Source organism: Citrobacter sp. RHBSTW-00599 (genome assembly GCF_013784065.1).
Lineage (GTDB): Bacteria > Pseudomonadota > Gammaproteobacteria > Enterobacterales > Enterobacteriaceae > Citrobacter > Citrobacter braakii.
In genome coordinates this window covers 4019542-4076617 of sequence record NZ_CP056717.1, presented here as the reverse complement: position 1 = coordinate 4076617, position 57076 = coordinate 4019542, and the positions used below count along the sequence as shown (strand labels likewise).

The following is a 57076-nucleotide window of genomic DNA, read 5'->3' as shown; positions in this document are numbered from 1 at the left end:
GGCGTCATCCCATTTCCCGGACTTGATGACGTCAATCAACGCGCCGTCTTTAACATCCTTCACCGATATCTGGCTAACGTTGGTTTCAAGCTGCTGGTGCAGTTTTTTAATCTGCGCAACCTGGTCAGTGCTCAGTTTAAGGTGCTGAACTACCGGGTCCTGAGCTGGTGCGGGTACATTGGATACGTTTGCTGCAAGCGTGCTAAAAGAAGCGCCAGCCACGGTTGCCGCCAGCAAAGTCATGCGTACGAAGTTCTTCATTTCGGGATCCTGATAAGGGAATTATTAACATTGTCTGTCACTCGCTGGAGACGAGTGATTATCCTTTGCAGAATACGATGCCCGAAACACGTCGCCACGCGAATTTGTTTTGCGGTTGGTTACGGAGTGAAACAATCCCGCCACAGAAAACGTTGTGCAGCGGGAAGAAGGCGATATCTACAGCGTGAACGGGTCAGCGTCCTGCCAGGCGGGGAACTTCTCGCGGTACTCGCGCAGCGCCGAGAGTGACAGTTCAGCGTCAATGCGCGTAGCCTGATGTGGCTCGGCGGTGGCAATAATCTCACCCTGTGGATTAATCACCCGGCTGTCACCGCGATAATGATGGCCGTTACCGTCAGTACCCACGCGGTTACATCCTGCTACATAAGCCTGGTTCTCAATTGCCCGCGCGGTGAGCAGAACCTGCCAGTGTAGCGAACGCGGCGCCGGCCAGTTGGCGACATACAATGCCAGGTCGTAATCGTTGCGGTTGCGCGACCATACCGGAAAACGCAGGTCATAACAGACCAACGGCAGAATGCGCCAGCCGCGCCATTCAAAAATAACCCGCGCGTCACCCGCCTGATAATGTTGATGTTCTTCCGCCATGCGGAATAGATGGCGCTTGTCATAGAAATGGACATTACCTTCGGGTTCGACCAGCAAAAAGCGGTTTACCGGGCCACGTTCAGACAAGAGAGCGGCGCTGCCTGCTATAAGGGCGTTCGTCTGTTGCGCCTTAGTGCGCATCCAACTGACAACCTCTTCCTGCGGCAGCGATTTGCTTGCCGCTTCCATGGCAAATCCGCTGGTAAACATTTCAGGTAACACAATGACATCACGTCCGGTGACGGTTTCCAGTTGGCGGTCGAAATGGCGCAGGTTAGCCGGGCCATCCATCCAGATCAGCGGTTGTTGCAGCAGAGTAATTTTCAAACCGGGCACGATCGAGGCTCCTCATTGAACAACATTTTGACACTGTAGCATGAGCTCTAACTGAAATGTGGCAATAAAAAGCCCCGCATTAAGCGGGGCTAAACGTTGTGCGTGTGTCGTTACGCGGCTTCGACTTTACGCACCTTCTCTGGCAGCTTTACCGGCTGAGTCGCCAGCGCCTCGGGTTCAAAGTCATCCACGTTGATGCTACGCAGACGACTCGCTTCGGCTTTCACCAGAATTGCGGCTTCGTCTTTATCAATCAGCCCTTTAGCCAGCGCATTGTGCGCCAGTTCATCCAGGCGGGTAAACGGCAGGTTTTTGCCCAGCTCTTTGCAGATCCGCTGGTGGATAGGGTCGGCTGCAATCACATCCAGCAAAGCCTCTTCCAGCAAACCTACCGGGTTATGCTCGCTCGGCGTCAGGTATTGACCGCGGCCAAGGCGAGAACGGGTGGCGCTCGGAACCTGCAGAATCTTCGCGACTTTATGATCCAGCTTGTCAGACGGTGCATGGTAGTGGCGACCGGTAGGGAAGATAACCACATTCAGCAGTCCCGCGACCAGTCGGTTCGGGAAGTTTTTCAGCAGGTCGTCCATCGCCTGTTCCGCTTTGTACAACGCATCCTGAACACCCCAGTGAACCAACGGCAGGTCTGCTTCATTACGGCCTTCATCGTCATAACGCTTCAGTACCGCAGAGGCCAGATACAGCTGACTTAACACATCGCCCAGACGCGCGGAGATACGTTCACGGCGCTTCAGGCTACCGCCCAGTACGGCCATGGAGACATCCGAAAGCAGTGCCAGGTTAGCGCTCAGACGGTTCAGATGCTGGTAGTAACGTTTGGTCGCATCGCCGGTTGGCGTGCTGCTGGTTAAGCCGCGCGTCAGGCCTAGCCAGAAGCTGCGCACTTTGTTACTGCCGACGTGGCCGATGTGTTTGAACAGCAGCTTGTCGAACGCATTCACATCGTTACTCTGTGCCGCGGCCATCTCTTCCAGAACGTACGGATGGCAGCGAATCGCCCCCTGACCGAAGATCATCATGCTCCGGGTCAGAATGTTGGCACCTTCAACGGTAATGGCGATAGGCGCGCCCTGATAAGCACGGGCGAGGAAGTTGCTTTCGCCAAGCATAATGCCTTTACCGCCAGTAATATCCATTGCATCGATGATTGACTGCTGTCCACGGTGGGTACAGTGATACTTCACGATGGCCGACAGCACCGCCGGTTTTTCACCCAGCATAATACCGTAGGTAATCAGCGACGCCGCTGCATCCATCACGTACGCGTTACCCGCAATACGTGCCAACGGCTCTTCAATACCTTCCATCTTACCGATAGAGATTTTGAACTGCCGACGAATGTGCGCATACGCGCCGGTTGCCATTGCGACCGATTTCACGCCGCCCGTCGAGTTAGACGGCAGGGTAATACCGCGTCCCACGGACAGACATTCCACCAGCATGCGCCAGCCCTGACCGGCCATTTTTGGGCCACCGATGATGTAATCAATCGGCACGAAGACATCTTTGCCCAGCGTCGGACCGTTCTGGAACGGCACGTTCAGCGGGAAGTGTCGACGCCCAATTTGTACGCCTGGCGTTGACGTTGGGATCAGCGCACAGGTAATGCCAAGATCTTCTTCACCACCCAGCAGTTTTTCCGGGTCGGAGAGTTTAAATGCCAGACCCAGTACGGTAGCGATAGGCGCCAGCGTGATATAACGCTTATTCCAGGTCAGGCGCATACCCAGCACCTGCTGGCCCTGCCAGTCGCCCATACAAACCACGCCGGTATCAGGGATCGCGCCTGCGTCGGAACCCGCTTCCGGGCTGGTCAGAGCAAAGCAGGGGATCTCCTGACCACGTGCCAGACGCGGCAGGTAATGATTCTTCTGCTCTTCGGTGCCGTAATGCTGCAGCAGTTCGCCAGGGCCTAGGGAGTTAGGTACGCCAACGGTGATCGCCAGGATCCCGGAAACGCCGGAGAGTTTCTGCAGAACGCGAGCCTGAGCATACGCGGAGAATTCCAGCCCGCCGTACTCTTTCTTAATGATCATCGCGAAGAAGCGGTGTTCTTTCAGATACGCCCACAGTTCCGGCGGCAGATCCGCGAGTTCATGGGTGATCTGGAAGTCGTTCGCCATGCGGCAGGCTTCTTCCACCGGGCCATCAATAAACGCTTGTTCTTCAGCTGTCAGATGCGGCTGAGGATAGTTATGCAGTTTTTTCCAGTCTGGCTTGCCCTGGAACAGGTCGCCTTCCCACCAGGTTGTACCGGCATCAATCGCCTCTTTCTCAGTGCGCGACATCGGCGGCATGACTTTACGGAAACCGCGGAACACTGGCGCAGAGATCATGGATTTGCGCATTGGCGTAAAGTTAAACGGTACGAGGAGAATGGCCAGAGGAACCAGCAGCCAGATTGACCACAGGCCAACCACGCCAAGCGCAGCTGTCCAGGCGAGCAAAATTAAGCTGCTGAGGAATAAGCTCACGCGGTGATAAAACAGAACGCTGAGCAGAACAACCGTAGCGATAATACTCAAAATCATCATAACGAAAAGCTCCCTTGCTTGTAGGAGGTCTGACCACTTGTGATGATATGGTTGTAGTGGATGTAAATTTTTTTAGCAATGTGTTTACAAAATAATTACAACAAAGCTCACATTGTTGCTGTTTTAACCGGCACAAAAAATCAAAAGCCGCAGCCATTCCTGTGGCTTGTACTTCTCGCTGGTAGCGCTATCCGGTACACTGCATCTTGTCATTTACATTCATGCTGAAGGATATCCTCATGTACCAGGATCTTATTCGTAACGAACTGAGCGAAGCGGCGGAAACGCTGGCTAATTTTCTTAAAGATGACGCCAATATTCACGCCATTCAGCGCGCGGCGGTCCTGTTGGCAGACAGCTTTAAAGCTGGCGGTAAGGTACTTTCTTGCGGTAACGGCGGTTCCCATTGCGACGCGATGCACTTCGCCGAAGAGCTGACCGGACGTTATCGCGAAAACCGCCCAGGCTACCCGGCGATCGCTATCTCTGATGTCAGCCATATCTCCTGCGTCAGCAACGATTTCGGTTACGATTATGTCTTCTCCCGCTACGTTGAAGCCGTGGGTCGCGAAGGCGATGTCCTGTTAGGCATCTCTACTTCGGGTAACTCCGGTAACGTGATTAAAGCGATTGCCGCAGCGCGTGAGAAAGGGATGAAAGTCATCACCCTGACGGGTAAAGATGGCGGCAAAATGGCGGGCAGTGCGGATATCGAAATTCGCGTACCACACTTTGGCTATGCTGACCGCATTCAGGAAATTCATATCAAAGTGATCCATATCCTGATCCAGTTGATCGAAAAAGAGATGGTGAAGTAAGAAGGCTATTTTATTTGCCATTTTGAATCCGGGCAGTGCCCGAAATCCTCACGTACTACGTGTACGCTCCGGTTTCTGCGCGCTGTCCGAATCTAAACTGGCTGCAACAATTACGCCTTCCCGCTTAAAGGCGTTTGTGGAGGTGATGTATGTGCGAACTGCTCGGGATGAGCGCCAATGTGCCAACCGATATCTGCTTTAGCTTCACCGGGCTGGTTCAGCGCGGCGGAGGTACCGGGCCGCACAAAGACGGCTGGGGTATTACGTTTTATGAAGGTAAGGGTTGCCGTACGTTTAAAGATCCGCAACCCAGCTTTAATTCGCCTATCGCCAAACTGGTACAAGACTATCCCATCAAATCCTGTTCCGTGATTGCCCATATTCGTCAGGCGAATCGTGGCGAAGTGGTATTGGAAAATACCCATCCATTTACGCGTGAACTGTGGGGACGTAACTGGACGTACGCTCATAACGGACAGCTCAGCGGCTATAAATCGCTGGAAACCGGTAATTTCCGCCCGGTTGGGGAAACCGACAGCGAAAAAGCTTTCTGCTGGCTGCTCCACAAGCTAACTGAACGGTATCCGCGTACGCCTGGCAATATGACGGCAGTGTTTAAATATATCGCGATGCTGGCAGGAGAATTGCGTGAGAAGGGCGTCTTCAACATGCTGTTGTCTGACGGGCGTTATGTGATGGCTTTCTGCTCGACCAACCTGTTTTGGATCACCCGTCGTGCGCCGTTTGGCGTGGCGACACTGCTGGATCAGGATGTGGAAATCGATTTTAGCTCAGAGACCACACCCAATGATGTGGTCACCGTGATTGCCACTCAGCCGCTAACCGGCAATGAAACCTGGCAAAAGATTATGCCAGGCGAGTGGGCGTTATTTTGTCTCGGGGAGCGTATAGTTTGATGCCAGTTGCGGCTGAACCACTTCGTGACTCAACGGCTTGCTGATAACGTAACGGCCATCGACGACGGAAACGGTCGGTGGCTTACGCGTTTGTTCAAAGTAATCGTAGCCAGGCTTTAGCTGCGCCCAGAATTCTTTGTAATACGAGAACTTATGGCGCTGCATGTTGGCATCGGTCATGCGGAATGGATAAATGCTAACCTGCACGCTGGACTGCCCAAATACCAGTGCGCCGGTGACAAACTGGAAAATCTCATCAATGCCGTTGTCGGTCATTGCGTAGCAGCCGACGGAAACGCAGGCGCCGTGGATCATCAGGTATTTACCTTCATAACCGTGTGCGCGGTCGTAGGCGTTAGGGAAACCAATGTTAATCGCTTTATAAAAGCGGCTATCCGGTTTCAGCTGTCCGCGCTGTACGCTGTAAAACCCTTCCGGGCTTTTGAAATCGCCCTGACGCTGTTTCGGACCTAAGCCGCCGGAATAATTGCAGATCTTATAGCTATCGAGCAATTGATACTGTTCGCCCATCTTGACGTACAGATCCAGCGTTCGCTCTTCTTTGAAGATCTGGATATAGACGGGGGAGCCCATTAATTGCTGCTTATATTCTTTGCTGACAGGCGTAGTCGGGCTGCTGCTGCTCAGCAAACCGGCAAATGAAACGCACGGCAATAAAAGCATCGCAAGAAAAAATGCGATTTTACGCATACTGCTTATTCCTTGATAAAACGATTACACACGCCAGGACGGCTAAAAGAGTTCCCAAATCGGATAAATCTGGATCTGGAGCGCTCACATTATCACCCAGAGAGTTTTTCGCAAGTCTCTCGTGCGGCGTTTACACTTTAGATTTTCTTTATACGGAAAATTGTGCTTAAAGGCAGTCAGACACTGACGTATTTTGCGGGTTAGCGCACGTCATTAAGTCTTCTGAGTGCAGAATTCCTAATATATTGAATTTAAAAAATTAATAATTTAATAATCGAATATTAAAATGGAATGCCCGGCAATAGCGGTAGACTGCGGCGAACGTGTTTGATTAGGTAGTGTTGTTTTCATGTCTTTTGTCTCTGCGCCCCGACGCTTTTTGCCGGGTCTGCTGTCTTTGTGTGTTGTGTTGTCCTCGCCGTCTGTCGCCAAAGTTCAGCCCCTCTTATCTGACGCCCATTTAAGCTATGCGGCGCAATTACGCATGCGTAACCGCGCCCGGCTGCTGAAGCAGTACCACGCGCAGGTAAAAAAGCAGGCAAGTTATGTGGTGGAAGGTAATGCGCAAAGTAAAAGCGCGCTGCGCCAGCAAAACAGGACGCTGATTAAACAGCACCCTGAGTGGTTCCCGGGGCCACTAAAAGCGAGCGATCAACGCTGGCAGGAGCTGGCTGAGAATGACCATTTTCTCAGTAGCGATCATCTGCACAACATAACCGAAGTGGCAATCCACCGTCTTGAGCTGCAGTTAGGTAAACCCTATTTGTGGGGCGGGACCAGCCCGGAACAAGGCTTTGACTGTAGCGGGCTGATCTTTTATGCCTACAACAAAATTCTGGCAGCAAAATTGCCACGTACGGCGAATGAAATGTATCACTATCGGCGGGCGACCATCGTCGCTAATCGCGACCTTCGTCGTGGTGATTTATTGTTCTTTCATATTCACAGTCGGGATATTGCCGATCATATGGGCGTCTATTTGGGGCAGGGACAATTTATTGAATCGCCGCGTACGGGAGAAACGATTCGGGTGAGCAATTTATCCGATGACTTCTGGCAGGATCATTATCTCGGCGCCCGTCGTATTCTGACGGAAAATACCATTCTGTAATCAAAAAGGCGGTGCGAATGGCACCGCCTCGTCAGGGGTTAACTCAACGCCCCCATGATCTTTAATTCCAGCTCATCCGGAACTTCGTTATATGACAACACCTGTAAGCCTGGTGCAAACAGGCGCGCATAGCGCGCAAGCAGAGGACGTAGCTGCGGTGCGACCAGCAGTACCGGCTCTTTACCCGCGGCTTTCATCTGTTCTTTAATCTGCGGCATATTGGTCTGGAACTGATTCAGCATATTAGGATCGACCGGTACGCTATCGAGCACCACTTTTCCACTTTGCTGAGCCTGATTCACTACATTAGCCAGCAGATTCTCCAGCTCATTATTCAGCGTGTAGACCGCCAGCTCATCTTTGCGCACAAACGGATGGGTAATGCTGCGACGGAGCGCCAGACGCACATCTGCCGTCAACAGAATATGATCTTTAGTGACGGCGCTACTGGCGACCAGTACGGTGGCAATGGTAACGATATCGCGCAGCGGTACGCCTTCGACCAGCAGCGCCCGATAAACCTTCAAGAGCTGGCTGTAATTCAGCGCCGCGCTCAGATCTTCCGCCAGACGGGGGGCCATCGAAGAGAGGCGGTTATGCAGTTGAGTAATATCATCGTAGTTAAACAGGTCGGGAATAAAGTTGCGAATGACCTTATTCACATGCGTCGCAATGACGCTGGCACTATCAATGACCTGATACCCCATATTTAGCGCTTTGGCTTTTTGCGCCGGGACAATCCACGTCACCGGCATACCATAGGCCGGATCGTGGCCTAAAACACCATCGATCTCGCCATACGTTTCACTGGAGGGCAGCGCCATCAGTTTATCTGAAGGAATATCGGCCTCATCAGCCTTGATCCCATTGATAAAAATGGCGTACTGGGTCGGTTTTAGACGGAAGTTTTCGCGGATGCGAATTTCCGGGAGCAGCACGCCGTTAGTGTCTGAGATAACCTGCCGTACACCGCGAATACGTTGAGTGAGCGGATTCCCTTTGGATTTGTCTACCAGCGATACCAGCTTGTACCCCAGGCTCAGGCTGATTGGCTCGATCAAAGGGATAGTTTCCCAACTGACCTGTTGCTCGGTGGTTTCAACGATGGTTTTGGTCAGCGTCTCAAGATTTTTCTCTTCAGTTTCAGCCACCTTCGGGCGCTTGCTCATACGCCAGGCGGTGAACCCCATCAGGGCGCTGAACACCAGGAACGGGAAGTGCGGCATTCCCGGTACCACCGCCAGTACAAACATAATGCTGGTGGCGGTATAGAGTACGGAGGGGCTGGCCAGCAACTGGCTACGCACGTCTGTGGCGATATCACCGCTGTCGCTCACGCGAGTAACGATAATCGCCGCCGCCGTCGACAGCAGCAGAGACGGGATCTGGGCGACCAGACCGTCGCCGATGGTCATCAGTACGTATTGCTGGAAGGCGGCTTCGGCGCTTAAATCGTATTTAAAAATACCGATACAGACGCCGCCTATCAGGTTGATGGCCAGGATCATCATCCCGGCGATGGCATCACCGCGCACGAACTTCGACGCACCGTCCATTGCGCCATAGAAATCCGCTTCGCCCGCCACATCTTTACGTCGTGCCTGCGCCTGGGCCTGATTAATCAGGCCTGCGTTCAGATCGGCGTCGATCGCCATCTGCTTCCCGGGCATGGCGTCCAGCGTAAAGCGGGCCGAAACCTCGGAGATACGCTCGGCACCCTTGGTAACCACGATAAAGTTGATGATCATCAGGATGATGAACACCACAAAACCGACGACAAAGTTACCGCCGATCACCACCTGACCAAAGGACTCAATCACCTTACCGGCAGCGCCCGCGCCCATATGGCCGTGCAGTAACACCACGCGCGTTGATGCTACGTTCAGCGTCAAGCGCATTAAGGTGGTGATCAGCAAAATGGTCGGGAACAGGCTGAATTCGAGCGGGCGTTTCGCGGAAACGGCCACCAACAGCACCATCACCGCCAGCACGATGTTAAAGGTGAACAGAATATCCAGCACGGCCGGTGGTAATGGCAAGATCACCATCGCCAGGATAGACAGTATGACCAGCGGAATGCCGATGTTACCGTTACGCAGCAGCGCGAGGAATTGTTTAGTTGTTTTCGGCATCCAGTTTAAGAACCTCTTTTGGAATGGAAATATGTCTGTTCAGCGAAGGGCGTGCTTGTGAACCGTCACGCCAGTGCTTCATTTGCAGTACATAGGTCAGGACGTGTGCTATCGCCCGATAAAGTTGAAATGGGATCTGTTGATTGACCTGGGTGGTGTAATAAACGGAGCGCGCCAGCTTAGGAAATTCAACAATCTCAATATTGCTCTCCGCCGCCACCTGACGGATATACAGCGCGATTTCATCGGTGCCTTTGGCGACAACGAAGGGTGCGGCGGCGCGCGACTGGTCATACTGTAGCGCCACGGCATAGTGGGTTGGGTTGGTGATCACCACATCGGCTTTTGGCACCACCTTGCGAATTTGCCCCATCGCCATTTGCCGTTGCAGGCGACGGATCCTGGCCCGTACTTCCGGCTTACCTTCCTGATTTTTATACTCTTCCTTCACTTCCTGTTTGGTCATCTTCAACCCTTTGGTGAACATTTTTTTCGCCAGAGGAACATCAATCAGAGCGAAAAAAATAAACAGAATGACAAAGTTGCGCATGATGCTGCTGTACAGCGCCAGGCCATCGCTGACGGCCTGCTTGAAATACAGCTCCTGCAGCCCCAGAAAGGCGGCAACGTTATTGCGTACGCTAATCCACAGCATCACCAGCAGTACCATCGCTTTGAGCGTCATCTTGCCGGTGTCCACCAGATGGTCGGTGGAAAACAGACGGCCAATCCCTTTGAGCGGGCTTAATTTGCTAAAGTCCGGCAAAATTTTCTTTGGCAGGAATAACCAGCCTCCGGGAATCAGCGAGGCAAACAACGCGGCGACCGGCATGGGTAACAGCGTCAGGATGAACTTGGCTAAAATCAGCAGATGGTGCTCGAGGAACTGGCCGATAATGTCCGGATCATTAATGTTCTGCGCATACTGATGCACACTGATAAAGCTTTCGCGGACAAAATCTTCATACCAGGGGAAGCTGCTGGAGATCACCATAAATGCGGCAAACATACTGGCGGCAAGCCCCATATCTTTTGAGCGCGGAATTTGCCCCTCTTGCCTGGCTTTGCGAAGTTTTTGCGCCGAGGGTTTTTCTGTTTTTTCTTCGCTGCTGCTATCCGCCATAGTGCCCCTTGAGCGCGTCAAGTTGCTGCAAGACGAAATTTGCCAGGTGCAAATAGTGGTCGGGCAGGTTGTAAAGCAGAGTCGCAAAGCAGACAAGACCCGCCAGCATGTTGATCGGAAAACCTAACGAGTACAGGTTGAGCGGAGGCGCAATGCGGTTCAACAGGCCAAAGCAGCCCTGGACAATCAACATGATAAAGGTTGTCGGTAGCGCCAGCAGGGTGGCCGCGGCAAACACCCAGCCCAGCCCCAGGGAAATGGTGCGCAAAGATTGTGGATGCAGCGCATTGCCAATCGGCCAGTAAGTAAAGCCTTTGAATAAAATGCTCACCAGCAGCAAATGCCCATCCATCGCAAAGAACAGGATCACCGCGTAGATGTTGATCATCTCCGCCAGTACCGTCGTTGATGCGCCGCTGCTGGGGTCGTTCATCACCGCCATGCTCATCCCCATATTGAAAGAGAGGATCTGGCCCGCCAGCTGCAGCGCTAAAAATAAAAACTGCAGCATCAGGCCGAAAAGCATGCCCCACAGAAACTGCTCTGCGGTCAAAATAATGCTGTTGATCGACAGCAGGCTGTCAGGAACCGGATGGGGAATAAGCGGCGTAATGATAAAGGCCAGCGCCAGGGACAAAATAATGCGTATTCGCACCGTGAGCGCCGCGTTATCCAGTACCGGCGCGTAGTGAATAAACGCCATAATGCGCACGAATGGAAACCACATGCCCAGTATCAGGTAACTTAACTGTGTAACGTCTGTTTCGCGCATGTCAGTGCACCAGAAAGGCGGCCTGAGTGAACAGATGCACGCAGAGATCGCTTAACTGGACGATCATCCATTTTCCGCTAATGCCCAAAACTGCGAGGGTGACGATAAGCCTGGGCAAAAAGCTGAGCGTTTGTTCGTTAATCTGCGTAACGGCCTGAAAAATGCTGACCAGCATCCCCACCAGCAGGCTGGGAACGACCAACACGCAGACTAAAATGATCACGACTTTTATGCCGCTGGCGACGATATCTGCGGCTACATCAATGGTTAACATATCCGATCTCCGTTAGCCCAGTCCCAGACCGCGAATACTGGAGGTCAGCGTACCGACGGTCAGCGCCCAACCGTCAATAAGCACAAACAGCATCAGCTTAAAGGGGAGGGAAACGATCAGCGGGGACAGCATCATCATCCCCATCGCCATCAGCACGCTGGCGACGATCAGGTCGATCACCAGGAACGGGATGTAAATCATGAAGCCTATCTGGAAGGCGGTTTTAAGTTCGCTCAGCACATACGCCGGGACGATAATGGAGAGATCCTGATCGGCTGCATTACCTTTCGCGTTGGCGATCGTCATGATCTGCGCAATCGCTTTTTTGTTGGTCTGCGCCAGCATAAAGCGCTTCAGGGGCGAGGCGGCAGTGCTCAGGGCGTCAGGGAGTGTGATTTGATCGTTTTCAAAAGGCACAACCGCGTGGTCGTAAATGTTGATCCAGACCGGACGCATCACCAGCATGGTTAACGACAGCGCAATGCCTATCAGTATGCGGTTGGGTGGCGTTTGCTGTAGCCCCAACGCCTGGCGCAGCAGGGAGAGAACAATAATAAAACGCGTAAAGCAGGTCATCATCAGCACCAGGGTTGGCAGAATGCCCACCAGGGTCATCAGGATCAGGACCTGGATTTTTACGCTGTATTCCTGGCTATTACCGTGTGAAATCACATTCAGCAACGGGATATCTCCCCCTTGCGCGCAGGCAAAGGGAGAAAGGATGAGTAATGAGATACCCAGTATGAGCGTGAGGGTTGGTGCGCGTTTCATGGTGCCAGGTCGTTGATTTCATGCGTGTTGAATTCAAGGACGCGCAGGCCATATTTTTCATTGACCACCACCACTTCAGCCTTGCCCAGCAGGATGTTATTAACCTTAATATCCAGCGGTTCACCGGCAAGCTTGTCCATCTCAATGACGGTGTCGTCATCAATGTTCAGCAGATCGGACAGCATCACTTCCACGGATGACACTTCCAGCGTTAGCGTGACCGGAATACGTTTGAGTAATGACATCGACTCGGAAAAGCGGTCTTCTAAACGCGCCACCAACGTTTCTGTTGCCGACGGTGCCGTTGGCGTGGTTGTTTCGGGCGCTAACTCGAAACCTTGCTCTAAAATATCTTCTGGCTTACTCATAGGATTTCTCCGTCTTGCTCGTTAATTCGGATAAAAACAGTTTGTCTTTGTCCTCTACGATCAGGGCATTAAATAATTCGGATTTCCCAATATAAACAGGGAAAGTTTCAGGCATTGCGATAGGTAAAATATCCCCGGGTTTAATTGTCGTCAGGTCGGCGACATTGAGGGGAATTTCTGCAATCTTGACGTTCATGGTCAGCGGCAGCGTATGAATGATTTCTTTAATCAGCGTTTTTTTACGCATCTCAACATTGGCTTTATCAACCTGCTTTTTCTTCTCGCCGTGCTCGCTACGGCGGATTAAATTCAGAATGTAATCGGTATGGGAATCGTCCAGTAAGATGCGGAAACTGCAATTCTCCTCATCACCTAAAACAAAAGTGAGCTGATAAGCCCAATGTGTTTGTACGGTACTGCTGTCAGGTTTAAGCGTCAGCGGAATGCCTGATATGTTTTTATTAAAGATGATATTGCTAATATCCAGCGCCAGCCTGCTTCTCAGCCGGGTTTCCGTCTTGGTTGGTAAATCATCTTCTGAATTTTCGTCTGCAAGCGATGAAGTCAGGCCATAAAAGTTACCTAATAACATTAACAATAACGCGCGATCGATATCAAAAGCCAAATGTCCAACCTGCGAGACTAATAACTCAGCGCTTTTATTGATAACGTCCATCTCACATTGTATTTTTCTGAGTGTTATATTTGTGCGATGTTTTTTCAGGAAATAGTTTCCGAGATGTGATTCAATTGTATCAAAATTACCCGTAAACATAGTCGGCAGACGATGATAAGGACGCCCAAGCCGGTTGCCTTCAAGTTTAAAGATTCCGGGCGTTTGACTATATTTCAGCATGGTACGCTTTCTCAGCTGTAATTTCTGGGGCGGATGAGTTGATATCAAATCCCGCGGTTATAAAAGAAAATACTACTCCATTTAATTTATGGTTCATCCTTGACGCTTTCTCATATTGTTGAAGTCCATTAGATATGAAATGCAGTACCTACTCTCGTCTCTGATGTAGGGCTGGACATTAGATATTTTACCTCTCTCCTCTGCAAGTTATTAATGGTGTCAGGTTATAATTAAAAAATAATTAATTACGTATACGTGATGCTCCCCGCTAATCCTCTTACCTTGGTAAGGCACGTCTTGTGTGCCTTGGTTTCATACCTCTAAATCCATAACTTGTTGTTTTTTATGGAATAATAATTTTATTATCTTTTAATTTAAGATTGTTAAAGGCACCGGTGTTACTATTTTTTTAGGAAAAACCCTATTTTGAAATAGTCTTCGATAGGGCTGCCCTTTGATGGGGCGGTAAAACATGAGCAAGGATGGGATTAAAACATGGCACGGGCGATATCTATTATTCGATGATTGTGCTTTGGAATGATTTGTATATTTCTCGTAACGGATGTTAACTTTACTTCTAAGTGTAAAATAATCATGTTTGAACTTATTGCCGAAGCAGCCTCCAGTATCAATGTTTTTTCAATGGCAAGGCGTATTGCTGCGTTTAATGTTCCAGTGCTTATCCATGGTGAAACCGGTACTGGTAAAGAATGTATCGCCAAATTTATCCATTCAATTACGTTTGCGCAGGAGCCACAGGCCCCCTATATCGGGGTGAACTGTGCCGCTATCCCTGAAAATATGCTCGAAGCCACGTTGTTTGGTTATGACAAAGGGGCATTCACCGGAGCAGTGGCGACCGTGCCGGGGAAAATGGAATTAGCCAATAACGGTACATTATTACTGGATGAGATTGGCGATATGCCTTTAGCGCTACAGGCTAAAATATTGCGTGTATTGCAGGAGCAACAGGTTGAGCGCTTAGGCAGTAACCGTTTAATCAAACTGAACTTCCGTTTAATTGCCTGTACCAATAAAAATCTTGAAGAAGAAGTGGCTGCAGGACGCTTCAGAGAAGATCTCTATTATCGGTTGTCAGTTATTCCGTTGACGATGCCGCCGCTGCGCGAGCGTATGGAAGACATTATTCCGCTGGCGGAGTCGTTTATCAAAAAATATTCCACGGTACTGGTTAAAAATATCAAGCTTTCTGAATCATCACGCCGGGCGTTACTCAGCTACGAATGGCCGGGGAACGTGCGTCAACTTGAGAACGCTATCCAACGGGGAATGATCCTGAATCGTGATGGTGTCATTTATCCCGATACCTTAGGTCTGCCATCCATTGAATCTGATTCCTGGAGCGAACCGCAATGGCAGCCAAAGCCCAGTATGCCAATAACGACCAGCGATAATCTGGGTCAGCATGGCCGTAGCGCGCAGTATCAATATATCGCTGACCTGATGCGTAAATATCAGGGTAATAAAACCAAAATTGCTGATTTATTAGGCATTACCCCACGCGCGCTTCGTTATCGTCTGGCGTCAATGCGAAAACAGGGAATAGAGATCTTTTCCTGAATCAGTCTGTGGTAGCGAGAACGCTTTTTTAATTTTAAGAGTAGGTCATGAGCATAAATACGATAGCCCCAGCCAGTACGATGCAGACGCAAATGATGCAGGACATGCAGCAGATGAAAGCGGTCGCTCAGGCACCTGTCCTTTCGCCAATGCAGATTAACGCCGTGGGCGCCCAGTCGGCATCATCTCCGGTCTCGTTCGACCACGTCATGCAAGGCGCGCTGAATCATGTTGATCAATTTCAGCAGGTCGCGGAGCAAAAACAAACGGCCATTGAGATGGGGAAAAGCGACGACCTGGCGGGGGCCATGATTGCCAGTCAGCAGGCATCGTTATCGTTTTCTGCTCTGGTTCAGGTCAGAAATAAAGTCGCTTCCGGATTCAATGACCTGATGAGCATGTCAGTCTAACGCTATGAATGAATTAATAAAAAAACTCACTCAGTTTTTACCCTCGTTCTCTTTTCGCCTGGATGGTAATAAACGTCTGGCGTTACTGGCGGCAGCGGCCATTGCGGCGACTGCCATTATTGTCAGCGTGCTGTGGAACAGCAATCACGGCTATGTTTCGCTGTACGGTAGTCAGGAACATCTCCCGGTTTCACAAATAGTCACCGTGCTGGATGGTGAAAAGCTGGAATATCGTATCGACCCGCAAAGCGGGCAAATTCTGGTTCCGGAAGAGGCGCTGTCGAAAACGCGGATGACGCTGGCGGCGAAAGGCGTGCAAGCCATGCTGCCCAGCGGCTACGAGCTGATGGATAAAGACGAAGTGCTGGGCGCCAGTCAGTTTGTGCAGAACGTCCGCTATAAGCGGAGCCTGGAAGGTGAACTGGCGCAGAGCATCATGACGCTGGACGCCGTTGAGAGCGCCCGCGTGCATCTGGCGCTGAATGAAGAGAGTTCATTTGTCGTCAGCGATGAGCCGCAAAACAGCGCTTCAGTAGTGGTGCGTCTGCATTATGGCAGCAAGCTGGACATGGACCAGGTAAATGCCATTGTGCATCTGGTGTCCGGCAGTGTGCCCAATTTGAATGCCTCGAAGGTTAGCGTTGTCGACCAGGCGGGGAATTTACTGTCCGACGGCATTGGCGCGGGAGAAGCCGTTTCTGCGGCGACGCGTAAGCGCGACCAGATCCTCAAAGATATTCAGGATAAGACCCGCGCCAGTCTCGCCAATGTCCTCGACTCGCTGGTCGGAACCGGCAATTACCGCGTGAGCGTGATGCCGGATCTCGATCTGAGCAATATCGATGAAACCCAGGAGCACTACGGTGACACGCCGAAGGTTAATCGTGAAGAAACGGTACTCGATAGTGATACCAACCAAATCGCCATGGGGATCCCCGGCTCGCTGAGCAATCGTCCACCGTTGGCGGCAAACCAGGCGGGAAATGGCGCCACAGGGACGACGCCTGAGGATTCTCGCCAGCCAGCCGCGCTGTCAAAACATAGCGAGAACAAACGCGACTACTCCTGGGACCGTAGCGTTGAACATATCCAGCACCCTGGATTCGACATCAAACGTTTAAATGTGGCCATAGTCCTCAACCAGAGCGCGCCGGCATTAAAGAACTGGAAACCGGAACAAACCACGCAGCTGACGACGCTGTTGAATAACGCTGCCGGGATTGATGCAAAGCGTGGCGACAATCTGTCCTTATCCCTGCTCAACTTTGTGCCGCAGTCGATCCCCGTCGAGCCGACGCTGCCTTTATGGAAGGATGACAGCATTCTGGCCTGGGTTCGCTTAATTGGCTGTGGCCTGCTGGCGTTACTGCTGCTGCTGTTTGTCGTGCGCCCGGTCATGAAACGTTTGACTGTCGAGCGCCGCCGGACCTCTGCGCCTGAACTGGCGCTGGACGCCGCACCGATCGCGATCCCTGCGGACAAGCCCCATTTTGCGGCTGCTGAAGATGAACGCAAAAATATTGAACTGCCTTCTTTCCCTGGTGACGACAGCTTGCCTTCGCAGAGTTCCGGTCTGGAAGTGAAGCTGGAGTTCCTGCAAAAACTGGCGATGAGCGACACCGATCGCGTAGCTGAAGTTCTCAGACAATGGATTACCAGCAATGAGCGAATTGACAATAAATAACGGCAGTAACAACAGCTACCTGGAACAGGCCGCAATTTTATTGCTGTGTCTGGGCGAGGAGGCGGCAGCCACGGTGATGCAAAAGCTCAGCCGTGAAGAGGTGATTCGTCTGAGTGAAAACATGGCGCGTCTGTCTGGCGTGAAAACCAGCATGGCGAAAAAAGTGATCAATAACTTTTTTGATGAGTTCCGCGAGCAGAGCGGCATCAACGGTGCCTCGCGTTCCATGCTGCAAGGGATCCTCAATAAAGCGCTGGGAACAGAAATCGCCAGCAGCGTGATCAACGGCATTTATGGTGATGAGATCCGCTCGCGGATGGCGCGTTTACAGTGGGTGGAACCGCGCCAGCTGGCGATACTGATCTCCGAAGAACATTTGCAATTGCAGGCCGTCTTCCTTGCCTTCCTGACGCCGGAGATCTCGGCCACGGTACTGTCTTACATGAATGAGTCGGTGCAAAACGAGATCCTCTATCGGGTTGCCAAGCTCAACGATGTGAATCGCGATGTTGTGGATGAGCTGGATCGGTTGATCGAACGTGGGCTGTCGGTGCTGTCCGAACATGGTTCGAAAGTGAAGGGGATCAAGCAGGCCGCGGATATCGTTAACCGCTTCCAGGGTAACCAACAGGTGATCCTCGATCAGCTGCGTGAACGCGATGAAGATGTTCTTGAGCAGTTGCAGGACGAAATGTACGACTTCTTTATCCTGAGCCGCCAAAGTGATGAGGTGCGCCGTCGTCTCCTTGATGAAGTGCCGATGGAAGACTGGGCTGTGGCGCTGAAAGGTACCGAAGCGCTGTTGCGCCGGTCGATTTATGCCGTGATGCCTAAGCGTCAGGTACAACAGCTGGAGGCGATAACGTCGCGCCTGGGTCCGGTTCCGGTGAGCCGTATTGAACAGATCCGCCGTGAAATCATGGGGATTGCCCGCGAGCTTGAGGAAGCGGGTGAAATTCAGCTACAGCTGTTTGCTGAACAGACGGCGGAGTAACACATGGCGATTGAAACCATTCGTGGTCGTTACCGACTGCACCGCTTTCCTCCTCGCCAGCGCCATTTGCAGGCTGAACAGCTCACGCCGGGGATCACGCCTGCGGATTATCAGCGCCAACTGATGGACGGCTTCCAGGAAGGCCTGCAAAAAGGCTTTGAACAGGGGATGACGGAAGGTCAGGAGCAGGGCTTTCAGGAAGGTCATCAGAAGGGGCACGATGAAGGCCGTCGTCAGGGATACACTGAAGGCAGCCTGGCCGGGCAGCAGGAAGGGCGTAAGCAGTTTGAGCAAGCAGCGCAACCGCTGGAAGCCATCACTGGCAAAGTGAACGACTACCTGGCGCACATTCAGCGTAAACAGCGGGAAGACCTGCTGCAACTGGTTGAAAAGGTCACTCGCCAGGTGATTCGTTGCGAGCTGGCGCTGCAACCGACGCAGTTACTGTCGCTGGTTGAAGAGGCGATTTCGGCCTTTCCTGCGATGCCTGAGTCGCTACAGGTCCTGCTAAGTCATGAAGAATTTAACCGTATCAAAGATGCTGCCCCGGAGAAGGTCACTGAATGGGGGCTGACCCCATCACCCGAACTGCAGGCGGGCGAGTGTCGGGTGATTACCGATAAATCCGAGCTGGATATTGGCTGCGAACATCGACTCGACCAGTGCATGTCGGCGCTCAAAGAGTCGCTGCTGCCGGAGCCGACGGGTGAGTGACCTGTCCAGCGTTGACAACGCGCTGCGTTCCATTGAGTCGATCCCTTTAGCCCGGGTTGCCGGGCGACTGGTGCGCGTAAACGGCATTTTGCTGGAGAGCGTGGGCTGTCCGCTGGCGACTGGACAGCTGTGCCGCGTCGAAAGCGCCGACCATACGTTGATCGACGCGCAGGCGGTGGGGTTTAACCGCGATATCACCTACCTGATGCCCTTCAAGCATCCCGTCGGACTGATGGCGGGGGCGCGCGTTTTCCCCGAAGAAAAAACCCAGGAGATCCTGATCAGCGAAAGCTGGCTGGGGCGGGTAGTTAATGGCCTGGGCGAACCGCTGGATGCCAAAGGGCGTCTGACGGGCAATGACGTATTGCCGCCTCAGGCACCTTCCATTAACCCCCTCACGCGTCGGTCGGTGAACCAACCGCTGGATGTTGGCGTTAAAGCAATCAACGGTCTGCTAACTATCGGCAAAGGCCAGCGTGTGGGTTTGATGGCCGGCAGCGGCGTGGGAAAAAGCGTACTGCTGGGGATGATCACCCGCCAGACCAAGGCCGACATCGTGGTGGTGGGGTTAATTGGCGAGCGTGGCCGCGAGGTGAAGGAGTTTATCGATCACGCTCTGGGCGCGGAAGGGTTGGCAAAATCAATTATCGTGGCGGCGCCTGCGGATGAGTCACCGTTAATGCGTTTGAAAGCCACCGAGCTTTGCCACTCTATTGCCGCCTGGTTTCGCGATCGCGGACATCACGTTTTGCTGCTGGTGGATTCGTTAACCCGTTATGCCATGGCGCAGCGCGAGATTGCGTTATCACTGGGTGAACCTCCGGCGACGAAAGGCTATCCACCGTCGGCGTTCGGCATGATCCCAAAGCTTGTGGAAAGCGCTGGCAACAGTGAAAGCGATGGGTCAATGACCGCCATTTATACGGTGTTGGCGGAAGGAGACGATCAGCAGGATCCGATCGTCGACTGCGCGCGTGCGGTGCTGGACGGGCACATTGTTCTGACCCGTAAGCTGGCGGAGGCCGGACATTATCCGGCTATTGATATCGGGCAGTCGATCAGTCGATGCATGACCCAGGTAACGCCCCACGCGCACCAGCAGTCGGCCCGCCTGATCAAACAGAACTATGCCGCCTATATGGAAATTAAGCCGCTGATCCCGTTGGGCGGATATGTTGCAGGAGCCGATCCCGGCGTGGATAAGGCCGTCAAAGTGTTCCCCGCCATTGAGCGTTTTCTGCGCCAGGAAGTCAGTGAACCGGCCTCTCTGGAGCTGGTGCAAAGCCGCTTACAGACCCTTTTCCCGCAGGCAAAGAAAACGGAAGGTAAATAATCATGCGGCAAATTATCGATACCCTGGCGCAACTGCAGCGCCTGCGGGATAAATCAGTCAAAGATATGACGGTACAGCTGGCTAAACAGCAACAAGTTTGCATCGGTTTTGACAATAATATCAAAGCGCTGGGCTACCTGATTCAAAAAACCGGCACCGGCGTGGAGGTGCCTTGCGTTGAATCACTCAAAAATGTGACCGGATACAAAGGCACGCTGCGCACGGTTGTTGCCTGGCAAGAGCAGGAGAAAACGCTGGCTAAAATCAAAGAGCAGCGTATTCAGAAAAACCTGGTGTCAGCGGCATACGAACAGAAAATTGTCGCCATGACGCTCGATGATAAGCGCGATGAACTGAGCAATGAGGCACTGATTAAAGAGCAAAAAGCCGTAGATGAAATTGCCGCACAATGCTGGCTAAGACAGAAGACGCTGGGAGTGATATGAAAACGATCATTACTTTCGGCACCTTTGATGTTTTTCATATCGGGCATTTGCGTATTCTGCAACGTGCCGGACAGTTGGGGGAGCGACTGATCGTCGGTATCTCTTCAGATGCGCTAAATATGCAGAAAAAAGGTCGGATGCCGGTTTACAGCCAAAGCGATCGCATGGGGATTGTTGCCGGGCTGAAATGTGTGGACAGCGTGTTTCTCGAAGAGTCGCTGGAGAAAAAAGCGGACTATATTCGCCAGTTTAACGCCGATACGCTGGTGATGGGCGATGACTGGGCAGGGCGCTTTGATAGTTTGTCGTACCTGTGCGAAGTGGTCTATTTTCCCAGAACGCCATCGATATCCACCACCTCGATTATTGAGGTAATTACCAACCAAAATCAAAACCTGTAAAATAATATGAAAATAAGACTATTCATTGAAACTAAAGAAGTTACGCTGCCGCTTCAAATGTCTAATTTTATTCAAGATATGGATGGAGTAGTTAATATATTATTTATTTGTTCTGATAGATTGAGTGAAAAATGGCTGGAAAAGAATTCAAATATTGTTTTTAAATATAATGAATCCACACTACTGCCTGCGCTGGATAAAATATCACATGTACTAACTAAGCTCTCGCCAACAGCACTAGATATCCATGCGGCGCTGGCTGAAAGCTATGACTTACTTATTCCGTTGTTGATGAAATTAAACTCTTTTCGGTCGCTAATCCATCTTCATGTTTATGAAGGAGAGATAGCCGAGCTAGTTGCTGCTTCTGCACTTGAAAAAATCCCCGTAAATTTATTTAATAAATTGGTCACTGGATATGGTAATACCATAAGTATGGCATTAAATAATAATCATAACATGCCAAAAGATGAGTGGAATATTGCCGCCGGATATGCCTGGCATAAAGTGTTAACAACAACTTATTATCTACAAGAGAATAGCTCATTCAAAAATTCAAAGAAATTGCCTTGTGGTAATGTACCGGCAATCGATGAAAATAAAATAACGGATTTTCTGGAGCTATTCAAGATACCAAATGGTATTTATTCTCAATTACGAAAGATAAGCTCGTCATCTCTACTATTACTCAGCACCTCACCTCGCTTTCCCTCGCTGAAAAAACAACATCAAGAAGCGCTTGTGGACGTTATTCAGCATGCAATCAATGAATTTGCAATTTCTGAAGAGAAAATCCTTCTCTTCCGCGAAAAGAAAGAGGGTGAAGTCGATGGTGAAATATTACGTCAGTTGGGATGCAAGGCTATCAAACTCCCTGAGTTAATTACTCTTAATTTTTTAAAGGTTCTAGAAATATTACCTTTAGCCATTGCCGGATATTTTTCAGATGAACTATATCAAGCGCCAGAGAAAAGTATTCTATTTTTTCTAACAACAGAGTTACCAGAAGATACTGATAAGTACGCTGGTCACATCAACTTTAGCAATAAGAAAATTTATCATGTAAATGAGTTGGTTGGTGTTAAACCCGGTTCGTTTAAGAAAAGGGTATTTTATTGTCCTGGGTCGATGGGGGACGCGATCTACGCGTTGGGTTGCCTTACTGCATTTAGAGAATGTCATGATGAGGATTTTATCTTTATTGCACACAAATTGTATCATGACCTTATCGCTTCAAGTCCTGTGGTGGCACAGTATTGGGATATCAATGCGCTGACAGAAGATGCTTTTATTGATATTGCGATTGCGCGTCAGGAAAATAAATTTCATTTCCTTGGCCACTGGGAGGATATAGTAGCATCTGAACATATGACGGATGCTTTTATCGGTGATAGTATTCATAATCATTCCTTGTGTAATAAGCAGCCTATGATTTCATTGGTGTCATTGGATAAGAAAAACGTCAATGATTTTATTCATAATCATCATTTGCAGAAAGAAAAAACAGTCTTATTACATCCCAATATAGGCTCTCCAAACCGGACGTGGACCGAAAAGGGATGGAATCAACTCGCGAAATACTTTATTGCTGCAGGCTGGAAAGTTGTCATTATTGGCAGCGATAATAATAAGTATCAAGAGAAGAAAATGATGGATATAGATATCCCGGAGGCTATCAATTGCATTAATCAGTTCTCTATGCTTGAGATGATTTATTTGATGGAGCGGTGTCAGCTACTGGTTGCTTGTGATTCTGGTCCTGTCGCACTTGCTGGACTCACTTCAATTGCTATTTGCGCGTTGTACTCTATTATTCCGGCCAGTTACCGATTGCCCTACAGGAATGGTAAGTATGGATGGAATGCTTTGGGTATTGATACGGGATGTCAGTTTGGTCAATGCGGTCACCTTATCATGAGTCCGCAATTCTTTAAAAATAAACTAGGTAAAGAATTTATGCCTCCACGAGGTGAGGAGTTTTCTGTATGGTGTCCAAATGATAAAAAATATCGGTGCATGAAGAAGGTTACCGCCGAATATTTTTGGCATCAGATTCAATTATTTTTGAGTTCTGATGATTATGTGAAAAATTCTTAAGTATTTCTATGATTAAATATTCTAAATGGAGTAGTTATGGGGTCTTTAGGTCGTTTTCCTTTACGCAAAATAGTTGAAAAATACCAGGTGACGCATTTGGTTGAAACTGGGTATGGTATTGGTAACTCATGTCGTATGGCATTGTCGGCAGGTTTTCACCATGCGTTGTCCTGTGAGATATATCAGCCATTGTATGAAAAAGCACTACAAGAAAAAAATGAAAATATTACAGTTTGTCCGGATGATAGCTTATCATTTCTGAACTCGGAAGCGGTCAATGATATTTTAAGGAGCCGCCGTAGTCTCATTTTTCTGGATGCTCATTATCCTGGTTCAGATTACTGCAATGAACACTATCGCAGTGACGAATGGGATAAAGATATTCGCTTGCCACTAATTAACGAGTTGCGAATTCTGGAAGGTAAAATTGATAATGCGATCGTTATTATTGATGATTGCAGAATATATTTGAAAGACTTTGCCGTGACAAGTGGTACTTTACCAGAATATGCCGATCATGGGTTTGATCGTGCTAATGAGTTTATTGGACTATTAGAGAGTTTTGCCGATACACACTCCTTGCACTGGTATCCTGAAGATACTGGATACGCAGTTTTATGGCCTCATAGTTTAGCTGGTGAAGCGATTAAACCACTCATTTTACCTGGGGATGTTACCAGTAAGTTTCTGATTAACCGGGGCGTTGTGGGGACGACCAGTATGTCTGTAAATCGTCGACTTATGGATGCACGGTTTACTTCTCGTTGGTTTGTTGGCGCTGGTTTGGATATAGGTGGAGGACCGGACAGTATTGGGATTTACCACTCGCTTTTCCCTCTAATGAGAACGGTGACGGTCTATGACTTACCACAAGGTGATGCCCAATACTTAGATAATGTTAGTGATGATAGTTTTGATTTTGTGTATTCTGCACACTGTCTGGAACATGTGGTTGACCCGTTCATTGCTATCAATAACTGGATGCGAGTGCTTAAACCAAATGGTCATCTCATTATTACTGTTCCTGACGAAGATATGTATGAACAAAAAGTATGGCCATCGACTTTTAATACCGATCACAAGCATACTTTCAGTATCTTCAAAAAAAGTAGTTGGTCACCGGTATCGATAAATGTATTGGAATTGATTCAGACGATAACCGCAAATCATGACGTTCAGAAAATTGAATTACTAAATCATAGCTATTTGTCTGGTCTCCCTCGGTTTGATCAAACTCGCACACCATTTGCGGAAAGTGGTATCGAGATTGTTATAAAAAAACGACCACAATAAAATTAAAACCACCGGTTTAGCGGTGGTTTTATCGCCAATTCATATCAGAAATTTAGCTAAAAAGTTTTCTCTGTAGACTATGTAATAGCGTATTACTGTGGGCATTCTCTGTTTCCGTAAGCAAAGCGGCGATCTCCTGAGCCGCCCGTTTCCCCGCCTGACCATCCCTAAACGCATCGCAATAATGGTGGCGAATCTCCTCCAGTGGCGCTTCCAGACCAGCCCAGTCAAATGCGGATGACAGTGCGTGGCGCAACGTCTGTATATCCTGTGCCACCGGGAGAACATCGCGAATACGCTGATCAGCGCTGTCAGGAGTAGAGAAACTTTGTTGACCATCGAGCAGCAAGGGCATCTCTGGCCAGCTCAGTAAAATGACGCGTTTATTCATATCAATGGCGTCAAAAATAAAGCCGCTGCTGTCTGTCAGGACGTAATCCGCCTGCGCGATAAGCGCCAGCAGATGCAGTGGATCGTCAATTCGGTTTTTTAAATAGCGCTGCGCCAGTGCCAGAGAGGCGGCTTCTTCCGGTCTGTGCAGGGTGCCATGATGTAGTTTGGTGACGACATTGTATTCATGACTTAACCGGCTGAGCTGTTCCGCCCAGTGAGGGAGAGAGCTTAGCGCGCCATAGGTTGGCGCATACAGGATGGTCTGCTTTTTCGCATTCAGCTTCAGGCTTTTTGGCAGCGCAGTATCGTAAGTGTGATTATGCCACTCATCGAAACGGGGGTTGCCCACCACTTTGGCGCTGCCACCGATATCAAGCGCGTGCTGGCTATAGTGGCTGTAACACAGGATGCGGTGATAAAAGGCGTTCCACCAGGCATGATTCCACTCTTCTTTCGCCAGGCCATACAGGGTGCGTACATGGGTATCCGCCAGCCCGTTCAGCAGTGGCGTGTAGTAAGGGCTGACCAGGCACCGGAAGCGCTGACGGTTCTCAATGACCGCTGAAAGACGCGTACCGCCGAGCGCAGGGTCGTTGATGGCTTTAATCGTCGCGGTCATCTCATCCAGAAACGATTTAGGTATTTTGTCACTGACCAGCAGCGAGCAGGTATGGCCCATCGCCTGAAGCGCGGTAATGATAGGGCGGTAGACCGCGTAGTGCAGCGAGGTTTCCATATAGAAGCCAATGGCATCTATCTGTGTGGATGCCGTAGGAAGCGGGTTGCTTACCAGCGTATTGACGGTGGCGGGTTTCTTATTGATTTTGTTGAAGTAGTAACCGATGTTATCGGTTTCTTTTTTCTCAATATCGCTGTATCCCGCGCGCTGATAGCAGATGCTCGGATAACAGGAGAGCCATTTCCCTTCACGCAGCAGCGGCTGCCATTGTCCTTCGAGCGTATCTGAGAGGTCATGCTCCATCTGCTGAGCCAATGCCGGGTAATAGCTGCTGTTGACCAGATAGGCGCAAACCTTATTGCAGTCGCGGGCATGGATCATGCCATTGAGGCTTTTGAGTTCGCGGCCTTGTTTAATTTCCCCGCCGAGGATAACCACTTCCCACGGAAAACCAAGCAGCGCATTCAGAAGTGAATTGAGTACCCGGATATGCTTATCCTGCTTCAGGATCACGCTATCGTCTTCAAGTAGCAGGTAGTTTTTCCAGCCGTTACGCTGTGCCAGTTGCAGCGCCTGCAGATGGGACTGGCGGCGACCAGCCTGGCCGTTAGTGGCAACGGACGCTGCAAGGCGGGTGATCTTTTGCGTCGGGAAATTGAGAAACGCCAGCTCTTGCTGGATGTGGGCTAAACGATCCGGGCGTGAGTCCAGATTCACGATCACCACCTGATCGATGTAATCCCACTGGATCGGCTGATGATGGGTGGCGTTATGCAGGCTTTGATACCAGTTTTTCAGCATCGGGTCTGTAATTGCCTGTGCCAGCGAGGTTTCCAGCGGCTCGCTGCTGCCCAGCACAAAGTCTTTATCGAACGTATTTTGGCTGTGCGAGATACAAATAATGGTGCGCTCGCCCGGCAATTGCAGCGGGTTCGCGGTGAATTGATTAGTGAATCCTTCCTCTTCGCCTAAGTTACATTCATCATCGTAACGGTGCTTTTTTAAATAGTTGCGGTGGTAGCAAAAGGTGCCGTTGAGAATGTTCTGCGGGCCAAAGCTGCGGCTTTTGAACACGCGGTTGATATGGCTATACCAGATGGGGATCTGATCGGAACCTGAAATCAACGCCCGGTGGCGCTGCATCATGTCGATAGTGTAGGAGATCTTATCCGCCGGATAATAATCATCGTCATCCATACAGAGAATATATTCGCCTAACGCCAGCGCATTGAGCATGTTGCGCTTTTTTCCCAGCGTCAGTTTTTCCGCATGGTAGATATAACGAATATTGAATTTCTCCGGGTGATTCTGCGTCAGCCTGTCAATGATTGACTGATGGCTTTGTGGGGAATCATCCAGGATCACCAGCTCCCGGCGGTCGGCAGGGTAGTCCTGATAGCGGAACATATACAGCAAATAGGGTAAGAAAGCGCCGCGGTTCCACGTGGGAGTAATGACGCTGACAAACGGTTTTTCGCGACCAGTGTCGAGCGTTTTAACGATGCCGGTCAGGGCGGAACGTGCTTTGGAGGATTCAGACATGGTGATGTGTATTCGCGATTCGAAAAAGGACCGGGTATGTACCCGGCCAACAGGCGCTAACGTGTAATCAGGGAGAACGCCGAGAGCAGAGGATCTCCCGACAACATATCCAGAATATGCTGACGCAACGAGCGGGCATTCTCGCTGTTGCGCCACGCTTCAAACAGCGCGAAAAGGGCGTAGATTTCGTCATGGCTCAGCGTGGAATCATCCATTGTCCACAGGCAAAATAGGGTGCGAAGCATAAAGATGTCAGCCACCAGCCAGAAGAAGCGCTGCAGCGCGCTTTCACTCTCGTGCTGGGGGAAGGTATCGTGATACAGGCGATAAATCAGATAGTTACTGAATATCCATGCGTCATGGGCAAAGTAGCGCTCATAGGTATTTAACCACTGATCCTGCAACTGCTGCTGAAGCATAGCCTCACTGTTTGCATCCTGGAGCATCAGCAGACTTACCTGCAGAGGTAAGGTCAGCTTGCGCGTGCTTTCCGGCAACAGATCCCAATTGAACTCACAACTGCCCATTTGGGTGATCAGCTCCCGCTGCAGTTGGGGCAGGCTGGGCAGTTGCACGAACTGCTCCTGCAGTTTTCCGCTTTGCGCATGGGCGGCCAGAACCTGCGGCAGCGAGGCCAGTTTCTCAAGCATAGGATCGCTGTCGCCAGGGCATTTCTCGGAAAAAGAGAGCATGATGCCCAGCGCATACAAGCGCAGTTCCGGTGACAAACCGGGGAGCGTGATGGTATGCAGAGCAGATTGATTAAGTACCTGATCGCGTGGAGATAACGCCGGGCTGTCCGCATCGGCTGCACATTGTGAGGTATGCAGCACAAAGGCGTTGGGATCGCCTAATGCAGCCTGACAGCTGGCCGGATCGGTTAATACCAGACTCTGTCGTACTTCCGTTTTCCAGCGCATTTCGGTCAGCAAAGCGGAATCCGGATGGTGGGATAAAAACAACCGGACAAAGTCAGGTTCATAACAATCAATCATACTCATAATGTGTTCTCAGCAATCCCTAAATTCAAAATCTGGCTACATCATTGCAATATCCATGCCTGAATTTTTATTGTATTTATATCAATTAGTTAGGGTGTGCGCGGAAAGTCGTTTTCCGCGTCAGGGAAGGAAGGTTTAGCGCTGGTAAATAAAATCCGGCTCGGTGCCTAAAAAAGTCTGAATAAATTCATACTGGCGGATCAGCAACTCGCCGTTTTTTTCGTTGTACGCCTTGCAGCGTTTCGCTTTTTGCTCAAGGCTCTGCCACCAACCCTCTGCGGCACTTTTCTGTAAGCCTGGCAACCAGCTAAATACCTGTTCCATCCCTGCACGATCAACGCTTACGCCCAGCAATTGCAGGATTGAGCGGCGCTGCTGGCTGCTGTTTTGCAACTGCTCATAATGCTGTTGAATCGTCTCATTGACCGCCAACAGCTCTTCACTGGCGCGACGGATCATGCACAGACGTTGTTGTTCCAACTGGTGTCTGAGCGCGTCATATCGCGTCCCGTCCTCCCGGATACCCTGAAGCAGCGTTTTCACCTGCTGTAGCCTGGTACTCACAATTTTGGCCTCTTATTTCTGGAAAAAGCTGAGCATGTCACCAGCCAGTTGCTGGGTATCAACCTGCATGTCGCCTGCGGCCAGCATGGCCTGCATTTGCGCCACTTTGTCGTAATCAACGTCGCTTTGCGGATCGCTGTTCAGCGTTTGCTGCGCCGTTTGCAATCCCGCCTGAGTAATATCGTCAGCGGAAAGCGTCGCGGCGCTGGAGGTCGTGGTCTGCGTGCTGCTCTTGTCTGAACGCGTCTGCCCGGTTGTAGATGCAGGGCGATCGCCTGGCAGAGTCGGGGTAATTTTCATAGCAACCTCGTACATATTTCGTTGGGTTGGTTATCTGTTATTGGCTAAAAGCGACGGTAAGAGAGGAAAACTTTAATCCCATCACAAAAAATCCCTTCACTGCTCGGCCGTCAGCGTGGTGACCACGCCGATATCGTCCACCATCCCGCTAATGATCCGCTGGCTGCTGCTGTTGCGAATTTTTATCACATCCCCTTTGCGCCCGTTCTTCAACGCCACGCCCGGCATCGAGGCGGTAATTCCGGCCGTATGGGAGACGATCATCACCGGTTGGTCGCGTTTGACCAGCACCGGTTGAACCAGTTCGCTCCGGGTAATCGGTTTGCCCGGTTGCAGGGCGCGCTTGCTGGTGAGACCAATCGCCTCATCCATATTTGTCATTAATCCTTCCCGCTGGTTGCTGATATTGAATTTTTTAAGCTGCAGGTCGTTGGCCGTAATTACCGTATCTCGGGCAATCAACGACTTTGGCATCACTACCGGCACCGACACGTCGGGGCGTACCGCAACGTTAAATTGCCAGCCCGCGCTGCCCGGACAACTCACCACAAAGTTCATTCGCGTCAGGGCCATTCCTGGGGATGTGCTGGAAGTGATCTGGGGCGCTGTTGCGCATAGCGCGCTGGTGCTCACCGTTGAGGGAATATAGACGTTGAACGTGTAGCGATAGTCCTGCCACTGCTGTTTTTTCGCCAGCGCGTCAATTTCATGACCGGCGGCAGTTATGACCCGCGCGTTGATCTGTTCCCGGGCGCTGTGCTGAATGGGATGGACGGCGGCATGTGCGGGTAAGACACAGCATAACGCCAGCATCATTTCCGCGGCAAAGGGGAAAGAAGGCTTCCTTATGTCGAAGGGGAATTTCATAAAGTCATTTCTCATCAATCACTTAAAAGTTGGCATACATATTGCTAATAACAGCGATATCTACGCAGGAGTGATGCAAGAAATGGGAATCAGTTTTCAGCAGGCATTGGGTGTACATCCGCAGGCAGTGAAGTTACGTCTTGAGAGGACCGAGCTACTGACTGCGAATCTGGCAAACGTCGATACACCAAATTTCAAAGCTAAAGATATTGATTTTGCCGCTGAGATGCAACGGGCAAGTCGCACAAATGTGCTGCCCGAGGCTGACGTGAAATACCGTGTGCCGATGCAGCCCTCAGAGGATGGCAATACCGTAGAGCTGAATACCGAGCAGGCCCGGTTTTCACAAAATAGTATGGATTATCAAAGCAGTCTGACCTTTTTGAACCTGCAACTTAGCGGTATCAAAGAGGCCATCGAAGGGAAATAACCATGTCGTTTACTGATATTTACCAGATTTCCGGCTCGGCAATGACGGCGCAAACCATCCGTCTGAATACCGTCGCCAGCAACATGGCGAATGCGGAATCTCCCGCCAGCAGCGAGGCGCAGGCCTATAAGGCGCGCAGCCCGGTTTTTGCTGCGGTTTACCACAATAGCCTGATGGGTGGGCATAACCGCCATGCCATTGATGGTGCCAGCGTACAGGTACAGGACGTTATGCAAAGCGGCGGGGCGGTGAAGCGTTATGAGCCGCATCACCCGATGGCGGACCAGAACGGTTTCGTCTGGTATCCGGATGTCAACGTGGTCGAGCAAATGGCCGACATGATGTCCGCCTCACGTGATTTTGAAACCGACGTTGATGTGCTGAATAACGTCAAAAGTATGCAGCAAAGCTTACTCAAACTGGGAGAAGTGTAATGAATACCCTGACTCTGTATGCCCAATCTCAGGCGCAGGCTCCTTCTTCGGAGAATACGGCGGTGGCTGAAAATAACGTCGGCGCTACGGCGCAAAGCAGCAATCTGGGAGACAGCAGTTCTTCCTCAACGTCGTCAACAACGAATACCAGCGGGACAAGCGGTACTCCAACCACGACAACGTCCACCGAAACGTCCGCGGTTGATACGTTTTTGACGCTGTTCGTGGCTGAAATTGAAAACCAGGACCCGACCGATCCAACCGATCCTACGGCCTATATCGATCAGCTCGCCTCCATGGCGCAGGTTGCCATGATGGAAGAGATGAGCGTTGAGGCAAACACTAACGCCGTACTGATGAGCAACATTCAGGTGATGGCGCTGGGGAATATGGTCGGCGACGACATCATGGTGCAAACCACCTCGCTGGATATCGAAGACAACAGCAAAGAAATCCAGGGACGCGTGACGCTGGATGACAGTTGTACCGATGTGGATCTGCACTTTACCGATGAAGCCGGTGATGACTACACCGTGTCGCTGATCCCGCAAGGTGAAACCTCCGTCGGGCCCGGCCAGGTTGATTTCGACATCAATCCTGCGGATTACGGCATCCCGCCGGGCGATTACAGCGTATCCGTGGTGACCAATACCGGAGAAGAGGAAGTGCCGATTGAGGTGACCGGAACGGTGGAAGATGTGCGTATTCCGCTCGATGGCAGCACGCCAGTGCTCAACGTTGACGGCGTTGGCGAAGTGCCTTTCACCATGATCACCCAGTTTGGCGTTCCGGACAGCACTGATGACATCACGCCGCCGGATACTGACGACGGCGGCGATAACGCCGACAGCAACACCGTGATCTGATCTCGTTTACATTACAGGAAGAAACAATGAGTTATGAAATTGCAGCGACGGGACTGAACGCCGTCAACGAACAGCTTGATGGCATCAGTAACAACATCGCAAACTCCGGGACGGTCGGGTATAAATCGATGACCACCCAGTTCTCCGCCATGTATGCCGGAACGCAGGCGATGGGCGTGAGCGTGGCGGGTTCGGCACAAAGCATCTCCACCGGCGGCTCTATGGTTTCAACCGGTAATGCGCTGGATCTGGCGATCAACGACGATGGTTTTTTTGTGATGTGCGACAGCGCCGGGAACATCTCCTATACCCGCGCGGGTTCCTTCGTGACGGACAAAAACGGCTATATCGTCAATGCGTCCGGCGATTACCTGCAAGGCTATCCGGTTGATGACAGCGGCACGCTGCAAACCGGTACCGTTACCGATATCCAGATTAAAACCGGCAACATCCCGGCGCAGGCCACGGACAGCATGACCTTCACGGCAAACTTTGACGCCAGTGATGAAACAATCGATCGCGCAACCGTGCCGTTTGATGCCAACAACAGCGATACCTACACCGACAGCTACACCACCACCGTGTATGACTCGCTGGGTAATGAGCACTCGGTTAGCCAGTACTTTACTAAAACGGCGGATAACACCTGGGAAGTGCAATACACCTTTGATGGTGAAGCGCAGAGCGGTGTACCGCCGACTACGCTGACCTTCGACCCAAATACCGGCAAGCTGACGGCTCCAACCACGCCGCAAACCATCACCTTCACCACCGATGAAGCCGCACCGATTTCAATGACGATTGACTACTCCGATTGTACTCAGTACGGCTCTGACTTCTCGGTTACCACCAATTCCGCGACCGGATACGCATCGGCAACGCAAAACGGCGTGCAGGTCGATGACGACGGTAAAGTGTACGCCACCTACAGCAACGGTGAGCGCATGCTGCAGGGCCAGGTTGTACTCGCCACTTTCCCGGATGAGAACGGACTGGAAGCAGTGAGCGGTACTGCCTGGGTACAGACGGGCGAATCCGGTACGCCGCTGATAGGTACGCCTGGCTCCGGCTCCTGCGGCACGCTCTCCTCCGGCATGCTCGAAAGCTCTAACGTGGATATCACCAACGAACTGGTCAATCTCATGACCGCCCAGCGTAACTACCAGGCGAACACCAAGGTGATTTCCACCAGTACGCAGCTGGATCAGGCTCTCTTCCAGGCGATGTAAGGCTAAGAAATGGATCGGTTGATTTATACCGCGCTGAGCGGTGCCACCCAGACGTTGCAAGAGCAGCAAATTAGCGCCAACAACCTCGCCAACGTCAACACCAATGGTTTTCGCGCGGATATGGCGATGGCGAGTAATGACAAAGTGAAGGGCGGTGGTTTTGATACGCGTTTTATGGCGAAGGAAAGTCCCAGCGGCGTCAATGACAGCACCGGCGTGGCGGAAAAAACCGAGCGCCCGCTGGACGTCGCCATTCAGGGGACGGGCTATATCGCCGTGCAGGATAAAGCCGGAAACGAGGTCTATACCCGCAACGGCAATATTCAGCAAGACGATCAGGGTCAGCTGACCATCGACGGTAACGTGGTGCTCGGAGATAACGGCCCGATTATTTTGCCGCCGAACGCGATTGCCTCTTTCGGCAGCGACGGCACGCTCTCGGTTACGCCTGACGACGGTGATGTTACCGCCACGATGGATATCGATCGGCTGAAGCTGGTGGATATCCCGGTCGCCAATCTGGCGAAAAACAGCGAGGGAATGCTGGTGACGGCGGATGGCGTACCGGCCCAGCGCGATGAAAACATCAAAGTAAGCGGCGGCTTTCTGGAAGGCAGTAACGTGTCTGCGGTGAGCGAAATGATGTCGTCCATTGCGATGAACCGCCAGTTTGAAGCGCAAATCAAGATGATGAAAACCGCTGAAGATCTCAGCGACTCCGGCAACAGGCTGCTACGCGGCTCCTGAGTCGTAGCCTTTAATCAGGGATAAAGTTTTATGAACGCAGCGTTATGGATCAGTAAAACCGGCCTGTCGGCGCAGGATGCTGAGATGAGTGCGATTGCCAACAACATCGCCAACGTCAACACCACGGGCTTTAAGCGTGACCGCGTGATGTTCCAGGATCTGTTTTATCAGACTCAGGAAGCACCGGGCGCCATGCTCGATCAAAACAACATCATGCCGACCGGAATGCAGTTCGGTAGCGGTGTGCGCATCGTTGGAACCCAAAAAACCTTCACCGAAGGGAATGTGGAAACCACCGATAATGCGATGAACGTGGCCATCATGGGGCAGGGGTTCTGGCAGGTGCAAAAGGCCAACGGGGATATTGCGTATACCCGTGACGGCAATATGCAGATTAACGCCGACGGCGTGCTAACCAACGCCCAGGGCTTGCCGCTGCAACCGGAAATTGATGTTCCCGCTGGCGCGACCAACGTGGCATTTGGCGAAGATGGCACCGTGACGGCGATCCTGCCCGGCGACAGCGATCCGACCGAACTGGGGCAACTAACGCTGGTGAACTTCGCCAACCCGGCGGGCCTTTCAGCCGAAGGCGACAACCTGTATCTGGAAACGGCAGCCAGCGGTCAACCGACGGAAGGTATTCCGGGGGAAGATGGTCTGGGCACCTTGCAGGACAGCGCGCTGGAAGGCTCGAATGTGGATATTGTCAACGAAATGGTGGCGATGATTAACGTGCAGCGCGCCTATGAGATGAACGCCAAAATGGTCTCTGCGGCAGACGATATGCTGCAGTTTATTAGTCAGACGCTGTAATTCAAGAATGTGAAATGCCGGATAGCGGTTTCGCCTTATCCGGCAAATTTAAAGTAAACAGGCAGAACGTGAAAAATTATCTCTGGCTGGTGGTACTGCTGCCCCTGTTAAGCGGGTGCGAATCGCAGGCCCTCCTGGTCAAAAAAAATGACGAATTCTTTGCTCCTCCCAAAACCGAGTTGCCGCCAACGGCGGATGGTCGCGCGGGAGGGGTGTTCGAAACGGGTTACAAGTGGTCGCTGACGGCGGACCGCCGCGCCTATCGGGTGGGCGACATCCTGACCGTGATGCTGGAAGAATCCACCCAGTCGAGCAAACAGGCGAAAACCAATTTCGGCAAGAACAATACCGTTGATATCGGTGCACCGACTCTTTTTGGGCATACCAAAGATAATCTTTCCGCTTCCGTGGACGCCAATCGCGACTTCAACGGGACGGCGACCTCGCAGCAGCAAAACAGTTTGCGTGGCGAAATTACGGTGTCGGTGCACTCGGTACAATCGAACGGCATTCTGGAAATTCGCGGTGAAAAATGGCTCACCCTCAACCAGGGGGATGAGTACATTCGCCTGAGTGGTCTGGTGCGCGCTGATGATATTCAAAACGACAACTCTGTCTCATCGCAGCGCATTGCCGATGCGCGTATCTCCTATGCAGGCCGTGGCGCATTGAGCGATGCCAATGCGGCGGGCTGGCTGACGCGTCTGTTTAACCATCCTCTCTTCCCGATCTAATGCAGGATTTTAATATGCAACACATAAGCGGGCGCTGGATGAAGGCGTTAAATGGCATCGTTATCGCCCTGAGCCTGGTGCTGCCCGGCACTACGCAGGCGCAATCTCTGGAGTCGCTGGTCAACGTCCAGGGGATCAGGGAAAACCAACTTGTTGGCTACAGCCTGGTGGTGGGGCTGGACGGAACCGGGGATAAAAACCAGGTCAAATTCACGAACCAAACTATTACCAACATGCTGCGCCAGTTCGGGGTACAACTGCCGGGTAAAATCGATCCGAAGGTGAAAAACGTCGCGGCGGTAGCGGTCAGCGCGATGCTGCCGCCAATGTACTCGCGTGGGCAGACCATTGATGTCACGGTCTCGTCGATTGGCGATGCCAAAAGCCTGCGCGGCGGTACGTTATTGCTCACCCAGCTACACGGCGCAGATGGGGAGGTTTATGCCCTTGCACAAGGGAGCGTGGTGGTGGGTGGGATGAACGCGACCGGGGCTAGCGGCTCCAGCGTGACCGTGAATACCCCCACAGCCGGACTGATACCGAATGGCGCGTCGGTCGAACGTGAAATTCCCAGCGATTTCCAGATGGGTGACACCATTACGCTTAATCTGAAACGTCCCTCCTTTAAAGATGCCAATAACATTGCGGCGGCGATCAACGCTTCGTTTGGCGGCATTGCTACGGCACAAAGCTCGACCAACGTCAGCGTCCGCGCGCCAACCAGCCCAGGCGCGCGCGTTGCCTTTATGTCTCAGTTAGATGACGTCCAGGTTCAGGCAGAAAAAGTACGCGCCCGCGTGGTGTTTAACTCGCGTACCGGTACGGTGGTGATGGGGGATGGCATTGCCCTGCACGCGGCGGCGGTATCGCATGGCAGCCTGACGGTTTCCATCAATGAAAGCAGCAACGTCAGCCAGCCGAATGCCTTTGCCGGTGGTCGTACGGCGGTGACGCCGCAGAGCAATATTTCGGTGAATCACGCCCGACCGGGGATGATTACGCTGCCTGAATCCAGCAGCCTGAAAACGCTGGTTAATGCGCTCAACAGTCTCGGGGCCACGCCGGACGACATTATGTCCATTTTACAGGCCCTGCATGAAGCCGGGGCGCTGGATGCCGATCTGGAGGTCATTTAATGGCCGACATCAAAGTGAATCATAGCGGGGGCATTGACGGTAGCGATGCGTTAATGGGCCCGAAAATTAAAGATAACGATTTGCAGAAAGCCGCCCAGCAGTTTGAAGCCATTTTCTTACGCAACATGCTGAAAGAAATGCGTAAAACCAATGAGATCTTCGACTCCAAAGATAACCCGTTTAACAGCGACTCGGTGCGCATGATGCAGGGGTTTTACGACGATCAGTTATGTAACAGCCTGGCCCAGCAGCACGGTATTGGGATTGCGGCGATGATCGTTAAACAGCTCTCCCCGCATCACAAAGGATAAAGGTTGCGCGGCGGCTTAAGAACTGAGGTTTTTTCGCCGCTTTTAATCGGCAAGGTTGTTAACGACAGACCGGGGAACTGACCGGCGAGGACTCTTTGATGGACATGATTAACATTGGCTACAGCGGCGCATCAACTGCGCAGGTGGAGCTTAACGTAACCGCGCAAAACACGGCGAACGCCATGACCGACGGTTATACCCGGCAGGTGGCTGTCACCAGTACTATTGGCGCAAGCTCAGGCTCGGCGAACAGTGCGGGTAACGGTGTGCAGGTGGACAGTATTCGCCGGGTATCCAACCAGTATCAGGTGAACCAGGTCTGGTATGCCGCCAGCGATTACGGCTATTACAACACCCAGCAGACGTATTTAACTCAGCTGGAAACCGTGCTCAGCGATGATAACAGCAGCCTGAGCGGCGGCTTTGACAACTTTTTTGCCGCGCTAAACGCAGCTACCACCAGTCCGGATGACTCTGCTCTGCGTGAGCAGGTGATCAGCGAGTCCGGCGCGCTGGCGCTGCGCGTGGATAACACCCTCGATTATATCGATTCGCAAAGCAGTGAAATCGTTAGTCAGGAGCAGGCGATGGTGGCGCAGGTGAATACGCTTACCAGCGGTATTGCCAGCTACAACCAGCAGATCACTGAAGCCGAAGCCAACGGGGATAACGCGTCTGCGCTCTACGATGCCCGCGACCAGATGGTGGAAGAACTGAGCGGCATTATGGATGTTCAGGTCAATATTGATGATGAAGGTAACTACAACGTCACGCTGCAAAACGGTCAGCCGTTGGTGAGCGGGCAAGAGAGTTCCACCCTCGAACTGGAGACCAACGCCGACGGCACGCAGAGCATGTCGCTGACGTTCGCCGGAACCACGTCATCCATGAACACCGATACCGGCGGCTCGCTGGGCGCGCTGTTTGATTATCAGAATGAGGTACTGACGCCACTGACGGGGACGATTAACAGCATGGCAGAGCAGTTTGCCGATGCGGTTAACACCCAACTGGCGCAGGGCTACGACCTGAACGGAAATCCCGGCGAGCCGCTGTTTATTTATGACGAAAACTCATCGGATGGTCCGCTGGAAGTGAACCCCGATATCACCGCCGATGAGCTGGCGTTTTCCAGTTCGCCGGATGAAAGCGGCAACAGCGATAACCTGCAGGCGTTGATCAACCTCTCAACCGAACCGTTAGATATCGAGGGGCTTGGTAGCGTAACCGTGGGCGAAGCCTGTTCATCAATCATCAGTAACATCGGTATTTACAGCCAGCAAAACCAGACGGAAGCGCAAGCGGCAGCGAACGTGTACTCCGAAGCACAGAACCAGCAGAGCAGCGTCAGCGGCGTCAGCATGGATGAAGAAGCGGTGAACCTCATTACCTACCAGCAAATTTACGAGGCCAACCTCAAAGTTATCTCAACGGGCGCAGATATTTTCGACTCTGTGCTGGAAATGTGTAGTTAATCTGGAGGGCTATTATCATGCGCGTGTCTACCCAACAATCCTATGTGTCTATGACGCAGAGTTTTAACGACCTTTCCAGCGATCTTTCCCACGTTGTCACGCAGATGGCGACAGGGAAAAGTATTCTGCTGCCGTCAGACGATCCTATCGCTGCGACACGAATCACCCAGCTTAACCGCCAGCAATCGGCTCTCGATCAGTATCAAACTAATATTGATTCCGCCTCGGCGGGGATGAGCCAGCAGGAGTCTATTCTGGATGGCGTGAATAACGATCTGTTAGCGATTCGCGACGATCTGCTGGAGGCCGCCAACGGCACCAACACCGCCGAGTCGTTATCCAGCCTGGGGCAGGATATTCAGTCGATGACCGAAGCGATGGTCTCGGCGCTGAATTATCAGGATGAAGACGGTCACTATGTGTTTGGCGGGACGGTGAACGATCAACCGCCCATTGTCGCGGTAGATGAGGACGGTGACGGGGTGACCGACAGTTATACCTATCAGGGTAACGACGATCATCGCCAGACCACGGTGTCCAATGGCGTTGAGGTTGATACCAATGTGGCAGTCAGCGATTTCTTCGGCGATAGCCTCGACGTTCTGAACACTCTGACGTCGCTGTCGAAAGAGTTACAGGATCCGTCGGTTGACCCTGCCGATCCGCAGGTGCAAAGCGATATTCAAAATGCCATTGATACGGTGGATGTGGCCTCTGACGCGCTCAACGCCTCTATAGCCACCATTGGTGAAACGCAGAATACGATGAGCATGCTGAGCAGTGCTCAGACGGATATCACTACCTCCAACGATCAGCTTATCAGTCAGTTGAGCGATCTGGATTATGGCCCAGCCTCCATTACCTTTACCGGTCTGGAAATGGCGATGGAAGCCACCTTAAAAACCTACTCCAAAGTGAGTGAGTTAAACCTTTTCAGTGTGATTTAACAGTTAGCAGTAGCTCAGGAATAGTATGCAGGTCGGTTTAAATACAACATCACTCTCCGGTAGCGGAGCGCTTAATCCTTCTGTGCAGCAGCATACCGTTGCGCAGAATGCCCCTGTCCGTCAAAAGTTACCCGCAACGGCGAGTGATTACCCGGCCTCACCCCTTATTACTACCCGGCCTCAGCGCTACAGCGTGCAGCTTAACGATCAGCTCACCACGCTGCAGCAGGCTGACCACTACCTGGGTCAACTGGAGCAGCATTTGCTGGACTTTCGTCACGCTTCTCGCCGCGGCGGACAGACGTTGCAGCAGAAGGGGGCAGAACTTACCCAGTGGCTGGAAAAACGGCCAACATTGTCCGGTGATGCGGTCGACAGGCAGTTGCGTCCGGTTTTACAGGGCGAGGCGCGCGTCACTTTTCACTCGCCTGAACTGGCGCAGATGCTGCAAAAAAACGCGATAAGTTCACGCATGTTCAGTGTTTCTGACGGGCGGCAGACGCAGCACTCTGCGGTGGTGGTGGGCGAGGATCTGGATCCTGGTCAATACAAAATGATGATGAGCAATGCGCTGCGCCGTGTCGGTGTACAGGTGCACGATCAGCAGGGGGCGCTGAGCTTTTCCACGACGGAGAAGCAATGGCAGCAGATCCAACAAACTCTGAGCGTACGTGATGTTGACGCGAAGTCCTCGGCGTTTACTCTGCTAAAGACATTTGCCGATCCCTCTCGTTCAGATGAGCTTCTGCAACATATCGCGCAGGGCAGTTCCCGCACTCAGGATGGATTGCAGCAGGCGCTGGATGCGATTGGCGATCAGCGCGCGCAAATGGCCGCGCAGCAGGAGAAGGCCCGGCAGCTGATTGACGGTATGGCGCGTTTTCCACAGGCAGAAAGTGCGGTTAAAGCATCTGAATCACTGGGCGGGGTACTGGATCATGCTAATCACAACTATCAGGTTTTAGCCCAGGCGGTCAACGGACAAGCCCGGCTTTCCAGCCAGACTGTCCGTAGCTTATTAAGTTAATTCTGCTGACAAGATGTTGTCGAAAAGGTAAATGCCGAGGGGTCTGTGATTAACAGGCCTCCTACATCCTGAGTGAAGAGCAAATTTTGCTGCGGGTTTAAATGAATCCACCACGTATGAAGGTTATGCTCAACAATAAAGGAACTGAAATTAGATAAGCGGAGATCGTTATTATCCGCTTTCGCATCGCTAAAATGAAGCTCACCTTGTTGAGATGATTCTGTAGAACGATTAAGGCAAGTGGAGATCTCGAATACTGAAGGAACCTGGTTATTATGTTCCAAAGGGATGAGCGTAAGGGCCGTATCCTTGTGCTGTGGGCTCAGAATAAGTTGGTAATGTGCATTCCTTCCGGCGTTAAGATCATAATAGGCAATAACCGTGTGCTCAATGTGGGCATGGGCCAGAAAACTAAAAAATAGGGAGGAAATAGCCAGGATATAAAAAGCGTAATTATTTGCATTTTGGCATTTCATTTAACATTTTCTCCACTTCTTTAATTAAAATACCATTCATTTCGTTATCTTTATTTAGCCAGTTATCAAAGCTTAGTGCTAACTGCCAACTATCATTGCATTGATTGCTCATCACAATATCAAGTGCGAGTTTGTTCAACGAGACCCGATAATAAAGGGTCATCGAGGCGCTATGCGCGACCAACAGTTGATTGATTTGCTCTATACCAGGAAGAATATGTTTTGAAACAAGCGATAACGATTTCTTATTCTCACCTGGATCGTAAAGTTGATAGACCGTAATACGGTTGGCATTTTCAAGCGTTTCTTTAACCAGTTGTGGAGTTTCTTCCGTTTTAGTGGATGACGGCGCTTTAAAATATGAGATCAGTGCAAACAGCGACAGAGCGACAACGATAACGGGCAAGGTAATCAGAACAGCCCGATAAGGATGATGTTTGGTTGCCAGTTTTTTCTTGCTGACTTCATGTAATGAACTGTTATTTAAAGTTATTTTTTCTGTTGTTGTTGATGGCAGTTGCTCCTCAGACGCGAGGGTTTCAACTACCTCAGCATTCTCTTCGGTTACCTCACTGGCGCTGTCATCAACCTTATTTTCATTAGGAGCAATGATTTCAGTTAGATAGAGTTTATTAAACAAATACCCTTTTTTTGGTATGGTTTTTATAATTTCTTGTTGTTTACCATCATCATCAATAGCGACGCGCAGGGCGTGAACGGCTGTCGGCAGACTATTTCCACCGACGATGCGATTCTTCCAGACAGCGGTCATTAAAAATGAACGAGATAAAACAACATCGGCATTTTTAGCTAATGTCTCTAACAGAATAAAATGGTATTCGCCCAGGCGACGTATCTCACCTGTTTCACAGTGGATTAACGCATTAAGCGAAGAGTCCATCCGCCAATTGTTGACTACAATACTCATGGTTTATTATACCCGCGCAAGATTTTTATATCCCTGGTGTCACACCGTTAAAAATCAGTGCATTAAAATTCTGGAGAAATTGAGATGTCTTCTGCCTGAGAAACAGCAGGTAAATCGGTATTGAGTGTTTTTTATGCTGTGCAAAAGAGGATTGGAAATGTAGCGAAAGTGTCTGAGACTCACAATATAAAAATACAGGGCATTTGCAACCAAATGTAAAATAAAGTTATAACCAGTCGCTTTAAAACATTTTAATCTAAGTATAATCTTATCTTTATCATAAGGTTAACATATCAGATGTGTAATCGAACAGGTCATTATTAGATATTTCTAATAATCTTTTAATTAAATCTTGATTGAGATCTTCCTTATGCGTTGAGTGTTTGGATGCGGAGCACGGAAAGCTAAAATAGAGGTGAGAGACGTTTTATCTCTCGCGTTAACGATGTTGTGCAAGGCGTAAAAATTTTTTCTGCAGCGCTTTAAGTTTTCCGAAGGGGTGGTCGTTTTTACAGAGTATCGAAACGAAAACGATTATTCCCAAGGAGCAGTACCATGTTATCGATTAATACTAATACCGCATCAATGTCCGCTGTTAACGCTATCAACAAAAGCAGCGCATCACTGTCTACTTCTATGGAACGTCTGGCGACAGGTAACCGTATTAACTCTTCTGCAGATGATGCTGCGGGCAAACAGATTGCCAACCGTCTGACTGCGCAGTCCAGCGGTATGGGCGTTGCGCTGAGCAACATTCAGGACGCGACTGCGATGCTGCAAACTGCAGACAGCATGTTTGACGAAATGACCGACGTACTGGGCCGTATGAAAGACCTGTCCACTCAGGCAGCGAACGGAACCTACAACGACGAAGATCTGCAGGCGATGCAGGACGAATACGACGAACTGGGTCAGCAGATGTCCGATATGCTGCAGAACACCACTTACGGCGGCACCAACCTGTTCGGTGTTTCCGGTACCAGCAACACCGGCAAAGACGGTCTGTTCCAGGGGGCGGTAACCTTCCAGGTTGGTGCTGAATCTTCTGACACCATGACCGTTGATATCTCCAGCCAACTGGACTCTCTGGTTACCGATTTAAAAAGCGTTAGCAACTCTTTCGAAGCTGATCAGTTAGATGCGACCGGTTCTGCAGGCATTTCCGGTGGTACTGAGCTGACCGCTTCTGGTTCTGCAAACCAGATGATCACTACTATCCAGACTGCAATGGACGACGTGTCTAAGATCCAGTCCAAACTGGGTGCATCTATCAACCGTCTGAACGATACCGCAGCTAACCTGACCAGCATGCAGGACAACACTGAAGTGGCGATCGGTAACATTATGGATACCGACTACGCGACGGAAGCGTCCAACATGACCCAGCAACAGGTGCTGATGCAAACCGGCATCACCATGCTGAAGCAGTCCAACAGCATGTCCAGCATGGTTTCCAGCCTGCTGCAGTAATTCCTGACTTAACGTCATTTCCAACACCGCCACCCGGCGGTGTTGTGCTTTCAGCGACCTGGCTTTTACCTGGAAACTTTCCTGGGGAAGGGAAAATTCATTTCCGCTACTAAGTTAACTCACTGAATTTTAATTATAAAAATTATTGGCATGTATTTTGCTTTTACATAAATAACGTTGCACGGAGTCATTGATCATGAGCTATACGAGTCCGATCCAAAAATTAGCACAACAATTTGCCTACGCCGATATTGCCACCCAGGCGACGAATTTGCAGAACGAGCAGGCAGAACTGGACGCAGAGAGTAGCGGTCTGGACTCGCTAAGTACCGCGCTGACTGATTTTCAGACGGCAATCGATGCGCTGAACAGCGACACCGACGGCCCACTGACGTTTTCCGCCACCACAAATAATGAGTCGAATACGGTGTCGGCAAACTCGCAGGCACAGGCGGGGACCTACTCATTTTATGTTTCGCAGTTAGCACAGGGGCAACAAACCACGTTCAGCATGAGCGACGATACTTACGCCGCGACGGGTTCATTTGAGATAACCATGGATGACGGCACAACCATGGATATTGACCTGTCTACGGTCGATGAGGATGGCGATAACTGTGTTGATGCCAGTGAACTGGTTGATGCGATTAATAACTCGGACGATAACCCAGGCGTGTCGGCGGCATTGGTTAAGACCGACGGCACGACCACCATCATGCTGACCTCTGATACCACCGGTGAGCAAAGCGGTTTTTCGGTGAGCGTTTCGGGTAACACCGATCTGGCTACGGCGGAATCCTCCAGTGAACAACAGATAACGCAAGCGCAGGACGCCATTATTCACCTCGGTAACGAGGATGGCCCTGCGATCACCAGCAGCACCAATACCTTTGACGATGTGATCCCCGGCGTGACGATGACTTTTTCTGAGGTTAGCGATCCTGATGATCCTAACGATGTGACCACTTTTACCGTCGCGGAAGACTCCAGCGGATCGCAGGCCAAAGTACAGACCTTTGTTGATGCCTACAACACCTTGGTCGATACCATCGATTCACTGACCAGCTATGGCGATGACGACACGGCGTCCGGGGTTTTTGCGGGAGACGCCGGGATGAATTCGCTGGCAAATCAGATGGATGATATTGCTCACGCGTCTTACGGTGGCGTGTCGATTGTTGATTATGGCATCACGCTGGATTCCGACGGTCACTTACAAATTGACTCTACTCAGTTCAGCGAAGCAATGGAAGAAAACCCGGACGGTTTGACCGCTATTTTTGTCGGGGAGGACAGCATGGTCGCGCAGATGGACGACCTGATGGAAAGCTATCTGGATTCCAGCAACGGCATCATCGCCCTGCGCCAGGAAAACATTGATGACCAGCAGAGCAAAATTCAGGACGAAAGCGATCAGCTGACTGAAACCTATAACACCAACTACGAGCGCTATGTGGAAGAGTACACCAATACGCTGGTGGAAACGTACACCATGAAAATGAGTATGGCCGCGTTTATGTAACCGGCTGATTTAACAGAAGGATTGAGAATCAACATGTACGACACGCAGGATGGTTATTCGCAATACAAAGAGATGGATCTTGCTGCGCGTACCGCAGCAGCATCGCCATTAGAGCTGGTGCTGGTGCTGTTTTCGGGGCTGATGGACGAGCTGGAACGCGCCAAAAGTCACATTGAGAACAAACGCTATGAGCGCAAGGCGCAAAGCATCAACAAATGCATCGATATTCTCAACGCCTTAACCAGCTCGCTGGAGTTTGAAACGGGCGGCGAGTTGGTGGTGAATTTGTCCCGGCTGTATGACCACTGCGTCTACCGCCTGTATGAAGCCAGCGGCGAATTGTCGCTGGAAAAAATTGATGAAGTGATCCTCATCCTGACCAATCTACGCACAGGCTGGGAAGGTCTGTCGGCAAAGCTGGGATAAGACGATGGAAAGAGAGCGTCAGCAACAGCAGCTTTATGCCCTGGTAAAAGAGATGAACGAGGCGCTGGATCGAAAGCGTTGGCGCCGATTACCCGGCCTGCATCAGCAGGTGATGCGCGTTTTTCATGACTATGCCGCCTGGGAAACCGATGCCACCGCGTTGCGAGAGGTCAAAGACACCCTGCATGCGGCGTTTGAGGTGCTGATTGCCCGACGAACGCAGCGTGCGGAAGAACTCAAAGCGCGCATGGATCAACATCAGCAAAACCAGGAAGGAATGTTGGCGTACTCAATGGTTAATTTAATTTCGGAGAAGGCATGAATCCTGTATTACTGGCCTCGGCCAGTGCGTTGGCAGAGGCCACACCGGAAAAGGCGGCTATTTCGGCCCCAACAACGTCAACGAGCGGCAGCACGTTTTCTTTACCGCAGGCCGGGCTTAACGCGGTGGCTGAACGTTTGATCGGCGCAAAAATAAACCAACAGCAGGCGTCGTTGCCTGAGCATCAACGCGATGATGCAGATCCTGCGGCCATGCAGGCATTGCTGGCGATGTTACTGGCGCAACCGGCACAGCCGTTAACGCCTGCGGCGGCGCAGAAGCAGCCTGACGGTGAGATGCTGAAAATGCTGACGCAGGCGCAAACTACGGGGGCGGGGTCTGCGCTTTTGCGCCAACTGGCGAGCGCGATGGCCGGGCAAGGAAAACAATCCATGCCGTCGGCTGAGCAGCACGCCACGGATTTATCGTCACTGTCGCCAAAGCTGCAAACGTTACTGGCATCGATCACCGAGAATTTGCCCCAGGCAACCCCGGATCAGCAGGCCAAACTGGCGACATTCTCCGCCCAGGATCTGCGCGCGATCGCGCCTGAACCTGTCTCGCTTTCGACCTCACAGCAAATTTCCGCCCGGGTGAAGTCAGCGGATCACGCCGTTCCTCGCCCGATGGCGGTGAGAAAAACGGATAGCGTAACGGTTAACCCATCGCTTGCGTCGCAAAGTTTGCTCAATACGGCGGCGCAGGGAAGTCAGCCGGTAAATGCCCTGAGCGACCACAACGTGGTGTCGACGCAAGTTTCCGCGCCTACCACGCTGTCAACAGAGGAGCTCGGCGAGAAGCTCACCGCGCTGCTCAAAGACAGAATTCAGTTCCAGTTGGGTCAGCAACAGCAGGTGTCGACCATTCGTCTAGACCCGCCATCGCTGGGCAAACTGGAAATTGCCGTGCAGTTGGACGCAGGAAAGCTGATGGTGCACATCGGCGCAAATCAGAGCGATGTCTGCCGCTCGTTGCAGCAATTTAGCGAGAACTTACGCCAGCACCTCACGGCGCAGAACTTCATGGAAGTGAATGTTCAGGTCTCTTCCGAGGGACAATCGCAACAGCAACAACAGCAGTCAGGTCATCAACAGGACGAGGTGACGTCGGCGCTAACGCTTAACGACGAACCTCAATTTCAACAGAACGAATCCGTTCTGATCAAAGTGTAAAAGCAAGATGAAGAAAATTGTTATTGCGTGTGTGATCAGCTCTGTCGTTGCTCTGGGTATTGCTGGTGGGGCTGGATGGGGTATTTATCATTTTATGAATAAAGGTGCGACAGCTAAGGCAGCAAAACCCGCTGAGATACCCGAAGAAAATCAGGATGAGAGCAGCAGCATTTTTGTCTCTCTGCCGGAAACGGTGGTTACGCTTCATGATAGTGAAGGGGCAGACCGATACATGGTGGCAGAGCTGGTAATGGTCGTTGATTCAGAGAAAGACGCTGAAAAAATTAAGAAAGACGAACCGCTCTATCAAAGTATTACGGTAGATGAACTCTCGAATATGAAATATGAAGAGATTCGGGTGCTGAAGATCTCCGATATCAGAAAGAAAGTTTTTGAAAATCTAAAAATTGAATTAGCGAAACGCAAAATGGCGACACCGTATAAGGACATATTGGTGAAAAAAGTCGTGTTTCAATAAGCGACAAGCCAGGAAATAACATGATCCAGGATGCTTACGAGTCAGAAGATTTTAATGCGACGCCCGTGCTAACGCCAAAGCAAGAGAGCCATTATTTACAGGCTTATCTTCCTTTGGTGCGTAAAGTGGTGCGTCAACTTGCGCCGCAATGTACCTGCGTTATGGACAGGCAGGATATGGAGCAAACGGCGCTGATGGGATTGCTGAATGCGATTCGCCGCTATGGTCAACCGGATGAGAGCTTTGCCGGTTATGCCGTCCATCGTATCCGCGGAGCCATTCTCGATGAGCTGCGCAGCCTCGACTGGCGGCCTCGTCAGCTACGACAAAAATACCATCAGATTAAAGATTTGATTCGTGATGCGCGTACTCATCTCGGGCATGAACCCTCATGGGAAGAGCTTTCCCGGTTGGGTTTGTCGTCTGAAGATTATCAGGAATATCAACAGCTGGAAGGTGCCGAGTCGCTGGCCAGCCTGGATGAATTACTGAATGGCGATATACCGATTGCGCCGCTCGAAGGGCGGGGGCTTGAAGAACAATTCGTTACGCAGGAAATGCTGGGTTATGCCCTGAGCCAACTCAGCGAAAAGGAGGGACTGGTGCTCTCAATGTATTACCAGCACGATATGAATTTAAAAGAAATCGCGCTGGTATTAGGGCTGACTGAAGCTCGAATTTGTCAAATGAATAAAAAAATCACGCACAAGATTCGTGATTGTTTATATCCAGATTAACAATTCCGAATCAACATGCGGAGGACGTAATGCAAAAGATTTTTGGTTTATTGGTGGTTTTAGGCTGCGTATTTGGTGGCTACTTTGAGGCTGGCGGACAGTTAATTGCTATCTGGCAGCCGGCAGAAATTATTATTATCGTGGGGGCCGGTCTGGGGGCGATGATTATCGGTAACCCAATGCATGTGCTTAAAGAGATTGCTCACCAGATCAAAGGCGTGGTCAGCAAAAAGAAAATGGGGCCGGAGTTCCAGCGTCAGCTGCTGATGTGCCTGTATGAACTGCTGGAAATGGTGCAGAACGGCGGTCTGCGTATGTTGGATCAGCATATCGAACAGCCGGAAGAGAGTACCATTTTCCAGAAATACCCGCTGGTACTGACCCAGAAACGACTGGTGACCTTTATCGCCGATAATTTCCGTCTGATGGCGATGGGGAAAATTGATGCCCACGAGCTGGAAGGGATCCTCGATCAGGAACTGGATACCGCGGAAGAATCGCTGTTAACCCCTTCGCGCTCTCTGCAGCGTACCGCCGAGGCGATGCCTGGCTTCGGCATTTGCGCGGCGGTGCTGGGTATCATCATCACCATGCAGTCAATCGATGGTTCCATTGCGCTTATCGGCCTGAAAGTGGCGGCGGCGCTGGTGGGGACATTCTTAGGGGTCTTCATCTGTTATTGCGTGATGGATCCGCTGGCAAACGCCATGGAACAGCAGGCGCGGGCGGAACATTCGCTGCTCGAATGTGTACGTACCGTGCTGGTGGCGCAAGCGGGCGGTAAGCCGACGCTGCTGGCGGTTGATGCGGGACGTAAACTTCTTCATCTGGCTTCCAAACCCACATTCGCCAATCTGGATGCGTGGGTGAATGCGATGCTGGAGCAAGAATAAGCATGAGGAAGGGGCCAAATCGTCGCGATCGCGGCGCGAAAACCACCATTATCCGCCGACAAATCAAAAAGAATCATGCAGGTCATCATGGGGGAGCGTGGAAGGTGGCATTTGCTGACTTTACGCTGGCGATGATGGCGTTGTTTATGACGTTGTGGATTGTGAACAGCGTCAGTAAAGCTGACCGCGAAAATATCGTGGCGGCGCTGCATGGTCAGTCAATCTTTAACGGTGGCGGTATGGCGCCGTTAAATAAGCTGGGCAAGCAGCCGATAGCGCCGGGAGCGCAGAAGAAAAACGTCACGCGCAACAAACTCGATAAAACCGTAAACCCGCAGGAGACGGCGAAAATTACGGAAGAGAACGCGAAAAAGGCGCTGGATGTGAATGAAAAAGCGGTGCTGCTGAAACAAAAATCAGCCCGCGAATTGGGCGAACTGGCGACCGACATTAACGTTATCGCCCGCAATGCGCATATGGAAACTAACCTCGAGATGGAGATTGTTCCTCAGGGGCTGCGCGTACTGATTAAAGATGACCAGAATCGCAATATGTTTGAGCGCGGTAGCGCCAGGATTATGCCGTTCTTTAAATCGCTGCTGGTTGAACTGACCCCCGTGTTTGACTCGCTGGATAACAAGATAATCATCACCGGGCATACAGATGCGATGAGCTATAAGAGTAACATTTACAACAACTGGAACCTCTCCGGCGACCGCGCTTTGTCGGCGCGACGCGTGCTGGAGGATGCCGGAATGCCGCAGAATAAAGTCATGCAGGTCAGCGCGATGGCGGACCAAATGCTGCTGGATGCGAAAAATCCGGAAAGTGCCGGGAACCGTCGCATTGAGATCATGGTGCTGACGCAAAGCGCTTCCGATACGTTGTATCAATATTTTGGCCAGCAGGGAGAGAAGGTTGTGCAACCGCTGGTGGATAAGCTGGACAAGCAAAAGCAGGTGACTTCTTTACGTCAACAATCTGCTCCCGTCACTCATTAATTCTGTTCCCGTCCCCCACGCAATGTGGGGGCAATTTATTCCTCAGGAAGGCAATGTGATAGATGTAACCCATATTATTCCATTGGAGATTCATACTGATAACGTCACCGATGTAGCCTGTCAGGGGGCGCATTTCGACAAGGTTTCAGGTATCTGGTACACCGAACCCCACGAGCTAAACGGGGCGCTTCGTGACTATGTCTACGACACCGACAATTTTAATATTGTCGCGCCGTACTATCTGGTGATTACCTCGAAGATGCACTGCTGGAGCTGCCACCAAATTACCCGCATCCATGGCGTGATGTTTACCCGCTTTATTAAGAAAAATCAGGATGGTCAGGGCTGGCAGTCGGTCAGGCGTAACAGCTTTTTGTTCCACATTAATTCTCTGCCTGAAGAGATAAAAAAGAACATCAAAGCCAGCAATTACTACCTCGATAAAAGTAAAACCACCGGGCTACGTTACTGGATGAATCACTGTGAAATTTGTGGTGAACGTCTGGGCGACTACGAGCTTTTCTGCGTTGAAAATGATGCCTTCCGGCTGATGACAATCGAAAAACTGCTGCGGGCAAATGTTCGCAAAGTGAATAAACTGTTTGTCAGTACGGCGGGTAATCCCGCAGAACATACGAAAAAGGATATTGTGCGTTACCTGTGCGATGCCCGCTTCGTCATGAATGGTCCGGCGTAAGGAATAATCATACTTCTCACACTATAAAAATACTGTATACTTAAACAGTATTGTGGGAGGCGAGTAATGCGCAAAATCATACATGTTGATATGGACTGCTTTTTCGCAGCGGTGGAAATGCGCGATAACCCCGCTCTGCGTGACATCCCCATTGCCATCGGCGGCAGCCGGGAGCGCCGGGGGGTTATCAGTACAGCCAATTACCCGGCGCGCAAATTTGGCGTGCGTAGCGCGATGCCAACGGGAATGGCGTTAAAGCTATGCCCGCATCTTACCTTATTACCCGGTCGCTACGAGGCCTACAAAGAAGCCTCCCGCCAGATTCAGGCGATTTTCTCCCGCTATACCTCGCTGATTGAACCCCTGTCGCTGGATGAAGCCTATCTGGATGTAACCGACAGCACCCACTGCCACGGTTCTGCCACGCTGATCGCCCAGGAGATCCGCCAGACGATTTTTAACGAGCTGCAGCTAACCGCTTCTGCCGGGATTGCGCCGGTTAAATTTCTGGCAAAAATAGCCTCCGATCTCAACAAGCCCAACGGGCAATATGTGATTACCCCTGCCGATGTTCCTGAATTTCTCAAAACGTTACCGCTCGGCAAAATTCCCGGCGTCGGCAAAGTCTCCGCCGCTAAGCTGGAATCAATGGGATTGCGTACCTGCGAGGATGTTCAAAAATACGACCTGGCAATGCTGCTTAAACGTTTTGGTAAGTTTGGTCGCGTGCTGTGGGAGCGAAGCCAGGGCATTGACGAGCGGGACGTTAACAACGACAGACTGCGCAAATCCGTCGGCGTGGAGCGCACGCTGGCGGAAGATATTCATGAGTGGTCAGAGTGTGAGGCGATTATTGAGCGGCTTTATCCCGAACTGGAACGGCGTCTGGCCAAGGTAAAGCCGGATCTCCTTATCGCTCGCCAGGGGATAAAACTCAAGTTTAATGATTTTCAGCAGACCACGCAGGAGCACGTCTGGCCGCGCTTAAATAAAGATGACTTAATTGCGACGGCGCGTAAAACCTGGGAAGAACGTCGGGGAGGGCGAGGCGTGAGGCTGGTGGGATTACACGTCACGCTGCTGGATCCCCAACTGGAAAGACAGCTGCTGTTGGGGCTGTGACTCTGATGGATTGCCGGATAAGCGCAGCGCTATCCGGCATTTAGCGCAGAATCTTACTTCGCCGGAATCGACTTCAGCAGTTCAGTCAGCAGCGTCCAGTAGTGACCAACGCTTTCGATATGAACCTGCTCATCCGGGGAGTGCGGACCGGTGATGGTTGGCCCGATGGAAACCATGTCCATTTCCGGATACGGTTTCTTGAACAGACCACATTCCAGACCGGCGTGAATGATCTGGATGTTTGGCGTTTTGTTGAACAGACGCTGGTAGGTTTCGCGAACCAGGTGCATAACCGGAGAGTTAGCATCCGGCTGCCAGCCTGGGTATCCGCCTTTGGCCTGGGTTTTCGCGCCAGCCAGTTTACCCAGTGAATCCAGCATGCTCACCACGTAGTCTTTACCGCTGTCGATCAGGGAACGGATCAGGCAGTGAATTTCAACGTTGTCGTCAGTCATGGTTACAACGCCGACGTTCAGGGAGGTTTCTACCACGCCTTTGGCTACGTCGGAATTGCGGATAACACCGTTCGGGGTGGCGTTCAGCAGACGTACGAAGCTGTCGCGAGACTGAGTGGTCAGCGCGGCTTTGTCGTGAGTCACGGCATCCAGCAGCAGAGCCAGGTTCTTCTCTTTGGCTTCCAGTTCGTTTTTCAGGATTTCCTGGTAGGTGTTGACCAGCGCTTTTAACGCATCAACTTTATCTGCCGCCACGGCGAGGGTGGCAAAGGCTTCACGCGGAATCGCATTGCGCAGCGTACCGCCGTTGAAATCAACCAGACGCAGATCCAGCTCTTCAGCGTGACCCGCCAGGAAGCGTACCAGCAGCTTGTTAGCGTTACCGAGACCAACGTGGATTTCGCCACCGGAGTGACCGCCTTTCAGGCCTTTCAACGTCAGCTTAAAGCTCTGGAAGCCAGCCGGGATTGCTTCACGGGACAGCGGCAGGTTAGAGGTAAAGTCGATACCGCCTGCGCAACCCATATAGATCTCACCTTCTTCTTCTGAGTCGGTGTTGATCAGGATATCTGCCTGCAGCCAGTTAGCCTGCAGACCAAACGCGCCATCCATACCTGCTTCTTCGGTCATGGTCAGCAGCACTTCGAGCGGACCGTGTACCACGTTGTCATCAGCCAGAACGGCCAGTGCGGACGCCATACCGATGCCGTTATCCGCACCCAGCGTGGTGCCACGGGCTTTTACCCATTCGCCGTCAATATAAGGCTGGATAGGATCTTTAGTGAAGTCGTGCACGGTGTCGTTATTTTTCTGCGGGACCATATCCAGGTGCGCTTGCAGAACGACCGGCTTGCGGTTTTCCATTCCTGCGGTAGCGGGTTTGCGAATCAGGATATTACCGACCTGATCGCGCTCGACGTGGAAACCTTTCTCTTGGGCCCAGCTCAGAATGTGTTCAGCGAGCTGCTCTTCATGGTAGGACGGATGAGGAATAGAACAGATTTTGGCAAAAATATCCCACAGCGGTTGCGGGGATAACTGAGACAGTTCAGACACGTTGAGTCTCCTTGGCGATGTCCTACAAAACTTGCTTGCAGGCCACAGGGTTAGCAGAATTAAAAACATCACAAGTCAGGCTTGCGCGATGCGATTGAGAATACCACTTTCTCCGCTGACGGCTAGCATAAAGCATGCAAAAAGAGGCGCGGATTCCGCGAAACACTGGTTTTTAGTGCGTCAGATCTCTATAATCTCGCGCAACCTATTTCCCCCTCGAACACTTTTTAAGCCGTAGATAAACAGGCTGGGACACTTCACATGAGCGAAAAATACGTCGTCACCTGGGACATGTTGCAGATCCATGCACGTAAACTGGCAAGCCGCCTGATGCCTTCTGAACAATGGAAAGGCATTATTGCCGTTAGCCGTGGTGGTCTGGTGCCGGGCGCATTGCTGGCGCGTGAATTGGGTATTCGTCATGTCGATACCGTATGCATCTCCAGCTACGATCACGACAACCAGCGCGAACTGAAAGTGCTGAAGCGTGCCGAAGGCGACGGTGAAGGTTTCATCGTAATTGATGACCTGGTTGACACCGGTGGTACCGCCGTAGCGATCCGCGAAATGTACCCTAAAGCGCATTTCGTCACTATTTTCGCTAAGCCGGCAGGTCGCCCGCTGGTGAATGATTATGTTGTTGATATCCCTCAGGATACCTGGATTGAGCAGCCGTGGGATATGGGCGTAGTGTTCGTTCCGCCGATCTCGGGTCGCTAATCTAAAAAGTTTTCAACGCCCGCACTGTCGGGCGTTGTTCTTTTTGTGCTGTGTCAGGTTACACTATGCCTTAGTGAGTACTCATGGAGGCTGCAATCATGTCACAGGCTAACCTCAGCGAAGTCCTGTTTAAACCCCGCTTCAAACACCCTGAAACGTCAACGCTGGTTCGTCGTTTTAATCACGGCGCGCAGCCGTCCGTACAATCGACCCTGGATGGCAAAACCATCCCGCACTGGTACCGTATGGTGAACCGCCTGATGTGGATCTGGCGTGGCGTCGATCCGCGCGAAATCCTCGAAGTGCAGGCGCGTATCGTCATGAGCGAAGCCGAACGCACCGATAAAGAGCTTTACGACACGGTTATCGGCTATCGCGGCGGAAACTGGATTTACGAGTGGGCGAAGCAGGCGATGGACTGGCAACAGAAAGCCTCTATGGAAGAGGATCCGCAGGTGAGCGGACGCCACTGGCTGCATGCTTCCACGCTCTACAACATCGCTGCTTATCCGCACTTAAAAGGCGATGAGCTGGCAGAGCAGGCGCAGGCTCTGGCCAATCGCGCCTATGAAGAGGCCGCACAGCGTCTGCCGGGCACGCTGCGTGAGATGGAATTTGCCGTTACCGGCGGCGCGCCGATTACCGGCTTCCTGCATATGCCAAAAGGCGACGGTCCGTTCCCGACGGTGCTGATGTGCGGAGGCCTCGATTCCATGCAAACGGATTATTACACTCTGTATGAGCGCTACTTTGCCCCGCGCGGTATTGCCATGCTGACGCTGGATATGCCGTCGGTCGGGTTCTCGTCAAAATGGAAACTGACCCAGGACTCCAGCCTGCTGCACCAGCACGTATTAAAAGCGCTGCCGAATGTTCCGTGGGTGGATCACACTCGTGTGGCGGCCTTCGGCTTCCGCTTTGGCGCCAACGTGGCGGTACGCCTGGCGTATCTGGAATCATCACGTCTGAAGGCGGTGGCCTGTTTGGGGCCGGTGGTTCATGCGCTGCTTAGCGACCCGCAGCGTCAGGCAAGCGTCCCGGAAATGTACCTTGACGTTCTGGCCAGTCGTTTGGGAATGCACGACGCATCCGATGAAGCGTTGCGCGTTGAGCTTAATCGCTATTCATTAAAAGTGCAGGGCCTGCTGGGCCGACGCTGCCCGACGCCAATGCTGTCGGGGTTCTGGAAAAACGATCCGTTTAGCCCGGAAGAGGAGTCGCGTTTAATCACATCTTCATCTTCTGACGGTAAACTGCTGGAGATTCCATTCAACCCGGTGTATCGCAATTTTGACAAAGGGCTGCAGGAAATAACCGGTTGGATCAATCAGAGATTGTGTTAAAAGTTTGCTAAATTTTATCGATTTGGTAAAACAGGTGCTTCACCTAAGGAGATCGTAATGACGTTACCGAGTGGGCATCCGAAAAGTAGATTGATCAAGAAATTCACCGCGCTTGGCCCGTACATCCGGGAAGGGCAGTGCGAAGATAATCGGTTTTTTTTCGATTGTCTGGCTGTTTGCGTCAATGTGAAACCCGCCCCAGAGAAACGCGAGTTTTGGGGCTGGTGGATGGAACTGGAGGCGCAGGAAAAACGCTTCACGTACAGCTACCAGTTTGGCTTGTTCGATAAAGACGGGAACTGGACTGCGGTGCCGGTGAAAGAGACTGAAGTGGTAGAGCGACTGGAATACACCTTACGTGAATTTCATGAAAAATTACGTGGGTTGTTAACGTCGCTGAATCTGGCGCTGGAGCCTGCTGACGATTTTAACGATGAACCGGTTAAATTAACGGCATAATGAACAGTAAAATGCCGGATGGCGGCGCAACCCCATCCGGCATTTTTTTATGCTACATCAGAACTGATAAACCATACCGACAGCAACGATATCATCATTGTTGATGCCCAGTTTATTGTCGCTATCGAGCTGGTTGATTTTATAATCGACAAACGCGGACATATTTTTGTTGAAATAGTATGTTGCGCCAACGTCGATATAATTCACCAGATCCTCATTGCCTACGCCTTCAATATCTTTCCCTTTTGACAGCACATAACCCAGTGACGGACGCAGACCAAAGTCAAACTGGTACTGAACTACCGCTTCGAAGTTCTGTGTTTTATTAGCGAAGCCACCGGAAATTGGCGTCATATTGCGCGTTTCAGAATAGAACGTCGCAATATAAATATCGTTAGCATCATATTTTAAACCGGTTGCCCAGGCTTCTGCTTTATCGCCAGTCCCACGCGTTTGCAGATTCTGCTGGTTGGTACGATCGGAGTTGGTATACGCACCGCTCACCGCGAAATCGCTGCCGCCAAAGTCATAGGTAACGGAAGTACCAAAACCGTCGCCATTTTGTTTTTTCACATCGCGGTCCTGATTTTTCCCCTGGTATTGCAGGGTGAGATCAAGACCATCCACGACGCCGAAGAAGTCGGTGTTACGGTAGGTCGCCAGGCCGCTGGCGCGTTTGGTCATAAAGTTATCGGTCTGTGCGGAGGAGTCGCCGCCGAATTCCGGGAACATATCGGTCCACGCTTCCACGTCGTACAGCGCGCCGAGGTTACGACCGTAATCAAACGAGCCAAGGTTTTTTAATTTCAGACCGGCAAAGGCCAGACGGGTTTTTTGCTGGTTAGAGTCGCTTTCGGCTTTATTGCCGGCGAACTCTGCTTCCCAGCGACCATATCCCGTCAGTTCATCGTTAATTTGCGTTTCGCCTTTAAAACCTAAACGGATATAGCTCTGGTCGCCGTCTTTGCTGTCATAATCCGTCATGTAATGCATGGCTTTTACTTTGCCGTACAGGTCCAGTTTATTACCGTTCTTGTTATACACTTCCGCTGCCTGTACGGATGCCGACGCAGTAATACCCATCACCACTAATGCCAGAGTGCTCTTTTTCATTTTCATTCCTGATTAAAAGTACGCGCTAATATTCACTGGGTGTGATCCCCGTTAAAAGACAGGAGGGTTTTTAACGTCTGGTAATGAACGTTTTATGACAAAGTAAGAATATTTTTAAAAAAGGATGTTTTTTTGTTTCTGTAATAAATGCGTCAAAATCTGCCGCTACGCTTGCTGATCCTGCGCAATAAAATTTCATGCTTTGTGCGCTGGTTGTTGGCAACCGGGGCCAGTCCTGCTAAAACGTTCGTTTGATATCATTTTCCCCAATTTTGAATGGCAGAGAATCATGAGTGACAGCCAGACGCTGGTGGTAAAACTTGGCACCAGTGTGTTAACGGGCGGATCGCGCCGCCTGAACCGCGCCCACATCGTAGAACTGGTTCGCCAGTGTGCGCAGCTCCATGCCGCAGGGCATCGTATTGTTATCGTTACCTCGGGCGCGATTGCCGCCGGACGTGAGCATCTGGGTTACCCTGAGCTCCCGGCAACGATAGCCTCGAAACAGCTGTTGGCGGCGGTAGGGCAGAGCCGATTGATTCAACTGTGGGAACAGTTGTTCTCGATTTACGGTATTCACATCGGACAGATGCTGCTAACGCGTGCGGATATGGAAGACAG

At 51.3% G+C, this 57076-nt stretch carries 60 protein-coding genes (2 of these 60 running past the window's edge); 40 read left to right on the top strand and 20 right to left on the bottom strand.

What is annotated here, in order from left to right; genetic code table 11:
* The 3 genes from HV243_RS19955 to fadE form a co-directional block, all read right to left on the bottom strand.
* On the bottom strand, positions 1-261 hold the 5' portion of the coding sequence (locus HV243_RS19955; protein WP_053389578.1) for a Spy/CpxP family protein refolding chaperone. The gene continues 150 nt to the left of window position 1, outside the view; only the first 261 of its 411 coding nucleotides appear in the window; its start codon is at positions 259-261; the stop codon falls past the left edge of the window.
* Positions 262-438: 177 nt separating this feature from the next.
* Positions 439-1206 (bottom strand): amidohydrolase, encoded by a 768-nt coding sequence (locus tag HV243_RS19950; protein WP_053389579.1) that lies wholly within the window; start codon positions 1204-1206, stop codon positions 439-441.
* A gap of 110 nt (positions 1207-1316) precedes the next feature.
* Positions 1317-3761: an acyl-CoA dehydrogenase FadE gene (gene fadE, locus HV243_RS19945; RefSeq protein WP_016151814.1), complete on the bottom strand. Its 2445-nt coding sequence runs from the start codon at positions 3759-3761 to the stop codon at positions 1317-1319.
* Positions 3762-4000: 239 nt separating this feature from the next.
* Between fadE and lpcA the strand changes: the two genes are divergently transcribed.
* Positions 4001-4579: a D-sedoheptulose 7-phosphate isomerase gene (gene lpcA, locus HV243_RS19940; protein WP_016151815.1), complete on the top strand. Its 579-nt coding sequence runs from the start codon at positions 4001-4003 to the stop codon at positions 4577-4579.
* Positions 4580-4728: 149 nt separating this feature from the next.
* Positions 4729-5496: a class II glutamine amidotransferase gene (locus HV243_RS19935; protein WP_053389580.1), complete on the top strand. Its 768-nt coding sequence runs from the start codon at positions 4729-4731 to the stop codon at positions 5494-5496.
* Here the strand turns inward: HV243_RS19935 and dpaA are convergent.
* Positions 5467-6207: a peptidoglycan meso-diaminopimelic acid protein amidase gene (dpaA, locus tag HV243_RS19930; RefSeq protein ID WP_016151817.1), complete on the bottom strand. Its 741-nt coding sequence runs from the start codon at positions 6205-6207 to the stop codon at positions 5467-5469. The two genes, HV243_RS19935 and dpaA, sit on opposite strands and share 30 nt — an antisense overlap.
* Before the next feature lie 349 nt (positions 6208-6556).
* Here dpaA and HV243_RS19925 point away from each other — a divergent pair, with 349 nt between their 5' ends.
* Positions 6557-7318 carry a C40 family peptidase gene (locus tag HV243_RS19925; RefSeq protein ID WP_053389581.1) on the top strand — a complete coding sequence of 254 codons (762 nt, stop codon included), beginning with the start codon at positions 6557-6559 and terminating at the stop codon, positions 7316-7318.
* 38 nt (positions 7319-7356) lie between these two features.
* Here the strand turns inward: HV243_RS19925 and HV243_RS19920 are convergent, their stop codons facing one another.
* The 7 genes from HV243_RS19920 to HV243_RS19890 are packed head-to-tail and all read right to left on the bottom strand — an operon-like array spanning position 7357 to position 13614.
* Complete coding sequence (locus HV243_RS19920; protein WP_016151819.1) at positions 7357-9450, bottom strand: flagellar biosynthesis protein FlhA; 2094 nt, start codon at positions 9448-9450, stop codon at positions 7357-7359.
* Positions 9434-10573: a flagellar biosynthesis protein FlhB gene (gene flhB, locus HV243_RS19915; RefSeq protein ID WP_053389582.1), complete on the bottom strand. Its 1140-nt coding sequence runs from the start codon at positions 10571-10573 to the stop codon at positions 9434-9436. The genes HV243_RS19920 and flhB overlap by 17 nt, the downstream gene beginning before the upstream one ends.
* Positions 10563-11345, bottom strand: coding sequence for a flagellar biosynthetic protein FliR (fliR, locus tag HV243_RS19910; RefSeq protein WP_053389583.1), 783 nt, complete (start codon positions 11343-11345; stop codon positions 10563-10565). Before fliR ends, flhB begins: the two co-directional genes overlap by 11 nt.
* A 1-nt stretch (position 11346) precedes the next feature.
* A complete protein-coding gene (locus tag HV243_RS19905; protein WP_131351814.1) occupies positions 11347-11619 on the bottom strand; it encodes a flagellar biosynthetic protein FliQ in 273 nt (90 codons plus the stop codon).
* A 12-nt stretch (positions 11620-11631) separates the two neighbouring features.
* Positions 11632-12390 carry a flagellar type III secretion system pore protein FliP gene (gene fliP, locus HV243_RS19900; protein WP_016151823.1) on the bottom strand — a complete coding sequence of 253 codons (759 nt, stop codon included), beginning with the start codon at positions 12388-12390 and terminating at the stop codon, positions 11632-11634.
* Entirely contained in the window at positions 12387-12758 is a 372-nt protein-coding gene (locus HV243_RS19895; protein ID WP_016151824.1) for a FliM/FliN family flagellar motor switch protein, read from the bottom strand. Before HV243_RS19895 ends, fliP begins: the two co-directional genes overlap by 4 nt.
* Complete coding sequence (locus HV243_RS19890; RefSeq protein WP_019076071.1) at positions 12751-13614, bottom strand: FliM/FliN family flagellar motor switch protein; 864 nt, start codon at positions 13612-13614, stop codon at positions 12751-12753. Before HV243_RS19890 ends, HV243_RS19895 begins: the two co-directional genes overlap by 8 nt.
* Before the next feature lie 594 nt (positions 13615-14208).
* Between HV243_RS19890 and HV243_RS19885 the strand changes: the two genes are divergently transcribed.
* From HV243_RS19885 to HV243_RS19840, 10 genes are read left to right on the top strand one after another with little or no spacing between them, the layout of a single operon-like run.
* Positions 14209-15195 (top strand): sigma-54 dependent transcriptional regulator, encoded by a 987-nt coding sequence (locus HV243_RS19885; RefSeq protein ID WP_016151826.1) that lies wholly within the window; start codon positions 14209-14211, stop codon positions 15193-15195.
* Positions 15196-15242: 47 nt separating this feature from the next.
* Positions 15243-15605, top strand: a complete 363-nt coding sequence (locus HV243_RS19880) for a flagellar hook-basal body complex protein FliE (protein WP_029139418.1) — start codon at positions 15243-15245, stop codon at positions 15603-15605.
* Positions 15606-15609: 4 nt separating this feature from the next.
* Positions 15610-17289 (top strand): flagellar basal-body MS-ring/collar protein FliF, encoded by a 1680-nt coding sequence (gene fliF / locus HV243_RS19875; RefSeq protein ID WP_053389585.1) that lies wholly within the window; start codon positions 15610-15612, stop codon positions 17287-17289.
* A complete protein-coding gene (locus HV243_RS19870) occupies positions 17267-18283 on the top strand; it encodes a flagellar motor switch protein FliG (RefSeq protein ID WP_053389586.1) in 1017 nt (338 codons plus the stop codon). The genes fliF and HV243_RS19870 overlap by 23 nt, the downstream gene beginning before the upstream one ends.
* A gap of 3 nt (positions 18284-18286) precedes the next feature.
* The gene (gene fliH / locus HV243_RS19865; RefSeq protein WP_053389587.1) at positions 18287-18997 is read left to right on the top strand and encodes a flagellar assembly protein FliH; all 711 of its coding nucleotides are present in this window, start codon (positions 18287-18289) and stop codon (positions 18995-18997) included.
* Positions 18990-20330 carry a flagellar protein export ATPase FliI gene (fliI, locus tag HV243_RS19860; RefSeq protein WP_053389588.1) on the top strand — a complete coding sequence of 447 codons (1341 nt, stop codon included), beginning with the start codon at positions 18990-18992 and terminating at the stop codon, positions 20328-20330. The genes fliH and fliI overlap by 8 nt, the downstream gene beginning before the upstream one ends.
* Before the next feature lie 2 nt (positions 20331-20332).
* The gene (locus tag HV243_RS19855) at positions 20333-20776 is read left to right on the top strand and encodes a flagellar FliJ family protein (RefSeq protein WP_053389589.1); all 444 of its coding nucleotides are present in this window, start codon (positions 20333-20335) and stop codon (positions 20774-20776) included.
* Positions 20773-21177: an adenylyltransferase/cytidyltransferase family protein gene (locus HV243_RS19850; RefSeq protein WP_016151832.1), complete on the top strand. Its 405-nt coding sequence runs from the start codon at positions 20773-20775 to the stop codon at positions 21175-21177. Before HV243_RS19855 ends, HV243_RS19850 begins: the two co-directional genes overlap by 4 nt.
* A 6-nt stretch (positions 21178-21183) precedes the next feature.
* Positions 21184-23274 carry a glycosyltransferase family 9 protein gene (locus tag HV243_RS19845; protein ID WP_242672060.1) on the top strand — a complete coding sequence of 697 codons (2091 nt, stop codon included), beginning with the start codon at positions 21184-21186 and terminating at the stop codon, positions 23272-23274.
* 36 nt (positions 23275-23310) lie between these two features.
* Positions 23311-24567: a class I SAM-dependent methyltransferase gene (locus HV243_RS19840; RefSeq protein WP_081000497.1), complete on the top strand. Its 1257-nt coding sequence runs from the start codon at positions 23311-23313 to the stop codon at positions 24565-24567.
* A 52-nt stretch (positions 24568-24619) separates the two neighbouring features.
* Here HV243_RS19840 and HV243_RS19835 read toward each other — a convergent pair whose 3' ends face one another.
* The 5 genes from HV243_RS19835 to flgA all read right to left on the bottom strand — a co-directional run bounded on the left by HV243_RS19835 (position 24620) and on the right by flgA (position 29913).
* Positions 24620-27181 carry a glycosyltransferase gene (locus HV243_RS19835; protein WP_053389941.1) on the bottom strand — a complete coding sequence of 854 codons (2562 nt, stop codon included), beginning with the start codon at positions 27179-27181 and terminating at the stop codon, positions 24620-24622.
* Positions 27182-27237: 56 nt separating this feature from the next.
* Complete coding sequence (locus tag HV243_RS19830) at positions 27238-28182, bottom strand: hypothetical protein (protein ID WP_053389942.1); 945 nt, start codon at positions 28180-28182, stop codon at positions 27238-27240.
* A gap of 135 nt (positions 28183-28317) precedes the next feature.
* A complete protein-coding gene (locus tag HV243_RS19825) occupies positions 28318-28746 on the bottom strand; it encodes a flagellar protein FlgN (protein ID WP_053389943.1) in 429 nt (142 codons plus the stop codon).
* A gap of 12 nt (positions 28747-28758) precedes the next feature.
* Entirely contained in the window at positions 28759-29046 is a 288-nt protein-coding gene (flgM, locus tag HV243_RS19820) for a flagellar biosynthesis anti-sigma factor FlgM (protein ID WP_016151838.1), read from the bottom strand.
* Between the two features lie 96 nt (positions 29047-29142).
* Entirely contained in the window at positions 29143-29913 is a 771-nt protein-coding gene (flgA, locus tag HV243_RS19815; protein ID WP_053389944.1) for a flagellar basal body P-ring formation chaperone FlgA, read from the bottom strand.
* A gap of 82 nt (positions 29914-29995) precedes the next feature.
* On the opposite strand from flgA, the gene flgB reads away from it, so the two are divergent.
* The 12 genes from flgB (at position 29996) to HV243_RS19755 (ending at position 40065) form a co-directional block, all read left to right on the top strand.
* Entirely contained in the window at positions 29996-30343 is a 348-nt protein-coding gene (gene flgB, locus HV243_RS19810) for a flagellar basal body rod protein FlgB (protein ID WP_016151840.1), read from the top strand.
* Positions 30344-30345: 2 nt separating this feature from the next.
* Positions 30346-30777, top strand: a complete 432-nt coding sequence (flgC, locus tag HV243_RS19805) for a flagellar basal body rod protein FlgC (RefSeq protein ID WP_016151841.1) — start codon at positions 30346-30348, stop codon at positions 30775-30777.
* On the top strand, positions 30777-31643 hold the full coding sequence (locus HV243_RS19800) for a flagellar hook capping FlgD N-terminal domain-containing protein (protein ID WP_046275407.1): 867 nt from the start codon (positions 30777-30779) through the stop codon (positions 31641-31643). The genes flgC and HV243_RS19800 overlap by 1 nt, the downstream gene beginning before the upstream one ends.
* A 26-nt stretch (positions 31644-31669) precedes the next feature.
* On the top strand, positions 31670-32872 hold the full coding sequence (flgE, locus tag HV243_RS19795) for a flagellar hook protein FlgE (protein ID WP_019076087.1): 1203 nt from the start codon (positions 31670-31672) through the stop codon (positions 32870-32872).
* A gap of 9 nt (positions 32873-32881) precedes the next feature.
* Positions 32882-33619, top strand: a complete 738-nt coding sequence (locus HV243_RS19790) for a flagellar basal body rod protein FlgF (protein WP_016151844.1) — start codon at positions 32882-32884, stop codon at positions 33617-33619.
* A 30-nt stretch (positions 33620-33649) separates the two neighbouring features.
* A complete protein-coding gene (flgG, locus tag HV243_RS19785) occupies positions 33650-34435 on the top strand; it encodes a flagellar basal-body rod protein FlgG (RefSeq protein ID WP_019076088.1) in 786 nt (261 codons plus the stop codon).
* A gap of 68 nt (positions 34436-34503) precedes the next feature.
* Positions 34504-35169 (top strand): flagellar basal body L-ring protein FlgH, encoded by a 666-nt coding sequence (gene flgH, locus HV243_RS19780; RefSeq protein WP_029139421.1) that lies wholly within the window; start codon positions 34504-34506, stop codon positions 35167-35169.
* A 14-nt stretch (positions 35170-35183) separates the two neighbouring features.
* Positions 35184-36305, top strand: coding sequence for a flagellar basal body P-ring protein FlgI (locus tag HV243_RS19775; protein WP_016151847.1), 1122 nt, complete (start codon positions 35184-35186; stop codon positions 36303-36305).
* Between the two features lie 8 nt (positions 36306-36313).
* Positions 36314-36616, top strand: a complete 303-nt coding sequence (locus HV243_RS19770) for a rod-binding protein (protein ID WP_029139422.1) — start codon at positions 36314-36316, stop codon at positions 36614-36616.
* Between the two features lie 98 nt (positions 36617-36714).
* Positions 36715-38091 (top strand): flagellar hook-associated protein FlgK, encoded by a 1377-nt coding sequence (flgK, locus tag HV243_RS19765; protein ID WP_047357628.1) that lies wholly within the window; start codon positions 36715-36717, stop codon positions 38089-38091.
* Positions 38092-38108: 17 nt separating this feature from the next.
* Positions 38109-39038 (top strand): flagellar hook-associated protein FlgL, encoded by a 930-nt coding sequence (gene flgL, locus HV243_RS19760; RefSeq protein WP_019076091.1) that lies wholly within the window; start codon positions 38109-38111, stop codon positions 39036-39038.
* Positions 39039-39063: 25 nt separating this feature from the next.
* Positions 39064-40065 carry a hypothetical protein gene (locus HV243_RS19755; RefSeq protein ID WP_016151850.1) on the top strand — a complete coding sequence of 334 codons (1002 nt, stop codon included), beginning with the start codon at positions 39064-39066 and terminating at the stop codon, positions 40063-40065.
* On the opposite strand, the gene HV243_RS19750 is transcribed toward HV243_RS19755, so the two are convergent.
* Positions 40062-40541, bottom strand: coding sequence for a hypothetical protein (locus HV243_RS19750; RefSeq protein WP_016151851.1), 480 nt, complete (start codon positions 40539-40541; stop codon positions 40062-40064). The two genes, HV243_RS19755 and HV243_RS19750, sit on opposite strands and share 4 nt — an antisense overlap.
* On the bottom strand, positions 40519-41469 hold the full coding sequence (locus tag HV243_RS19745; protein WP_053389946.1) for a winged helix-turn-helix domain-containing protein: 951 nt from the start codon (positions 41467-41469) through the stop codon (positions 40519-40521). Before HV243_RS19745 ends, HV243_RS19750 begins: the two co-directional genes overlap by 23 nt.
* 555 nt (positions 41470-42024) lie before the next feature.
* On the opposite strand from HV243_RS19745, the gene lafA reads away from it, so the two are divergent.
* The 11 genes from lafA to dinB all read left to right on the top strand — a co-directional run bounded on the left by lafA (position 42025) and on the right by dinB (position 51309).
* Positions 42025-42939, top strand: coding sequence for a lateral flagellin LafA (gene lafA / locus HV243_RS19740; RefSeq protein ID WP_053389947.1), 915 nt, complete (start codon positions 42025-42027; stop codon positions 42937-42939).
* 196 nt (positions 42940-43135) lie between these two features.
* Positions 43136-44461: a flagellar filament capping protein FliD gene (fliD, locus tag HV243_RS19735; protein ID WP_046275413.1), complete on the top strand. Its 1326-nt coding sequence runs from the start codon at positions 43136-43138 to the stop codon at positions 44459-44461.
* A gap of 33 nt (positions 44462-44494) precedes the next feature.
* On the top strand, positions 44495-44887 hold the full coding sequence (gene fliS, locus HV243_RS19730; RefSeq protein ID WP_003843794.1) for a flagellar export chaperone FliS: 393 nt from the start codon (positions 44495-44497) through the stop codon (positions 44885-44887).
* A gap of 4 nt (positions 44888-44891) precedes the next feature.
* Positions 44892-45209: a hypothetical protein gene (locus tag HV243_RS19725; protein WP_016151855.1), complete on the top strand. Its 318-nt coding sequence runs from the start codon at positions 44892-44894 to the stop codon at positions 45207-45209.
* A complete protein-coding gene (locus HV243_RS19720; RefSeq protein ID WP_049040794.1) occupies positions 45206-46381 on the top strand; it encodes a flagellar hook-length control protein FliK in 1176 nt (391 codons plus the stop codon). Before HV243_RS19725 ends, HV243_RS19720 begins: the two co-directional genes overlap by 4 nt.
* A gap of 7 nt (positions 46382-46388) precedes the next feature.
* On the top strand, positions 46389-46859 hold the full coding sequence (locus tag HV243_RS19715; protein ID WP_149330240.1) for a flagellar basal body-associated FliL family protein: 471 nt from the start codon (positions 46389-46391) through the stop codon (positions 46857-46859).
* A 20-nt stretch (positions 46860-46879) separates the two neighbouring features.
* The gene (locus tag HV243_RS19710; RefSeq protein ID WP_053389438.1) at positions 46880-47596 is read left to right on the top strand and encodes a FliA/WhiG family RNA polymerase sigma factor; all 717 of its coding nucleotides are present in this window, start codon (positions 46880-46882) and stop codon (positions 47594-47596) included.
* A gap of 29 nt (positions 47597-47625) precedes the next feature.
* On the top strand, positions 47626-48489 hold the full coding sequence (gene motA, locus HV243_RS19705; RefSeq protein ID WP_016151859.1) for a flagellar motor stator protein MotA: 864 nt from the start codon (positions 47626-47628) through the stop codon (positions 48487-48489).
* Positions 48490-48491: 2 nt separating this feature from the next.
* Positions 48492-49490 carry a putative lateral flagellar export/assembly protein LafU gene (gene lafU, locus HV243_RS19700; RefSeq protein WP_016151860.1) on the top strand — a complete coding sequence of 333 codons (999 nt, stop codon included), beginning with the start codon at positions 48492-48494 and terminating at the stop codon, positions 49488-49490.
* A gap of 55 nt (positions 49491-49545) precedes the next feature.
* A complete protein-coding gene (locus HV243_RS19695; protein ID WP_016151861.1) occupies positions 49546-50187 on the top strand; it encodes a hypothetical protein in 642 nt (213 codons plus the stop codon).
* A 66-nt stretch (positions 50188-50253) separates the two neighbouring features.
* Positions 50254-51309 carry a DNA polymerase IV gene (gene dinB / locus HV243_RS19690; protein WP_016155765.1) on the top strand — a complete coding sequence of 352 codons (1056 nt, stop codon included), beginning with the start codon at positions 50254-50256 and terminating at the stop codon, positions 51307-51309.
* Positions 51310-51362: 53 nt separating this feature from the next.
* Here the strand turns inward: dinB and pepD are convergent, their stop codons facing one another.
* A complete protein-coding gene (gene pepD, locus HV243_RS19685; RefSeq protein WP_016151863.1) occupies positions 51363-52820 on the bottom strand; it encodes a cytosol nonspecific dipeptidase in 1458 nt (485 codons plus the stop codon).
* A 261-nt stretch (positions 52821-53081) separates the two neighbouring features.
* On the opposite strand from pepD, the gene gpt reads away from it, so the two are divergent.
* The 3 genes from gpt (at position 53082) to crl (ending at position 55342) form a co-directional block, all read left to right on the top strand.
* Positions 53082-53540 carry a xanthine phosphoribosyltransferase gene (gene gpt, locus HV243_RS19680; RefSeq protein ID WP_003031380.1) on the top strand — a complete coding sequence of 153 codons (459 nt, stop codon included), beginning with the start codon at positions 53082-53084 and terminating at the stop codon, positions 53538-53540.
* A 98-nt stretch (positions 53541-53638) separates the two neighbouring features.
* Positions 53639-54883, top strand: a complete 1245-nt coding sequence (gene frsA, locus HV243_RS19675; protein ID WP_016155767.1) for an esterase FrsA — start codon at positions 53639-53641, stop codon at positions 54881-54883.
* 57 nt (positions 54884-54940) lie between these two features.
* Positions 54941-55342: a sigma factor-binding protein Crl gene (gene crl, locus HV243_RS19670; protein WP_016151866.1), complete on the top strand. Its 402-nt coding sequence runs from the start codon at positions 54941-54943 to the stop codon at positions 55340-55342.
* A 57-nt stretch (positions 55343-55399) separates the two neighbouring features.
* On the opposite strand, the gene phoE is transcribed toward crl, so the two are convergent.
* A complete protein-coding gene (phoE, locus tag HV243_RS19665) occupies positions 55400-56455 on the bottom strand; it encodes a phosphoporin PhoE (RefSeq protein ID WP_016151867.1) in 1056 nt (351 codons plus the stop codon).
* 289 nt (positions 56456-56744) lie between these two features.
* Here phoE and proB point away from each other — a divergent pair, with 289 nt between their 5' ends.
* Positions 56745-57076, top strand: partial view of a glutamate 5-kinase gene (gene proB, locus HV243_RS19660; RefSeq protein WP_003031373.1) — the 5' portion only. Its footprint extends 772 nt past the window's final position; 332 of the gene's 1104 nt are visible here — the first part of the coding sequence; it begins with the start codon at positions 56745-56747; the stop codon falls past the right edge of the window.

Coding starts and splice junctions, on each gene's coding strand:
- fadE (WP_016151814.1), bottom strand. CDS start 3,761: ATGATGATTTTGAGTATTATCGCTACGGTTGTTCTGCTCAGCGTTCTG.
- lpcA (WP_016151815.1), top strand. CDS start 4,001: ATGTACCAGGATCTTATTCGTAACGAACTGAGCGAAGCGGCGGAAACG.
- HV243_RS19935 (WP_053389580.1), top strand. CDS start 4,729: ATGTGCGAACTGCTCGGGATGAGCGCCAATGTGCCAACCGATATCTGC.
- dpaA (WP_016151817.1), bottom strand. CDS start 6,207: ATGCGTAAAATCGCATTTTTTCTTGCGATGCTTTTATTGCCGTGCGTT.
- HV243_RS19925 (WP_053389581.1), top strand. CDS start 6,557: ATGTCTTTTGTCTCTGCGCCCCGACGCTTTTTGCCGGGTCTGCTGTCT.
- HV243_RS19920 (WP_016151819.1), bottom strand. CDS start 9,450: ATGCCGAAAACAACTAAACAATTCCTCGCGCTGCTGCGTAACGGTAAC.
- flhB (WP_053389582.1), bottom strand. CDS start 10,573: ATGGCGGATAGCAGCAGCGAAGAAAAAACAGAAAAACCCTCGGCGCAA.
- fliR (WP_053389583.1), bottom strand. CDS start 11,345: ATGCGCGAAACAGACGTTACACAGTTAAGTTACCTGATACTGGGCATG.
- HV243_RS19905 (WP_131351814.1), bottom strand. CDS start 11,619: ATGTTAACCATTGATGTAGCCGCAGATATCGTCGCCAGCGGCATAAAA.
- fliP (WP_016151823.1), bottom strand. CDS start 12,390: ATGAAACGCGCACCAACCCTCACGCTCATACTGGGTATCTCATTACTC.
- HV243_RS19895 (WP_016151824.1), bottom strand. CDS start 12,758: ATGAGTAAGCCAGAAGATATTTTAGAGCAAGGTTTCGAGTTAGCGCCC.
- HV243_RS19890 (WP_019076071.1), bottom strand. CDS start 13,614: ATGCTGAAATATAGTCAAACGCCCGGAATCTTTAAACTTGAAGGCAAC.
- HV243_RS19885 (WP_016151826.1), top strand. CDS start 14,209: ATGTTTGAACTTATTGCCGAAGCAGCCTCCAGTATCAATGTTTTTTCA.
- HV243_RS19880 (WP_029139418.1), top strand. CDS start 15,243: ATGAGCATAAATACGATAGCCCCAGCCAGTACGATGCAGACGCAAATG.
- fliF (WP_053389585.1), top strand. CDS start 15,610: ATGAATGAATTAATAAAAAAACTCACTCAGTTTTTACCCTCGTTCTCT.
- HV243_RS19870 (WP_053389586.1), top strand. CDS start 17,267: ATGAGCGAATTGACAATAAATAACGGCAGTAACAACAGCTACCTGGAA.
- fliH (WP_053389587.1), top strand. CDS start 18,287: ATGGCGATTGAAACCATTCGTGGTCGTTACCGACTGCACCGCTTTCCT.
- HV243_RS19855 (WP_053389589.1), top strand. CDS start 20,333: ATGCGGCAAATTATCGATACCCTGGCGCAACTGCAGCGCCTGCGGGAT.
- HV243_RS19850 (WP_016151832.1), top strand. CDS start 20,773: ATGAAAACGATCATTACTTTCGGCACCTTTGATGTTTTTCATATCGGG.
- HV243_RS19845 (WP_242672060.1), top strand. CDS start 21,184: ATGAAAATAAGACTATTCATTGAAACTAAAGAAGTTACGCTGCCGCTT.
- HV243_RS19840 (WP_081000497.1), top strand. CDS start 23,311: ATGGGGTCTTTAGGTCGTTTTCCTTTACGCAAAATAGTTGAAAAATAC.
- HV243_RS19835 (WP_053389941.1), bottom strand. CDS start 27,181: ATGTCTGAATCCTCCAAAGCACGTTCCGCCCTGACCGGCATCGTTAAA.
- HV243_RS19830 (WP_053389942.1), bottom strand. CDS start 28,182: ATGAGTATGATTGATTGTTATGAACCTGACTTTGTCCGGTTGTTTTTA.
- flgM (WP_016151838.1), bottom strand. CDS start 29,046: ATGAAAATTACCCCGACTCTGCCAGGCGATCGCCCTGCATCTACAACC.
- flgA (WP_053389944.1), bottom strand. CDS start 29,913: ATGAAATTCCCCTTCGACATAAGGAAGCCTTCTTTCCCCTTTGCCGCG.
- flgB (WP_016151840.1), top strand. CDS start 29,996: ATGGGAATCAGTTTTCAGCAGGCATTGGGTGTACATCCGCAGGCAGTG.
- flgC (WP_016151841.1), top strand. CDS start 30,346: ATGTCGTTTACTGATATTTACCAGATTTCCGGCTCGGCAATGACGGCG.
- HV243_RS19800 (WP_046275407.1), top strand. CDS start 30,777: ATGAATACCCTGACTCTGTATGCCCAATCTCAGGCGCAGGCTCCTTCT.
- flgE (WP_019076087.1), top strand. CDS start 31,670: ATGAGTTATGAAATTGCAGCGACGGGACTGAACGCCGTCAACGAACAG.
- HV243_RS19790 (WP_016151844.1), top strand. CDS start 32,882: ATGGATCGGTTGATTTATACCGCGCTGAGCGGTGCCACCCAGACGTTG.
- flgG (WP_019076088.1), top strand. CDS start 33,650: ATGAACGCAGCGTTATGGATCAGTAAAACCGGCCTGTCGGCGCAGGAT.
- HV243_RS19775 (WP_016151847.1), top strand. CDS start 35,184: ATGCAACACATAAGCGGGCGCTGGATGAAGGCGTTAAATGGCATCGTT.
- flgK (WP_047357628.1), top strand. CDS start 36,715: ATGGACATGATTAACATTGGCTACAGCGGCGCATCAACTGCGCAGGTG.
- flgL (WP_019076091.1), top strand. CDS start 38,109: ATGCGCGTGTCTACCCAACAATCCTATGTGTCTATGACGCAGAGTTTT.
- HV243_RS19755 (WP_016151850.1), top strand. CDS start 39,064: ATGCAGGTCGGTTTAAATACAACATCACTCTCCGGTAGCGGAGCGCTT.
- HV243_RS19750 (WP_016151851.1), bottom strand. CDS start 40,541: ATGAAATGCCAAAATGCAAATAATTACGCTTTTTATATCCTGGCTATT.
- HV243_RS19745 (WP_053389946.1), bottom strand. CDS start 41,469: ATGAGTATTGTAGTCAACAATTGGCGGATGGACTCTTCGCTTAATGCG.
- lafA (WP_053389947.1), top strand. CDS start 42,025: ATGTTATCGATTAATACTAATACCGCATCAATGTCCGCTGTTAACGCT.
- fliD (WP_046275413.1), top strand. CDS start 43,136: ATGAGCTATACGAGTCCGATCCAAAAATTAGCACAACAATTTGCCTAC.
- fliS (WP_003843794.1), top strand. CDS start 44,495: ATGTACGACACGCAGGATGGTTATTCGCAATACAAAGAGATGGATCTT.
- HV243_RS19725 (WP_016151855.1), top strand. CDS start 44,892: ATGGAAAGAGAGCGTCAGCAACAGCAGCTTTATGCCCTGGTAAAAGAG.
- HV243_RS19720 (WP_049040794.1), top strand. CDS start 45,206: ATGAATCCTGTATTACTGGCCTCGGCCAGTGCGTTGGCAGAGGCCACA.
- HV243_RS19715 (WP_149330240.1), top strand. CDS start 46,389: ATGAAGAAAATTGTTATTGCGTGTGTGATCAGCTCTGTCGTTGCTCTG.
- HV243_RS19710 (WP_053389438.1), top strand. CDS start 46,880: ATGATCCAGGATGCTTACGAGTCAGAAGATTTTAATGCGACGCCCGTG.
- motA (WP_016151859.1), top strand. CDS start 47,626: ATGCAAAAGATTTTTGGTTTATTGGTGGTTTTAGGCTGCGTATTTGGT.
- lafU (WP_016151860.1), top strand. CDS start 48,492: ATGAGGAAGGGGCCAAATCGTCGCGATCGCGGCGCGAAAACCACCATT.
- dinB (WP_016155765.1), top strand. CDS start 50,254: ATGCGCAAAATCATACATGTTGATATGGACTGCTTTTTCGCAGCGGTG.
- gpt (WP_003031380.1), top strand. CDS start 53,082: ATGAGCGAAAAATACGTCGTCACCTGGGACATGTTGCAGATCCATGCA.
- frsA (WP_016155767.1), top strand. CDS start 53,639: ATGTCACAGGCTAACCTCAGCGAAGTCCTGTTTAAACCCCGCTTCAAA.
- crl (WP_016151866.1), top strand. CDS start 54,941: ATGACGTTACCGAGTGGGCATCCGAAAAGTAGATTGATCAAGAAATTC.
- phoE (WP_016151867.1), bottom strand. CDS start 56,455: ATGAAAAAGAGCACTCTGGCATTAGTGGTGATGGGTATTACTGCGTCG.